The following is a 57,671-nucleotide window of genomic DNA, read 5'->3' as shown; positions in this document are numbered from 1 at the left end:
GGATTAACACCACTTCACCGTGACTTCACTTACGCCCTTTATGCTCCCCGCCAAATTGACCATATGAAGGGGATGCTTATGACCAAAACACGCCGTATTTTCCATCACGCCTGCTGGTTTGCTTTACTGGGACCGCATCTCGGCGTACCCGTTACTTTCGCTGGAGAACTGCTCACCAACCACCGCACGGCGGAAAACCTCTTGCTGCAAATCGTCCTGAATTTCCCGTATTTTATGGCGGTGACGTGGTTTTTGGGGGGCGTTTCTGCCCTGTTGACCGGGGTCGCCGCGGCCTGTCTTCCGCAGCATATTTATCAGCACGCCTGGCATAGAACACTCGCCTGCGGTGCGATGGGTGCGGCGATTGCTACGCTTTACGGGCTGCTTTATTCAGGCTCGCTCGATTCAGCGATCTTCTGGATGGCAACGGGACCCGGGCTGTTGGCCGGTCTGATCATGGGCTGGTGCGTGCCTTATCTTCCAGGGCGCGGGGATAAAAAATATGTACGTCCAGCCATTGTGAAAATCCCGTCAGAGAATGCCCAACCCGACGTCAAAGCATAAAGCCTGAGCATTCGCGGTCTGAGCATGGGGGCGACACGTCCGACGCCCTCATTACTGCCGCCGACTAACCATCGTAATTGTCTTCCAGCCGCCGTTCATCGTCTTCAAGCTGACGCCTGTCCTGATCCAGCTGGCGCTGTCTGTCATCTAACTGACGGCGGCGGTCTTCAAGCTGGCGACGTCGGTCGTCATACTGACGGCTGTCGTTACGACGACGGTCTTCGTAGCGATCGTCATCCTCATCCCGGCGGCTAGCGCTGCTGGGATTGTAGGCGTCGTTGATCGCCTGCTGAATGTTGCCGATTGCGTCATCAACAAGGTCGGCATGAGCCAGTTGGCTGGTTAAAGACAGCAGACCAAATAACAGGGCGGAAGCGTAATTTTTCATAATGCCAGTCTCGCAGGTGGGCTGGCTTTACGTTAATCAACGGTGAAAATCGGGAGTAGCGGAGGAATCTCAAATTTTCATCGCTTTGTGCAGCGCCTGCGCCAGCTGCGCGCGCGTGAAGGGTTTGCGCAATAGCTCAACGTCCGGCAACTGCGGATTATGCGTTGGACGCAAATCCTGGCCGCTCACCATAAGTACCGGAAGAAGCGGGAAATGCGTGCGCACGTGATGAATCACCTCAGCACCGCTCATGCCGCCCGGCAGCATTAAGTCGCTGATAAACATTTCGATATCGGGCGAAGATCCCAGCATTCTCAGCGCCTGTTCGCCGTTTTCAGCTTCCAGCGTTAAATAGCCAAGCTGATGCAGCTGCTCGCACAGCGTCTGGCGCACGTCTGCTTCATCCTCCAGTACCAGCACCAGCCGATCGCTTTGCGGTGCCTCGTTGGCCGCCAGCGTTTCGTCCTCAATCATCACCTGCTGTAAAGAGCGCGGAAGCTGGAGCCGCACGGTCGTGCCCTGCCCCGGCGCGCTTTCGATTTCCACGCGCCCGCCGGACTGGCGCACGAACCCGTAGACCATCGACAGGCCCAGTCCGCTGCCGCTGCCGGTCTGTTTGGTGGTGAAGAACGGTTCAAATACCCGCGATTTCACCTCCTGCGACATGCCGCTGCCGTGATCGATGACCTCCAGCGCCACCATATCCTGTCGGCGTCCATCGCTGCGGGTAACACGCTGATTCCATGTGCGGATCCGAATAATGCCGCCCTCGCCTTCCATCGCATCGCGGGCGTTCATCACCAGATTGATAATGGCGTTTTCCAGCTGGCTGACGTCAATCCACGCGGGCCATGCGGGGTGCTGCGCCTCAATATCCAGCGTGATGGTGGCAGGCAAAGAGTGGCACATCAATTCGCCGAGATTTTCCAGCAGCGGTTTCATCTCGACCGCATGCGGATGCAGGGACTGTTTGCGCGAAAACGCCAGCAGGCGCTGCGTGAGCAACGCCCCGCGCTCGGCGGCTTTGAGCGCACGGGTGATGCGCGGCGCGTCCGGAGACTCGGGATTTGCCAGCTCAAGGCTACCGATAATCACTGCCAGCAGATTGTTAAAATCATGCGCCAGCCCGCCCGTGAGCTGGCCGACGGCTTTCATTTTTTGGCTGTGCAGCAGCGCCTCTTCCAGCCCCTGACGCTCCAGCCTGTCGATTTCCATCTGCGTGGTTTTTTGTTTCAGCAGCCGTGTGGTGTGCTCAAGCGAGGCGGTGTTGCGGGCAAACACGTTGAACGCGCGCGCCAGTTCGCCCAGCTCATCACGCCGCTGTAGCGCAGGCACCGACACATCCGGCTCGCCGTGCGCCAGCCGTGACATCGCGCGTGAAATCGCCGTCAGGTTAGAGCCTAAATTGCGATAGATATACCAGCATGCAAAACCGGTGATGATCAGCGCCAGCAGCGCAAAAACGCTGATGAACACGCTGATCGAGCGCAGTTCTTTATGGCTCTGTGCGGTACGTAATTCCGACGCCTGCGCCACCTGCGCCACGTACTGATTGATATCGCTGTTTAAAATCGCCACCAGCGCTTTGATGTGAAACATGTACCAGCTGATCGCCAGATCGCTCTCTTCAAGCTGCTTTGATAGCGGTGCGAGCTTGCGCAGCTCGGCGTTAAAATCCGGCAGCACAAAATCAATAACCGGCAGCGTAGCCGACTGCGGCAGAGAGGCCATCACAGCATTCAGCTGCTGGATAGTGGCGCGCGGCGACGGGGTTTCAATGGCAGCCATCAGCAGCCGGTCCATCTCGCCAAGCAGCTGTGCATCGGGCACATCGCCGCCAAAGCGACGGTTAATGTCCTGCAAATGGCGCAAAAAGCTTTGGCTCTGATAAAGCGAACTCAGCAGCTCGTTGCGTTCCAGGTGACGGCGCTGTCCGCGCTCCAGCATCCCGGTCACGCTTTGCTGTAATTCATTGCTGCGGCGAATAATTCGTGCCACCAGCGCCGGTTCCTGCTGCGCCAGCGGCGCATCGGCGAGTTGTTCCAGCGAGCGGCGCAGCGCCATTTGCGTTTGCTTGAGCCGGTCGGCTTCACTTTTGTACTCCAGCGCCCCCACCACCTGAGACAAGCGCACCGCCGCCGTCGCCACATTCGCGGTGTCGCGTGCCAGATTCATGCTGCCGGTCATGTCGTTAAGCGTTTGCTGCTGGACCTGCTCCTGAATCTGGCTGGCATGACGAAAACCGAGCACCGCCACGCCGCTGACCATCAGCGTCACCGCGACCACCAGCAGATTAAAAATTAGCAGGCGGCCACGGGCGCTGGCAAAAAAAGGCGGGCGGCGAGATGGCATGTTTGTTGGCTCCAGTGTGGTTTGATGCCCTCACCCCGGCCCTCTCCCACAGGGAGAGGGGAAGAGCAAATCTTCCGCCCATGAGTCAGGGCGTAATGTGCGTCTTTTCCCCAGAATGCTCCCCAAAGGATCGAGGGCTTGTTTTTCTCCCTCTCCCTTAGGGAGAGGGGGAAGCGCAAATCTTCCGCCCATGAGGCAGGGCGTACTGTGCGTCTTTTCCCCAGAATGCTCCCCAAAGGATCGAGGGTATGGTTTTCTCTCTCTCCCTTAGGGAGAGGGCTGGGGTGAGGGTAAAAGGTCATCACAGCCCTAAACTGTGATCCACATTAACTATTCATAACTATGACAAATATGAACGGCTTCTGACATTTTGCATTTACCGGGATGTGATGGACTGCTGATATCGACCTTCACAGGAGATCCGCCATGAGCAGGACCCCGGTACTAGAGATGCGCAATATTGCCAAAACCTTTGGCAACTTCCACGCACTCAAGGGTGTGGATCTGACGGTCTGGCCCGGTGAGATCCACGCGTTAATGGGCGAAAACGGCGCGGGCAAAAGCACGCTGATGAAGATCCTCGCGGGGGCATATATCGCCACCAGCGGCGAAGTCCTGATCGACGGCCAGCCCTACACCATCAAAGGCCCCAAAGACGCGCTGGCAGCGGGCATCACGCTGATTTACCAGGAGATGCAGCTCGCGCCAAATCTCACCGTTGCGGAGAATATTTTCCTCGGCAGCGAGCTGTCACGCGGCGGACTGGTGCAGCGTAAAGAGATGGCCGCGCAGGCGCAGACGGTCATCGACCGGCTTGGCGCGCATTTTAAATCCACCGATTTAGTCATGAAGCTCACCATTGCCGAGCAGCAGCAGGTGGAAATCGCCCGCGCGCTGCACCGTAAAAGCCGCGTGCTGGTGATGGATGAACCGACCGCCGCCCTCTCATCGCGTGAAACCCATCGCCTGTTTGAACTGATTTTGCGCCTGCGCGATGAGGGGATGGCAATCATCTACATCAGCCATCGCATGGCGGAAGTGTATGAGCTTTCTGACCGCGTGAGCGTCCTGCGTGACGGGCAGTACGTCGGCAGCCTGACGCGCGACAAACTGAATGCCTCCGAGCTGGTGCGCATGATGGTGGGCCGTCCGCTGAGCGATCTGTTCAACAAAGAGCGCGATATCCCGCTGGGCGGTCCGCGTCTCAACGTGCATCACCTGACGGATGGCAAAAAAGTCCAGCCGTGCAGCCTGCAGGTACGTTCCGGCGAGATCGTCGGGCTGGCCGGGCTGGTCGGCGCCGGGCGTTCTGAGCTGGCCCATCTGATTTTTGGCGTACGTAAAGCCACGGGCGGCATGATTGAGGTTGACGGCGAACCGGTGGTGATTCACTCCCCCCGCGCCGCCATCGATCAGGGTATTGGTTATCTGACCGAGAACCGCAAAGAGCAAGGGCTGTTCCTGGAACTGGCGGCGCAGGAAAACATCACCATGGCGACGCTTGAGCGCGACGCCTCCTTCGGCATGCTGAACCGCAAAAAAGCGCAGTCCATTTCCGATGACGCCATCGCCCTGCTCAACATCCGCGTGCCGCATTCGCAGGTACGCGCGGGCGGATTATCGGGGGGCAATCAGCAAAAATTGCTGATCTCCCGCTGGGTAGCGATTGGCCCACGCATTCTGATTCTGGATGAGCCGACGCGCGGCGTGGACGTCGGCGCGAAAAGCGAGATTTATCGCATCATGAACCAGATGGCGCGCAAAGGGGTGGCGATTTTGATGATCTCCAGCGAGCTACCGGAAGTGGTCGGAATGAGCGACCGCGTATATGTGATGCGCGAAGGCAGCATTGCCGGCGAACTGCACGGCGACAGCATTACTCAGGAAAATATCATGACGCTGGCAACCGGCGTGAACGACTCTCATCATCAGGCGGTGCAACCATGACACAAACTCCTACTCCGCAACAGGTGGCGAAATCCGCCTCCGCCAAAAAAATGCTGATGAGCGATCTGATGCAAACGGTCGGGATTTTACCGATTTTGATTCTGATCGTGGCGGTATTTGGTTTTATCGCCCCTAACTTCTTCACCGAAAGCAACCTGCTGAATATCACCCGTCAGGCGTCGATCAACATCGTGCTGGCGGCGGGCATGACGTTCATCATTTTGACCGGCGGGATCGACCTGTCGGTGGGGTCCATTCTGGGCACTACGGCAGTGGCGGCGATGGTGGTGTCGCTAATCCCCGAGTTCGCGATGCTCTCGATTCCGGCAGCGTTAATGCTCGGCATGGTTCTGGGGCTGTTCAACGGCGCGCTGGTGGCGTTTGCCGGATTGCCGCCGTTTATCGTCACGCTCGGCACCTATACGGCGCTGCGCGGCGCGGCCTATCTGCTGGCCGATGGCACCACGGTGATTAACTCCAATATCAGCTTTGAATGGATCGGCAATAACTATCTTGGCCCGGTTCCGTGGCTCGTGGTGATCGCCCTGGCAGTGATCGCGGTGTGCTGGTTTATTCTGCGCCGCACCACGCTTGGCGTTCATATCTATGCGGTTGGCGGCAATATGCAGGCGGCGCGCCTGACCGGTATCAAAGTGTGGCTGGTGCTGCTGTTTGTGTACGGCATGAGCGGCCTGCTGTCCGGTCTGGGCGGCGTGATGAGCGCCTCGCGCCTCTACAGCGCTAACGGCAATTTAGGCATGGGATACGAGCTGGACGCCATCGCGGCGGTGATCCTCGGCGGCACCAGCTTTGTCGGCGGGATCGGCACGATCACCGGCACGCTGGTGGGCGCGCTGATTATCGCCACGCTGAACAACGGCATGACGCTGATGGGCGTTTCGTACTTCTGGCAACTGGTGATCAAAGGGGCGGTGATCATCATTGCGGTTCTGATCGACAAATACCGTACCCGACATCATCAAAGTGCATAACAACAACATCTTACCTTGAGGACTACCCTATGCGTTTGAAGCCATTAGTTACCGCGCTCTGTGCTGGCGCACTGCTGGCCTCCGCTCCGTTTGCGCAGGCAAAAGATCTGAAATCTATCGGCGTGACGGTGGGCGATTTGGCCAACCCGTTCTTTGTACAGATCACTAAAGGGGCTGAGCTGGAAGCGCGCAAACTGGCCGGTGATAACGTCAAAGTGACGCTGGTGTCCAGCGGTTACGATCTGGGCCAGCAGGTGGCGCAGATTGACAACTTTATCGCTGCAAAAGTGGACATGATCATCCTGAACGCCGCGGACTCCAAAGGGATCGGCCCGGCGGTGAAACGCGCGAAAGACGCCGGGATCGTGGTGGTGGCGGTTGACGTGGCGGCTGAAGGCGCCGACGCAACGATCACCTCCGATAACACCCAGGCGGGTGAAATGGCCTGTAAATACATCACCGATCGCCTGAAAGGCAAAGGCGATGTGGTGATCATCAACGGACCGCCGGTGTCTGCGGTGCAAAACCGTGTCGAAGGGTGCCAGACCGAGTTTAAGCGCCATCCGGGGATCAAAGTGCTGTCATATAACCAGAATGCCAAAGGCAGTCGTGAAGGCGGTCTGGAAGTGATGACCGCATTGCTGGCAGCGAATCCGAAGATCGACGGTGTGTTTGCGATTAACGATCCGACGGCGATCGGTGCCGATCTGGCGGCAAAACAGGCTCAGCGTAACGAATTCTTTATCGTCGGCGTGGATGGTTCACCGGATGGTGAAGAGGCGCTGAAGCGTGAGAATTCGCTGTTTGTTGCGACGCCAGCGCAGGATCCGCAGGTGATGGCGGCCAAAGCGGTGGAGATTGGCTACGACATTTTACAGGGCAAACCTGCGCCAAAAGAACCCGTGCTGATTCCGGTCACGATGATCGATAAGAAGAGCGTCGCTAACTATAAAGGCTGGACGGTTAAATAAGATTGGTGCGGTCTGATGCCCTCACCCTACCCCTCTCCCACAGGGAGAGGGAACTGATTGATGCGGTCTGATGCCTTCACCCTAACCCTTTCCCACAGGGAGAGAAGAACGGGTTGGAGCGGTCTGATGCCCTCACCCTACCCCTCTCCCACAGGGAGAGGGAACTGATTGATGCGGTCTGATGCCTTCACCCTAACCCTCTCTCATAGGGAGAGAAGAACGGGATGATGCGGTCTTTTCTTACTCACGGGGTGCGGGATTCTCTTTTCTCCCTCTCCCCTGGGGAGAGGGCCGGGGTGAGGGGCACAGCACGCACATTCACTCAAGGAGTTCCCATGAAACGCTCCGAGATTAATGAAATCCTCGGTCATACGCGGCAGTTTTTCTCGAAGCATGATGTGCATTTGCCGCCGTTTGCCAGCTTCCCGCCGACCCAATGGCAGCAGCTTGACCATCATGCCTGGCGCGAAGTGTTTGACCTAAAACTTGGCTGGGACGTGACGGCATTTGGCGAAAATCGGTTCGCAGAGCTTGGGCTAACGCTTTTTGCACTGCGAAACGGTTCACCCAACGGTACGCCCTATGAAAAATGCTACGCCGAAAAAATCATGCAAGTTCGCGATGGCCAGGTGACGCCGATGCATTTTCACTGGCGCAAGCGCGAGGACATCATTAATCGCGGTGGCGGGAACCTGATTATAGAACTTTGGAATGCCGGCACGCATGAAGAAACGGAAGAAACCGACGTCACGGTTAGCGTTGATGGGTGCTTTCAGACGCATGCAGCGGGCAGTCAGTTGCGCCTTCGACCCGGGGAAAGCATCTGTCTGACACCGGGGCTTTATCACAGTTTTTGGGGGGAGCGGGGTTTTGGCGATGTGCTGGTTGGCGAAGTTTCATCGGTCAATGACGATGATCACGACAACCACTTTTTGCAGCCTGTCTCGCGTTACAACACGATCGAAGAAGACGAACCGGCCGTGCTGGTGCTGTGTAACGAGTACAGCCTGTTTCGTCTATAAGGAGTGAAGATGCCACTGATTTCTCTCGCCGCGGGGCTGGAACACGCCCGTGAAAACCGTTATGCGCTGGGGGCGTTTAACGTACTCGACTCCCACTTTCTGCGCGCGCTGTTCGCCGCGGCAAAACAGGAGCGCTCGCCGTTTATCATCAACATCGCCGAAGTGCATTTTAAGTATTTATCCCTCGACTCGTTAGTCGAAGCGGTGAGATTTGAAGCCGCGCGCCATGATATTCCAGTGGTGTTGAATCTCGATCACGGCCTGCATTTTGAGGCAGTCGTACGGGCGCTGCGCCTGGGGTTCAGCTCCGTGATGTTTGATGGCTCGACGCTGAGCTATGAAGAAAATATCCGTCAGACCCGCGAAGTGGTGAAAATGTGCCATGCGGTCGGTGTGTCGGTGGAGGCCGAGCTGGGCGCTGTGGGCGGTGACGAAGGCGGCGCGCTGTATGGTCATGCCGACGAGGCCTTTTTCACCGATCCGCAGTTGGCGCGTGAGTTTGTCGATCAGACGGGTATCGACGCGCTGGCCGTGGCTATCGGCAATGCGCATGGCAAATACAAAGGCGAGCCGAAGCTCGACTTCCCGCGTCTGGACGCGATTCGTCAGCAAACCGGCCTGCCGCTGGTGCTGCACGGTGGCTCCGGGATTAGCGATGCCGATTTCCGTCGCGCCATTGAACTCGGCATTCACAAAATCAATTTCTACACCGGTATGTCGCAGGCTGCGCTGGCTGCGGTTGAGCATCGCATCACGCATCGCCAGCCGCTTTACGATGAGTTCGCCGAACTGCTGCTCGGCATTGAAGAGGCGATTACCGACACCGTTTCTGAACAAATGCGTATTTTCGGTAGCGCGGGGCACGCGTAATGGAACGCAAAGGGATTATCGCCGCGGGCAATATGCTGGTCGATCATGTGCATCAGATCGTCCAGTGGCCGGAGCGCGGCTGGCTGGCGGAGATTATTCACAGTGAACGGGCGACCGGCGGTGCGCCGCTTAACGTCCTGCTGACGCTGGCGAAAATGCACGTCGGCTTGCCGTTACAGGCGGTCGGTCTTATCGGCGAAGACAGCGATGGCGATTACATTATGGCGATGCTCGACCAGTACCACGTCAATCGCCAGCGGGTACAGCGCACCACGTTTGCCCCCACGTCAATGTCGCAGGTGATGACCGATCCCACTGGGCAGCGCACCTTTTTCCATTCGCCTGCCGCCAATCGCCTGCTCGATCTCCCCGCCTTTGACCGACTCGACGCGTCGATGAAGATTTTCCATCTGGGGTATCTGCTGCTGCTCGACAGCCTGGATTTACCGGACGACGAATTCGGCACCCGCAGCGCGCGCCTGCTGGCGCAAATGCGTGAGCAAGGGTATGAAACGTCGCTCGACCTGGTGTCGCGCAAAGGCGATCCACGCTATCAGCCGCTGGTGCTCCCTGCCCTGCGTTATGTGGATTATCTGGTGATTAACGAGCTGGAAGCCGGGGAATTTAGCGGGCTGGATATGCGTAACGGTGATGATGCCCCGGATATTGACCACATCGCGCTGGCGGCGTCGCAGCTGTTAGCCGCAGGCGTCAAACAGCGCGTGGTGATTCATTGTCCCGAAGGGGCCTGGGGCGAAGCGCCGGGTGAGCCGGGCCAGTGGATTGCGTCAAAACAGCTCGAACAGGAAGAGATTATCGGCAGCGTCGGCGCGGGTGACGCATTTTGCGCGGGATTTTTGTATGGCTGCCACGAAGCCTGGCCGTTGACGGACAGTATTCAGCTGGCGCATGCCTGCGCGCGAGCCAGCCTGTTGGCCGCGAATGCGATTGACGGGGCAAAAACGCTGGAAGAGCTTAAGACGCTAATTCACGACAACGCTTAGGCCGCTTTATCGTGGTGGGAAACGTCTGCGGCAAAGACATAGCCAAGCCCACGAATGGTTTTAATCAGCAGCGGCTGATGCGGATTGATCTCGATTTTCCGTCGCAGACGCATGATCAACACGTCGATGGTGCGGTCAAACACTTCGGCGCTTTCGCTGTGGGTCAGCTCCAGCAGCTGTTCGCGGCTTAACACCCGCCGGGCATTTTGCGCCAGCGCCAGCAACAGACCGTATTCACCCTGCGTTAAGGGCACCGTCATGCGCTGGGGATCGCTCAGCTCACAGCGCGTGGTGTCGAGCGTCCAGCCGTTAAAACCGATCCCTGAAACGCGCGGCGCAGTGGGTTCCGCCGCCAGCACGCCGGTGCGTCGCAGCACCGCTTTGACCCGCGCGACGACCACTCGCGGATTGAACGGTTTGCCGATGTAATCATCTGCGCCCATCTCCAACCCCACCACCACATCGGATTCGCCGCCCATGCCCGTAAGCATCACCACAGGCAGCTCGGGCCGCAATTTTTGCAGTTGCTGCAACACCATCAGGCCGTTGATATCCGGCAGCATCATATCCAGCAACACCAGCGCAATCGCGGGTTCACGCTGCGCCATCGCCAGCGCATCCAGCCCGTTATGACAGACATGCACGGCAAAAACGTGCTCGTTGAGCACATCCTGCAGCAGTTCACAGACCGCGGTATCGTCATCAACAACCAGAATCGCCGGTTTCATCGCATGCTTCCGTCAGGGGATTATGTTAAGTCTGACCTATTCTGCAAACGGCTCCAGCCAAATCCATGACGGCGTAACGGAATTTTAACCCATGTCACATCCATTGCCCTTCGACACGTCAATTTTGACGATTGCCTGCTCGTCGTCAGGGTTTTTGGTGCACATCGCCCGTAAAGTCAGGGCATACCCACACTAAAAATATGGCATAGAAGCTGCATAATGGGTGCGAAGAACTGATTAACTGGAGCGAGACCGATGAAAAAAGTCGTCACGGTTTGCCCCTATTGTGCCTCGGGTTGCAAGATAAACCTGGTGGTCGATAACGGCAAAATCGTTCGGGCGGAGGCTGCGCAGGGTAAGACCAATCAGGGCACGCTGTGCCTGAAAGGCTACTACGGCTGGGATTTTATTAACGATACCCAGATCCTGACCCCCCGTCTGAAAACCCCGATGATCCGCCGTACGCGCGGTGGCAAACTGGAGTCTGTCTCCTGGGATGAAGCGCTGGATTACGTCGCCAGCCGCCTGAGCGACATCAAAGCGAAGTATGGCCCGGATGCGATCCAAACCACCGGCTCATCACGCGGGACGGGTAACGAAACCAACTATGTAATGCAAAAATTCGCGCGCGCCGTTATTGGTACCAATAACGTCGATTGCTGCGCTCGCGTCTGACACGGCCCATCGGTTGCAGGTCTGCACCAGTCGGTCGGTAACGGCGCAATGAGTAATGCTATCAACGAAATAGATAACACCGATCTGGTGTTTATTTTCGGCTATAACCCGGCGGATTCACATCCGATCGTGGCGAATCACGTCATTAATGCGAAGCGCAACGGAGCGAAAATCATCGTCTGCGATCCGCGTAAAATCGAGACGGCGCGTATTGCGGATATGCACATCGCGTTAAGAAATGGCTCAAACATCGCCCTGCTCAACGCGATGGGGCACGTCATCATTGAAGAAAACCTGTACGACCAGGCGTTTGTGGCCAGCCGTACCGAAGGGTTTGAAGAGTATCGCAAGATTGTCGAAGGCTACACGCCGGAGTCGGTCGAAACGATCACGGGCGTGACCGCGCACGAGATTCGCCAGGCCGCGCGAATGTATGCCGCAGCAAAAACCGCGTCGATTCTGTGGGGCATGGGCGTCACACAGTTCTATCAGGGCGTGGAAACCGTGCGCTCGCTGACAAGCCTGGCGATGTTGACCGGGAATCTTGGCAAGCCGCACGTGGGCGTCAACCCGGTGCGCGGGCAAAACAACGTTCAGGGCGCCTGTGATATGGGCGCGCTGCCGGATACCTATCCGGGCTATCAGTACGTTAAATTCCCGGAAAACCGCGCGAAATTCGCCAAAGCCTGGGGCGTTGAAAGCCTGCCTGAGCATACCGGGTATCGCATCAGCGAGCTGCCGCATCGTGCGGCGCATGGCGAAGTGCGCGCGGCGTACATCATGGGCGAAGATCCGCTGCAAACCGATGCCGAGCTTTCTGCGGTGCGTAAAGGGTTTGAGGATCTCGAGCTGGTGATTGTGCAGGACATCTTTATGACCAAAACAGCAGCGGCGGCGGATGTGATTTTACCGTCAACGTCATGGGGCGAGCATGAAGGGGTTTACACGGCGGCGGATCGCGGCTTCCAGCGCTTCTTTAAAGCGGTGGAGCCGAAGTGGGATCTGAAAACCGACTGGCAGATTATCAGCGAAATCGCGACCCGTATGGGCTATCCGATGCACTACAACAACACCCAGGAAATTTGGGACGAGTTGCGCCATCTGTGTCCGGATTTCACCGGCGCCACCTACGATAAAATGGGTGAGCTGGGGTATATTCAGTGGCCGTGCCGCGACGAATCGGATGCCGATCAGGGAACGTCGTATCTCTTTAAAGAGAAATTCGATACCCCGAACGGACTGGCGCAGTTCTTCACCTGCGACTGGGTCGCGCCTGTCGATAAGCTCACCGACGAGTATCCGATGGTGCTCTCCACGGTGCGTGAAGTGGGCCACTATTCATGCCGCTCGATGACCGGTAACTGCGCGGCGCTGGCAGCGCTGGCTGACGAACCGGGCTACGCGCAGATCAACACCGCCGATGCCGCGCGACTGGGTATCGAAGATGAAGCGCTGGTGTGGGTAAGTTCACGTAAGGGCCGCATTATCACCCGTGCACAGGTCAGCGATCGCCCCAATAAAGGCGCGGTGTACATGACCTATCAGTGGTGGATTGGGGCCTGTAACGAGCTGGTGACGGAAAACTTAAGCCCGATAACCAAAACGCCGGAATATAAGTATTGCGCCGTGCGCGTCGAGCCTATCGCCGATCAGCATTCTGCCGAACAATATGTCATTGATGAATATGCGAAGCTGAAAGCCCGTTTGCGCGAAAGCGCCATGGGTTGATTCTCACGCGGCGTTCAATAATGAAATGGGATGATTTATTCATCCCATTTTTATTTCGGTTTTCTCCGTCAGAGTGAACATTCATATTCTGAAATTCATTACCCCTGTAAATATTACTCTCGCCGTAACGTTATATATTTTGCATAAAAGCTTAACGTGAGTTTTCGTTCCATTGGCCGTCTTACCCTTTATACTGCGCGATAGGTACCCCAACGATAAGAATCCATGAAACTCATTGTTATACTGTTGTCACTGTTTACCGCGTTTGCCAACGCTGACGAAATTGGCAGCCAATTTAAAGATAAAGCCGAAGCCGGTGATGCACGCGCGCAATACTACCTGGCAGACACCTGGTTCAGCTCGGGTGATGACAAGCAGGCCGGGCTGTGGGCCGAAAAGGCTGCCAGGGGCGGTGATATCGACGCCATGGCGCTGCTCGCGCAAATTCATTTTAAGCATGGCGAATATGCTCAGGCAAAATCGCTGGCGCAGCAGGCTACGCTTGCGGGCAGCAAACGTGGTGCCATCATGCTGGCGCGACTGCTGGTGAACACCCAGGCGGGACCCACTGACTATCCGCAGGCGATCACATTGCTGCAAACCGCGACGGACGATATCGATAACGATTCGGCGGTAGATGCGCAAATGCTGTTAGGCCTGATTTACGCCAACGGCGTAGAGATGGCGCAGGATGATGCCCAGGCCGAACTGTGGCTTAAACGCAGCTCAGCCCTTTCACGAACCGGATATGCGGAATACTGGGCCGGAATGGTGTTCCAGCAGGGTGAAAAGGGATTCATCACGCCAAACAAACAGAAAGCGCTGTACTGGTTCAATCTGAGCTGTAGCGAAGGATTTGATACGGGCTGCGAAGAGTTTGAGGCGTTGAGCGGAGAATAAAAGGGTTCCCTCTCTCTGCTGAGAGAGGGAGAGAAAGCATTACCGATCGGCTGTCTTATCGAAACAACCTAGCACTTCCCGCTCGTACGCCATCGCTTTTTTGCGGTCGAACTGATGTTCCCACTTGGCGATCACCAGCACCGCCAGCGCATTGCCCACCACGTTTAACGCGGTACGCGCCATGTCGAGGATACGGTCAACACCCGCGATAAAGGCCAGACCTTCCAGCGGAATACCGACGCTGCCCAGCGTTGCCAGCAGGACCACAAACGACACGCCCGGCACGCCTGCGATGCCTTTCGACGTCACCATCAGCGTCAGTACCAGCACGATTTCCTGCCACAGTGACAGATCGATTCCGTACAGCTGCGCGATAAAGATCGCCGCAATACTCTGATACAGCGTGGAGCCATCCAGGTTAAACGAGTACCCCGTCGGCACCACAAAACTGGTGATAGACGCCGGTGCACCGTAGGCTTCCATCTTCTCAATAATACGCGGCAGCACGCTCTCAGAGCTGGCCGTGGAGTACGCCAGAATCAGCTCCTCTTTCAGGATGCGAATCAGGATCCAGATGCGCAATCCGCAGATGCGCGCCACCAGACCCAGCACCACCAGCGCAAAGAACAGAATCGCGAAGTGTACCAAAATCACCAGCTTCGCCAGCGGCCACAGCGAGGCAAAACCGAAGTTCGCTACGGTGACAGCAATCAGCGCAAACACGCCCACCGGAGCATAACGCATCACCATATGCGTCACTTTAAACATGGTTTCGGAAATCGACCGGAACACCGTGACCAAAGGTTCCCGATGCGTGGCCGGCAAGGACGAAAGCCCCAGACCAAACAGCACCGAGAAGAAGATGATCGGCAGCATTTCGCCCTTCGCCATCGACGCCACGATATTAGTCGGCACCAGCGAAAGAATTGTTCCCATCAGGCCATGAGCATGGCTTTGCACTTCTGCCGTTGTGCTTTGGTATTTCGAAATATCCACCGTCGCCAGCTGCGACATATCAATCCCGGACCCAGGCTGGAACACATTCGCCAGCGTGATACCCAGAATGATGGCAACCGTAGTGATCACTTCGAAATAAAGGATGGTTTTTGCACCGATGCGGCCTAACTGCTTCGCATCGCCGACGCCTGCAATACCGACCACCAGCGTCGAAATCACAATCGGGACAACAATCATTTTGATCAGGTGAATAAAGATATCTCCGGCAGGAGACAGCATGTTCACCACCAGCCACTCGCGGCTGTCGCTATGATAATGCAGATAACTACCCAGCAAGATACCCAGCACAAGGGCGAGCAGAATTTGCCAGGCCAGGCTGATTTTCAAAATTTTCATAAAAACAGACTTCCTCAATGAAGCGTCCTGATCCAGTAATGAATAGGGACACATACTGAAAGGGTATGAATTGTGTTGCGTTGGTTTATAGGGTTTTTTAACGCGGCGTATCATTATCATCTGCATGGCCTGCTGTGCAAGCCTTATAGAACGAAGCTTTTCACTGACAAAAGGTCATATGACGCTAATTTGTAATAATTCCCATTAATAACCTTTTGTTATAAAAACGGTTTTTTTTCATTATTTGTGAATAATCATTCACCTGAATTATTTCCCTTCTAAGTGTCATTCGCTGCTTTTTCGAACTATTCAAACATTGCGTGATCTGTCGCCCAAATAACAAACAAAGCTGGCAAAGCCCCTACAATTAACGTTTTTGCGACATATTATTAACATCCTACAAGGAGAATAAAAGCCATGAGCCAAATCCATAAACACGACATTCCCGCAAATATTGCGGACCATTGCCTGATTAATCCGGAGCAGTATAAAGAGAAGTATCAGCACTCGATTTCTGATCCTGACGCCTTCTGGGGCGAGCAGGGCAAAATCCTTGACTGGATCAAGCCGTATCAGAAGGTGAAAAACACCTCTTTTGCGCCGGGTAATGTCTCCATTAAATGGTATGAAGACGGCACGCTGAATCTCGCGGCCAACTGCCTGGACAGACATCTCGCCGAGCGCGGCAACCAGACCGCCATTATCTGGGAAGGCGACGATGCCTCCCAAAGCAAGCACATCACCTATAAAGAGCTGCACCGCGACGTGTGCCGTTTCGCCAACGTCCTGCTGGCGCAAGGCATCAAAAAAGGCGATGTGGTCGCCATTTATATGCCGATGGTGCCCGAAGCGGCCGTCGCCATGCTCGCCTGCGCGCGCATCGGGGCGATCCATTCGGTGATTTTCGGTGGATTTTCGCCGGAAGCCGTTGCCGGACGCATTGTCGATTCCAATTCAAAACTGGTGATCACCGCCGATGAAGGCGTGCGCGCGGGACGCAGCATTCCGTTGAAGAAAAACGTTGATGAAGCGCTGAAAAACCCGAACGTGAAGAGCATCAGCAACGTCGTGGTCTTCAAGCGTACCGGCGGCAATGTCGAGTGGAAAGAGGGTCGCGACCTGTGGTGGAGCGACCTGATTGAACAAGCCAGCGACCAGCACCAGCCCGAAGAGATGAACGCCGAAGATCCGCTCTTTATCCTGTACACCTCCGGCTCTACCGGCAAGCCGAAAGGCGTGCTGCACACCACCGGCGGCTATCTGGTGTACGCGGCCTCCACCTTTAAATATGTCTTTGATTATCATCAGGGGGATATTTACTGGTGTACCGCTGACGTCGGCTGGGTCACCGGTCACAGCTATCTGCTGTACGGCCCGCTGGCCTGCGGTGCAACTACGCTGATGTTTGAAGGCGTACCCAACTGGCCGACGCCTGCGCGTATGTGTCAGGTGGTTGATAAACATAAAGTGAATATTCTGTATACCGCACCGACGGCGATCCGCGCCCTGATGGCGGAGGGCGACAAAGCTATCGACGGCACCGATCGCTCTTCCCTGCGCATTCTCGGCTCCGTGGGCGAGCCTATCAACCCGGAAGCGTGGGAATGGTACTGGAAGAAAATCGGTAACGAAAAATGCCCGGTGATCGACACCTGGTGGCAGACCGAAACGGGCGGCTTCATGATCACCCCAATGCCAGGCGCGACCCAGCTGAAAGCCGGTTCGGCAACCCATCCGTTCTTCGGCGTGCAGCCTGCGCTGGTGGATAACGAAGGGAATCCGCTGGAAGGGGCAACCGAGGGCAATCTGGTGATCACCGACTCCTGGCCGGGTCAGGCGCGTACGCTGTTTGGCGATCACGAGCGCTTTGAGCAGACCTATTTCTCGACCTTCAAAAACATGTATTTCAGCGGTGATGGCGCGCGTCGTGACGAAGACGGCTATTTCTGGATCACCGGGCGCGTGGATGACGTGCTGAACGTCTCCGGCCACCGTCTGGGGACAGCGGAAATTGAGTCGGCGCTGGTGTCGCATCCGAAGATTGCCGAAGCGGCAGTGGTGGGAATTCCGCACAACATCAAAGGCCAGGCGATTTATGCTTACGTCACGCTGAATCACGGCGAAGAGCCCACGCCTGAACTGTACACCGAAGTGCGCAACTGGGTGCGTAAAGAGATTGGTCCGCTTGCCACACCAGACGTGCTGCACTGGACCGACTCCCTGCCGAAAACCCGTTCCGGCAAAATCATGCGCCGAATTCTGCGCAAAATCGCGGCGGGTGACACCAGCAATCTGGGTGATACCTCAACGCTCGCCGATCCAGGCGTAGTGGAAAAACTGCTTGAAGAGAAGCAGGCCATCGCGATGCCATCGTAACCCCTCACCCTGCCCCTCTCCCTCACGGGAGAGGGAATAATAATAAACCCTCCCCAAAGGATTTCGCGTTGCAGGAAGGCGGCAAGCGAACACATCTCAGGAGCATAGCGAACTATGTGACTGGGGTGGGTGAGTGCGGCCAACGCACCTGCAGCGTGAAAGACGCAGGGGAACTCTGGAGAGTTCTGTGATGAATGACAACATTTATCAACGGATAGAAAACAGTGCGCATTTCAAGGAGCTCGTCGAAAAACGGCAACGGTTTGCCTTCACGCTTTCTATCATCATGCTGATTATCTATGTCGGTTTTATTCTGCTGATCGCCTTTGCACCGCACTGGCTCGGTACGCCTTTGCATGCCGGAACCAGCGTGACGCGCGGCATTCCCATCGGTATCGGCGTGATTGTGATTTCATTTGTGCTGACTGGCGTGTACGTCGTACGCGCGAACGGTGAATTTGATCGCCTTAACAAAGAAGTGTTGCGTGAGGTAAAAGCACCATGAAGCGAGTCCTGACGGCGCTAGCCGCCACACTGCCCTTCGCGGCCAACGCCGCTGATGCACTCACCGGCGCGGTGGAACGCCAGCCAACCAACTGGCAGGCGATTATCATGTTCCTGATTTTCGTGCTGCTGACGCTGTATATCACCTACTGGGCGTCGAAACGCGTGCGCTCACGTAATGATTATTACACGGCGGGCGGCAATATTACCGGCTTCCAGAACGGGCTGGCGATTGCGGGTGACTTTATGTCCGCCGCATCGTTCCTGGGGATTTCTGCGCTGGTGTACACCTCCGGCTACGACGGGCTGATTTACTCGCTCGGCTTCCTCGTGGGCTGGCCGATTATTCTGTTCCTGATCGCCGAACGTCTGCGTAATCTTGGGCGCTACACCTTCGCCGACGTGGCATCTTATCGCCTGAAACAGGGACCGATCCGCACCCTGTCCGCCTGCGGTTCGCTGGTGGTCGTCGCGCTGTACCTGATCGCGCAAATGGTCGGGGCAGGCAAACTGATTCAGCTGCTGTTCGGCCTGAACTATCACATCGCCGTGGTGCTGGTGGGTGTGCTGATGGTGATGTACGTTCTGTTCGGCGGCATGCTCGCCACCACGTGGGTGCAAATCATCAAAGCGGTATTGCTGCTGTTCGGCGCAAGCTTTATGGCCTTCATGGTCATGAAACACGTGGGCTTCAGCTTCAATAATCTGTTTACCCAGGCGATGGCGGTTCACCCGAAAGGGGAAGCGATTATGAGCCCGGGCGGGCTGGTCAAAGATCCGATATCCGCCCTGTCGCTTGGTCTCGGATTGATGTTTGGTACCGCAGGCTTGCCGCACATTCTGATGCGTTTCTTTACGGTGTCAGACGCCCGCGAAGCACGTAAAAGCGTGTTTTACGCCACCGGTTTTATGGGTTATTTCTACATCCTGACCTTTATTATCGGCTTTGGCGCGATCATGCTGGTGGGTGCGAATCCGGCGTTCAAAGATGCTGCTGGCGCGCTGATTGGCGGTAATAACATGGCGGCGGTGCATCTGGCCGATGCCGTGGGCGGTAACCTGTTCCTCGGCTTTATCTCCGCTGTCGCCTTCGCCACCATTCTGGCGGTTGTGGCGGGCCTGACGCTAGCGGGTGCATCCGCTGTTTCACACGATCTGTATGCCAACGTGTGGCGTAAAGGCGCGACGGAACGTCAGGAGCTAAAAGTCTCCAAAATCACGGTTCTGATTCTGGGCGTGGTGGCGATTCTGCTGGGTATTCTGTTCGAGAATCAGAACATCGCCTTTATGGTGGGACTGGCCTTCTCGATTGCGGCAAGCTGTAACTTCCCGATCATCCTGCTCTCGATGTACTGGTCAAAACTGACTACCCGTGGGGCGATGACTGGCGGCTGGCTGGGCCTGCTGACGGCGGTAATTCTGATGATCCTCGGCCCAACCATTTGGGTGCAGATCCTCGGTCACGAAAAAGCCATCTTCCCGTACGAATACCCGGCGCTGTTCTCGATTGCCGTGGCGTTTATTGGGATTTGGTTCTTCTCGGCCAACGATAATTCAGCCGAAGGTAAGCTGGAGCGTGAGAAATTCCGCGCCCAGTTTATCCGTTCTCAAACCGGCTTAGGCATCGATCAGGGCCGCGCGCACTGATCGACGTCTCTCCCCGGCCAGCGCGGCCGGGGAATTTTAGAACATCATCCACGCCACCAGCGGCGCTGCCAGCACCATCACCACGCCTGACAGCATCATCACCAGACTCGCGACCACGCCTTCTTGCTGACCTAGCTCATAGGATCGCGCCGTGCCTGCGCCGTGCGACGCCGCACCAAACCCGGCACCTTTCGCCATGCCTTCCCGAATCGACAAACGCAAAAACAGAATATCGCCGACTGCCATGCCAAACACGCCGGTGACAACGACAAACAGCGCCACCAGATCCGGCTGGCCGCCCAGCAGTTTTGCCGCCGCCAGCGCAAACGGCGTCGTCACCGATCGCACCGCCAGGCTGCGCTGAATTTCATCCGATAACGTAAACCAGCGCGCCAGCCAGACGGAGCTGGTGACGGCGACCACCGTCGCGGTCACCACGCCTGCGGTCAGCGACATCCAGTGACGTTTTATAATGGCGAGATTGTCGTACACGGGAACGGCAAACGCGATGGTCGCCGGGCCTAAAAGCCACAGCAGCCAGTGCGATTCGCCAATGTAATTCTGCCAGGAGATGTGGCCAAAAATGAGCATCAGCACCAGCAAAATGGGCGTGAACACCAGCGGCATCAGCGGCAATTTATGAAAGCGACGATACAGGCGCTTATTGGCAAAATAGATAACCAGCGTGGCGATAAGACACAGCAGGCTGACCTGAAAATTAGTCATGCTTCAGCCTGCTGATTTCAAAGCGATACACTTTATCCACTACCCACGCCGTCGCGCCCAGCACCATTAACGTACTCAGCGCAATGACGGCAAAAATGCGCCAGCCATCGACCATCAGCAGTTGGGCGTAATTGACCACCGCCACCACCGCTGGCACGAAAAACAGCAGCATTTCCGCCAGTAGCCAGCTTGCGCCTGCGCGCACCCAGTTCAGCGGGATAACGCGACACACAATCAGCGTCAGCATTAACATCATGCCCACCAGGTTGGCGGGCAGCGGCAAATGCAGCCAGTTGACGAGGTACTCTGCGAAAACAAACACGCCAGCATACAGCCCGACCTGCACCGGAATCTGGAGTCGTTGCACAACGGCAGGCGTAACACGACTTAACGCCACGGCCATGGGGATTTCCTTGAAATGAGATGAAGCGCCAGTATAGAGACCGCACGTAACGGACTGAAATGAATTAAAATCATCGAATGCATAGTCTCGGGGAATAATCATGGACATCAGAACGCTGCGCTATTTCGTCGAAGTGGTTCGCCAGCAGAGTTTTACTCGCGCAGCGGAAAAGCTGTTTGTCACCCAGCCCACCATCAGCAAAATGTTGAAAAACCTCGAAGACGAACTGAACTGTACCCTGCTGATTCGCGACGGGCGCAAGCTGTTGCTCACCGATACCGGGCGCGTGGTGTTTGAACGTGGACTGGCGATTCTGGCGGAGTTCCGCCAGCTGGAAGCGGAGCTTGGCGATATTAACCATCTGAACAAAGGGCTGCTGCGCCTCGGCATTCCGCCGATGGTGGGAATGATGATGGCCGGACCGATCAGCCTGTATCGCCAGCGCTATCCTGGCGTCGAGCTAAAAATCTCTGAATTTGGCGGGTTAACCGTGCAGCAGGCGGTGATGAACGGGGAGTTGGATCTGGCGATGACCGCCCTGCCCGTTGAAGAAGACAGCGGCCTGGCGACGCTGCCGCTGTTCAGCCATCCGCTGTGCGTTTTGGTTCCACGATCAGGTGATTGGCTCAGTGTTGAAACCGTTAAACCCGAGCTGCTGGCAGAACATCCCCTGCTGATTTACAACGAAGATTTCGCCCTCAGCCGCCAACTGATGCAGCTGTTTACTCAGCACGATGTAAAGCCGCGCATTGCCGTGCGCAGCGGCCAGTGGGATTTCCTCGCGGCAATGGTACAGGCGGGTGTGGGCATCGCGATTTTGCCGCAACCCATTTGCGAGCGGCTGGATAAAAACACGCTGCGCTGGATCCCACTCGAAAGCGATCTTCACTGGCAGTTGGGCATGATTTGGCGCGAAGGGGTTTATCTGTCGAACAGCGCGCAGGCGTGGCTGACGTGCTGCGAGGGGTTTTGGGTCCCTTCACCCTGACGGGATGCGGGGTTCTCACTTTATCATCAGCCAGAAATGAGATGAGGGGTAATTCAGAACTAAAAGCGATGCCCTGGTCCGGCGATAAATCGCTGAGTCGTTGACCAAAGGCCGGGGCGACGCGCATGGATGCGCGGAGAGGGCGTGACCCGCAGGGATGCAGGATCGCGCCCGACCCGAAGACGTAGGGAAGGAGACGAAGGCACCGCGAAGCGGCGATTTTCTTGCCGGGAGCCCGGGTCGCCAGGGCGGCGGCGATTGAGCCGCCATGGCTCGTTCACATGTTCCGTCATCATAGAGAAGCACGTTTCTGGAAGTGAACGGAATAACCTCTTGAGCACCATGTTCCCCCCCAACCCGCCCTCTCCCTGGATAGAGAGGGCGTGAATTGTGCCAATCATCAATTTGAAGCCTTCTCTCTGCCCTGGCGGGAGGAGAAATACCCTACTGACTCTCGATCAACAGCGCTTCCAGCAAATCGAGATCGTGCAGCAATTTTTGCAGCGTCTCATTGCTGATCTGGCGCGTCGCGCGCAGGTGGTACAGCTCGGCGCGCTCGGAGCGCAGCGCGGCCAGGCGGAAACGGCGCTCAAGTTTCTCGGCCAGCATGGAGCTTTCAACATCGTTGCTCCCATCGGCACGACGGCGCAGGTTACCGATCACGCGCGAACTGACCTCGGTCAGCAGCTGGTTATCAATGTTCTCTTCGATGTCTGCGGCAAGGCGCTCTTCCATTTTCTGGATCGCCACAATCGCCACTTCTGCCGTTGCGGCGCGCGCGATGCGCTCCTCTTTCTGCTGCTGGGCATGGTCGGCCACTTCCAGATGTTGCAGCAGAATCGGCAGCATTACCACGCCAATAAACAGTGAGAACAGAATCACGCCCGCCGCTAAAAATACCAGCTCGTAACGCGCCGGGAAGACGTTTCCGTCGGGCAGAAGCAGCGGAATAGAGAGCACACCGGCAAGAGTAATGGCCCCACGCACGCCCGCAAACGACGCAATCAGCAGTTCGCGCGTGGTCCACGAGCCAAACTCCATTGGCTTATTCTTCAGGAAGCGCATGCTGAAGTTTTTCATCGTCCACAGCCAGCCAAAGCGTACCAGCATCAGCGCAACGTAAATCAGCACGATATCGGTAAACAGCATCCAGGTTTCAACGTTCGGATCGGCTTCGGCCGCCACCAGCGAGGATTCCAGAATGCCCGGAAGCTGCAGGCCCAATAGCAGGAAAACCATGCCGTTAAACACAAACTCAAGCATCGCCCACGTACTGTTGGCGCGCAGACGCATCGCCAGCGGCGCACGGCGCATCACACCTGCACGGGTGATGGTCATCCCCGCCGCCACGGCCGCGAGGATGCCCGACACGCCGATATGTTCTGCAATCAGATAGGACGCGAACGGCAGCAGGAACAGCAGAACGATTTGCGTCGCAGGCTCATCGCCGCCCCAGCGACTGAGGAAGCCCAGCGAACGGCCATACAGCCAACTGACGACGAAACCGGCCAGGATGCCGCCAATTGCCACTTTGAAAAACTCAACGGTCGCACCGCCGATAGTGAAAATCATGGTGCCCATCGCCACGGCGACAGCAAACTTGAGCGCCACCAGGCCAGAGGCGTCATTCATTAGCGCCTCACCCTGCAAAATCCCCATGATTTTCTTCGGAATACGCCCTTCGCCGACAATACCGGACAGCGCCACGGCATCGGTAGGCGACAGCACGGCGGCCAGCGCAAAGGCTGGAATCAGCGGAATGCCCGGCACAATCCAGTAGATCAGGAAGCCTATCCCGACCACCGTGACGACCACCAGGGCCAGCGCGAGGCCGAATATCTCTCGCCCGTGCTCAAGGAACTCGCGCGTAGGCGTTTTCCAGCCGTCGGCAAACAGCAGCGGCGGGATAAACAGTACGAGGAACAGTTCGGGATCGAACTCCACATGCAAGCCAAACGTCGGCCATGCCAATAGTGCGCCAATGGCAATTTGCATCAGCGGGAGGGGTAACTGGAAGGGTAGTACGCGGGTGACTACCCCGGAAAGTGAGACCACGAGGGTCATGATGAGAATGGTGAAGAAAATTTCCATGCGTTCCCTGTTTGCGTGTTTCTTATTGTCTAAAACATGAAGCGTCGTGCTTCTATTTTACCCTCTTCAGAGTAACGCAAATGACAACGAGATGTGGTCTGAAAATGAAAACGGGCGGCCTAAGCCACCCGTTTTCGCAGGTTCTGCTAAATCAGATGGCCCAGCCGCCCGCATAGAACGCGACCAGCGCGATCGCGATCACCACGGTGCCAACGTTCAGCTTGCGCCATTCGCCCGACACCAGACGACCAATCACCAGTGAGGCAAAGCCGATCATGATGCCGGTGACGATATTGCAGGTCAGCACGATAAAGACGGCGGTAATCAGGCCGGACATCGCGTCAACGAAATCGGTAAAATCGATTTTCGCCACGTTGCTCAGCATCAGCAGGCCGACGTACATCAGCGCCGGTGCGGTCGCATAAACCGGCACCAGATAAGAGAGCGGCGAGAGGAACAGGATCAGCAAGAACAGCACGCCGACGGTGATAGCCGTCAGACCGGTTTTGCCGCCTGCCGCTGTACCCGCGGCTGACTCGATGTAGACCGCTGCCGGAGCCGCGCCCACCAGACCGGAGAACACGCTGCTCAGGGAGTCGGTGGTCAGCGCTTTGCCGCCATCGATAATCTGGCCGTCTTTATCCAGCAAATTAGCCTGACCCGCGACCGCACGAATAGTCCCCGTGGCGTCAAAGACCGCGGTCATGACCAGCGCCAACACGCTTGGCAGCACAATCGGGTTCAGCGCACCGACAATATCGAGGCTACCAATCAGCGAGTTGCCATGCTCATCACTCAGCGACGGCATGGCAAAGATACCGGAGAAGTGAACGGTCGGATCGAAAAGCAGCCCAACCACGGAAATCCCGATAATCGTCAGCAAGATACCGCCAGGCACTTTCAGTTTTTCCAGACCGATAATGAACGCCAGGCCAATAAGCGACATGATCACCGGGAAGCTGGCGAAATGGCCCATCGCAACCGGCAAACCATCCAGCGGGTTTTTAACGACCAGGCCCACGCCGTTGGCGGCAATCAGCAGCAGGAACAGACCGATACCGATGCCTGTACCGTGCGCGACGCCTTGCGGCAGGTTCCGCAAGATCCAGCTACGGATGCCGGTCGCAGAAATCACGGTAAACAGCACACCCATCAGGAACACCGCACCCAGCGCAACGGGCACGCTGATGTGCTGACCCAGCACCAGGCTGAATGCGGTAAATGCGGTCAGTGAAATTGCGCAACCAATCGCCAGCGGCAGGTTAGCCCACAGGCCCATCACGATAGAACCCAGACCCGCAACCAGACAGGTGGCAACGAACACCGCAGCAGGCGGGAAACCCGCTTTACCCAGCATGCCCGGCACAACGATCACGGAGTAAACCATCGCCAGGAAGGTCGTCAGACCGGCGACAACTTCCTGACGCACGGTGCTGCCGCGAGCAGAAATTTTAAACATGGCGTCGAGTGAACCGCCAGTACGCGCTGAAGGCGTAGACATAGAAAACATCCCCTGAGAATTTTTATCATTCGTTTATAAGCGTGGTGGACAACTCCACTGCCAGCGAAACGTCAAATCCTTGTGCTGCGTTTGTGACGAATAGGGGCCGTCACAAAAAAAGCAAACGTTTAGCTCCGCGCTTACAAAACGGGTGGTTAATTGAAGGCAAACGATTATCTAGCCTAATACAGGGCGTTTTCAACTTAACTTTGTCGTTTTTCGCTAAAATTAGCTTATGACGCTGAAGAAATAACCAGAGGATGCGCAAACGTTATCGTGAATGCGCAATTTAATAACAATTAATGTTTATCCGGGGATTTCAAAGGGTCCACCCTGTTGAATCGCACGTTGCCACGCCGGACGCATTTCAACCTTTTTCTTCCACGCGTGTAGATGCGGGAGGTTGTCGATTCCACCGCGCGCAAGCAACGCGAAGACCGGGAAGCTCATCTGAATATCCGCCATGCTGAGATGATCGCCTGCGAACCAGCTGTTCTCGGCCAGATGCGATTCGACAAAACGCGCATGCGTTTCAATCTGACGGTTGAGATAGCCTTTCTGCACGCCCTGCCCCAGCAGGTTACCCAACGTTCGCATGCCGAAAGGCACCGGCGGTTTACCCAGACTGTTAAAGACCAGTTTCATCATCAGCAAGGGCATCAGCGACCCTTCGGCGTAATGCAGCCAGAAGCGATACTGGGTTTTCTGCGCCGCATCCTGAGGCTTGAGATGCGACTGGGGATCATAGGTTTCTTGCAAGTATTCAAGAATTGCACCCGATTCTGCGAGGATCAGTCCGTTATCCTCTACCACGGGCGATTTACCCAGCGGGTGGATTTTCTTGAGTGACGGCGGCGCCAGCATGGTTTTTTCGCGCTGATAGCGGACAATTTGATACGGCACGTCAAGTTCTTCAAGCGCCCAGATCACGCGCTGTGAACGGGATTGATTCAAATGGTGGAGCGTGAGCATGGTTTTCTCCTCTGATTCATACAAACTAACTATAGAAAATTGCACAACTCCGCGAAAAAATTTTGGCTAAAATCTGAACGTTCGCGCTGGCGAAGATGACGATTTTGCATACAATTAAAGTGTCAGCACAAACCGGAACCTCCCCAACTGCTCGACATGAGGGGTGCTGATGTCGGGGGAAACCCTCCCGTGAACCAGCGGGATAGAGTGAAAGACAAAGACCGGGAATAAACTAAAGCGCCTTAGTCTGGCGCTTTAGTTTTTTATTCTTCGCCCAGCAACCGCGCACCCGTGCCCTGCTCACCCAGTTTGTCGCCAGGGTTACGCAACGGGCAATCGCTCCGGGAAAGACACCCACACCCGATGCATCCATCCAGCTCATCGCGCAGCGCAACCAGCGTATGGATACGCCGGTCCAGCTCCTCGCGCCACTGTGAGGAGAGATCTTTCCACTCTTTTGCACTCAGCGAATGGCCCTCCGGCAGCACGCCAAAGGCGTCGCTGATGGTCGCCAACGGGATCCCGATGCGTTGCGCAATTTTGATAATCGCCACGTAACGCAGCACATCACGGGTATAACGGCGCTGGTTGCCACCGTTGCGGATACTTTTAATCAGCCCTTTTGTTTCATAGAAATGCAGCGCCGAGACCGCCACCCCGCTGCGTTTTGCGACTTCACCCGGTGTGAGCAACGCTTTAATTCTCGGTAATCTCTTTTCCATAAAACCTCTTTACCTCAAGTTAACTTGAGGAATTATACTCCCCCGCAGAGAAAACGACCAATCAACTGAAAGTGTTGTATTTAAAGAGGGGCAACCTTATGTCACATCAGCAAATTATTCAGACATTGATTGAATGGATTGATGAACATATCGACCAACCATTAAGCATTGACGCCGTGGCGAAGAAGTCGGGCTATTCGAAATGGTATTTGCAGAGAATGTTCCGCACGGTCATGCATCAGACGCTGGGAGATTACATTCGTCAGCGCAGATTACTTTTGGCAGCGCAGGCGCTGCGCAGCACGCGCCGCCCGATTTTTGATATCGCGATGGATTTAGGATACGTGTCGCAACAGACATTTTCCCGGGTGTTTAGACGCGAATTTGATCGCACCCCGAGCGATTACCGCCACCAGCTCAACTAGCTGGTACGCGGGACCAGAACGTGAACAGGGTGCTGCTGCCAGTCCATAAATTCTTGCGGCGGCATCGCCTTCGCAAAATGCCAGCCCTGGCAATATTGCACACCGCGCTTCAGTAGCCATGTCACCTGCTCCGCCGTCTCCACCCCTTCAGCAATGGTTTTCAGCCGCAAGCTCTGGGCCATCTCAATGATGTGCTCTGCAATCAGATGGCTGGTACTGTTGGTGGTCAGGGTATCGATAAATGATTTATCGATTTTCAGAATGTCCACGTTCAGTGAGTACAGGTTATGCAGGTTGGAATAACCGGTACCAAAGTCGTCGATCGCGACTTCATAACCGGCCTGACGGAAAGCCTGAATTACAGGCGTGGTTTTCGGTACATCAATAAACCCACGCTCTGTCACTTCAATTTTAATTTGTTGAGCGCGCACAGAATAGTGCTGAGCTTTATCAGAGATCAGGGCGATCAGGCGAGAAGAGTGGAAATCGGATGCCGACAGGTTAATGGAGATATAAAGATGCGGGTTGTTACCCAGAAAATGCCCAAGATCGTTAAAGACCTCTTCAACAACATAATCGGTGATCCGCTCGATCATTCCCTCTTTTTCTGCCAGCGGAATAAATTCTGCGGGACTCATCACCTGACCGTTAAAGCCCGGCCAGCGAAGTAGTGCTTCTGCACCCACACATTGCTTATTTTTTATATCAATAATGGGCTGATAATGTACACACAGCTGGCGTTTATTTAATGCGCGGTGCAATAAACGTCCAGGTGAATTAAATTCTCGATGTGTACGTGACCACACCAGCAATATAATAATGCTGCAAATCATCCCTAGCGGCAGCGTCAATGTCGCCTGATGATAGAGAACTTCATAAAATCGAGTATTCGAGGTGGAAACAATCGCGGCGATAGGACGTTTCGTAGAATTCGCGGTGGTGTAAAAACGTCCATCACTTTGAAATGCTTGCTCAGAATTACCTAATAGCGAATGTAATAAAGAAATCTCGGCGTGTGGACTCACGGAAAAGAAATTGTTGGTTACCGTGTCATATACACCCCATGTCAATGCATGGTCGGCTGTCATGACTTCACCGTATGACAATGGGTTGACCACCACCACATAATTTCCGCGCTGCATATATGTCATTTTATAACCGGCGAAGAAAGGCGTATCGCGGAAATAATAGATTGAGACGTCGGGTTTACGTGTGTAATTTGCGCCAGGGATAATGTAGGGTTGATCTGGCGTGGAGACCGTGGAACATAAAAAACGCTGGCCATCTGCATATATTAAATCGGCAACGTAGAGCCGTCCACGAACGACATTTAACATATATTGCCGATGCGCAGGCGAACACACTTCACCCTGGTATTTTTTGGCGGCGTCGCGGGCTAAATCAACCTGTTCAATAACGAGTTCAGTTTTATCTAAAGCGAGTTGGGCAAAGGTTCGTAGCTGACTGCTTGTTTCGGTAACGGCTCTTAGCTGGGCAAACCATAGCGCAAGCATCACAGGTAGCAAAACTACCATGATGACCCCGACTACCCTCAGCACCTTGCGCCGTGCGCTACGATTCATTTCCGCCCTATATCCCTGCAATATGTGTGCCTGTAGTAATGAAGGCCGGATGCTTTGATAAACAGGTGATTACGTTGCATGAATCATGCGAAGTTAGCAACTGACTTTTAGTATTAAAATTCTCAAACTTAGTTATGACGATAATATGTGTCCGTAACTCAAACTAAAAGAATGCGTTTCGTTTTTATTAAGGAAAGTTATTATCCAGCATTACCGGTGAGTTTTAAGATAACACGACAGGGGATCATTGATTAAGCCAAACTCGCAACAGCATGAAAAAAATACAACTTGATCATGAAATTTCAGATTATTTGCAGATAACCATTCCGAATGATGATTTATAAATAATCAACGGAGATCACCGTTTTTCCTCTGCCGCTACGTTTTGCAGCATATAGCGCTTTATCGGCACGCGTAAGAAGTGAAGAGGTGTCGTGTTGACCATGACAGACCTCTACCACGCCAGCACTAAAGGAAAGAACCAACGCTTTGTCTTCGACCAGCAGGGGTCTGTCAAAGAGCGAGGAACGCAGCGTTGTCGAGAGCGCCATCGCGGCCTGGCTATCGGCTTGCGTGAGCAGGAGCAAAAACTCCTCGCCACCAACCCGACCCAGTGCAGACAGTCTCGGGCTCAATTCTCGCAGCCGATCGCAAAAATAGACAAGGGCCGCGTCCCCAACCTGATGACCCCACTCATCGTTGATCTGCTTGAAGTAGTCCAGATCGAACATCAACACGCAGAAAGGACCTTCCGTTTCTGACAGCTGATTGCACTCCGTCGCCGCCTGAAGCTTCTGCAAAATAGCGGAGCGATTAAAACATCCGGTGAGGTCGTCAGTGGTGGCCCTCACCGCAAGCTGGCGCTCCGCATTTTTGCGTTCGGTGATATCCAGGCCAATGTTCAAAATAGAGCTGTCGGGCAGGAGAATATTCGACCACAAAATCGTGAGCTGCGATCCGTCTTTTCGCAGCGGGTGCCACTCGTACATATCTTTCAGGGATGAAAGATGGATTGAATCGCGTACCCGTCGTCGTTCTGCGGGGTCGGGATAAAAAAGCGCCAATGGTTCGGGATAAGCATTGATTTCCTCCATGCTCCAGCCAAATACTTTTTCGCATTCACCGTTCCACAACACGCAGCGGTTATGTCGATCAAAAGAGGTCATTAGCACCGGGGCACGTTCAAACAGCGTTTTATATTGTGTCACCACACGCTGCATTTCTATTGCCATGCGCTCTCGTGAAATCATTTCGACAAAATAATCTTTGAGCTTTTCAGCGAGCACAACCACGATATTTTTCAGGATGGGTAATGTATCAATACGCTTGGAAAACGCGAGAAAGAAATACCCGCAGCAACCTCCATCACGGGAGGAGAATTTGTATAACACACCGCTTTGTAATTGCGCATGCCCTGGATGCTGAGGTGAAAACATCACCTTGCCAACGCTTTCTTTCCAGTAAATAGACCGCCATGAATGATGATGCTGTTGCAGCAACGTGCTGGCCAGAAAATTCGTCACTTCACCCGTGTGACAAACAACCTCTCCCGCGCAAACCACCCGCGGCTCAGCGCTTTCATCACCGATACTGACCCAGGCAAGCGTTGAGCCAAGCGTACGATTGATCGTTTCCAGCATTTCAGTCAGCGAACGCTGAGGCGTAAGCAGCGGCATCAGTTTTGCTAAAGCATGCAAAGCCAGCATGCTGTCGTTAATCATTTCACGACAGGTGTCTTTCATCGTTTTTATTCGCAGGTGATTGAATAATAAAAGTCGGGCATAACGAATATCTCAACATTCGCACAAAACATGACTTAATGATTATTAAAAGACAGCGCATACTTATGTAAATACAAAAATTGCATGTGTAAAAATTAAATGACAAAATAATAAATAATCTATTAATTCAAATGGTTGAGTTATTAGCTGTGCGTATAATTAATTGTCCGTTCAAGCATAAGTCATAGTATTAATACTGTAAATATTGTCTATTCTCACCTCAGTCGTACTTGTTTTCGCTATCCTAATGAATTCCTTATAAACACCCTGTAAAACTGTTTCTTAGCCTGCGAAGATATATTTTCACTACGACAAATCCTTATGCAGAAGCGACTGGTAACGCACAGTTTCCCGGCAACAGCACTGGCGAATAAAAGAACAAGTGTGATATAGTTCACACATATTTTGCAACGTGAAACACCGTTTCATTGTTACTTTTTTGTTATCTCGAGGATAGGTTTTATGGCAACCATTACTACCAGCATGGTTCTTTTACGCTGGCCGTTATTGAGTGCAGTGATGATGTTTTTAGCCAGCACGCTAAATATTCAATTCCGTAAATCAGATTACGCTGGGCTCGCCGTGATCAGCACCTTATTGGGGTTGGGCGCAGCATGTTGGTTTGCGACGGGCTTACTGGGCATTACGATGGCGGACGTAGCAACTATCTGGAGCAATGTGAAAGTCGTCATGATGGAAGCCATGAGCCATACCCCACCAGACTGGCCGGTGGTCATCACTTGATCAATCGCGAAATATTCGTATTGAACACCGACTTTCTCAAACAAAAAGCCCTGCAAATGCAGGGCTTCGGGCAGTACAAAGCATTTCGTCTATAACAATCAGAACGGGATGTCGTCGTCGAAATCCATTGGGGGTTCGTTAGACGGTGCTGGTGCAGACTGCTGCTGCGGGCGAGACTGCGCGCCGCCGCTGAACTGGTTGCCGCCGCCCTGTGGCTGTTGAGGTTGACCCCAACTGCCCTGCTGCTGCTGCTGACCACCGCCTGCCGGAGCACCACCACCCTGACGACCACCCAGCATTTGCATGGTGCCGCCAACGTTAACCACAACTTCCGTCGTGAACTTCTCTGCACCGGACTGATCGGTCCATTTACGGGTACGAAGCTGGCCTTCGATATACACCTGAGAACCTTTACGCAGATATTCACCAGCCACTTCGGCCAGTTTGCCAAACAGCACAACGCGGTGCCATTCAGTCTGCTCTTTCATCTCACCGGTCGCTTTATCACGCCAGGATTCGGAAGTAGCCAGCGTAATGTTGGCAACTGCACCACCACTCGGCATGTAGCGTACTTCCGGGTCCTGGCCCAGATTACCGACGAGAATCACCTTGTTTACGCCTCTGCTGGCCATGATCGTGTCTCCTGAATTCGTTTCTTAATAGTGTAACGCGCGAGTGTATCATTTCCATGTAGCATTTTGATAGTTGCAGCATGGATTCCAGATATCTGCGTGAACCATACATTGTTGCACAACGAATCAGAAAATGCATTCCAATACTGTATATTCAAACAGGTCGGATTGTGTCATAATTAGCCGTTTCTGCCGTTTGTCCTTCAAACAAACCAGGCATCCGAGTCTCTACCGGGAAAGGTGAATGGATAAGATCGAAGTACGGGGCGCCCGCACCCATAATCTCAAGAATATCAACCTGATAATCCCTCGCGACAAGCTTATTGTCGTGACCGGGCTTTCGGGGTCTGGCAAATCATCACTGGCTTTCGACACCTTATACGCCGAAGGACAGCGCCGTTACGTTGAATCGCTTTCTGCCTATGCGCGTCAGTTTTTGTCGCTGATGGAAAAGCCGGACGTTGACCACATTGAAGGGTTATCGCCTGCGATTTCGATTGAGCAAAAATCAACGTCGCACAACCCGCGCTCAACGGTCGGCACTATTACTGAAATTCACGACTACCTGCGCCTGCTGTTTGCCCGCGTAGGTGAACCGCGCTGCCCGGACCATGACGTGCCGCTGGCGGCGCAAACCGTCAGCCAAATGGTGGATAACGTGCTGGCACAGCCAGAGGGCAAACGCCTGATGCTGCTGGCTCCTATCATTAAAGACCGAAAAGGTGAGCACGCCAAAACGCTGGAGAACCTGGCAAGCCAGGGTTATATCCGCGCCCGTATCGACGGTGAAGTGTGCGATCTGTCGGATCCGCCAAAACTTGAGCTGCAAAAGAAACACACCATTGAAGTGGTCGTTGACCGCTTTAAGGTGCGCGAAGACCTCACGCAGCGCTTAGCCGAATCGTTTGAAACCGCGCTGGATCTCTCCGGCGGATCGGCAGTTGTGGCTGACATGGACGATCCAAAAGCAGAAGAGCTGCTCTTCTCGGCGAATTTTGCCTGTCCGATTTGCGGCTACAGCATGCGTGAACTCGAACCGCGTCTGTTTTCGTTCAACAACCCGGCGGGTGCGTGTCCAACCTGCGACGGTCTGGGCGTGCAGCAATATTTCGATCCGGATCGCGTGATCCAGAACCCAGAGCTTTCGCTGGCGGGTGGTGCAATTCGCGGCTGGGATCGCCGTAATTTCTACTATTTCCAGATGCTGAAATCACTGGCGGAACACTACAAATTCGACGTTGATGCGCCGTGGGGCAGCCTGGGTGCAACTGTTCATAAAGTGGTGCTGTACGGTTCTGGAAAAGAGAATATTGAATTCAAATACATGAACGATCGCGGCGATACGTCCGTGCGTCGTCATCCGTTTGAAGGCGTGCTGCACAACATGGAACGCCGTTATAAAGAGACAGAATCGAGCGCCGTGCGCGAAGAACTGTCGAAATTTATCAGCAACCGTTCCTGTACGTCCTGCGAGGGGACGCGTCTGAAGCGCGAGGCTCGCCACGTCTTTGTCGAGAATACCGCGCTGCCGACCATCTCGGATATGAGCATCGGCCATGCGATGGATTTCTTCACGAATCTCAAGCTTGCGGGCCAACGCGCGCAAATTGCAGAGAAAATCCTGAAAGAGATCGGCGATCGTCTGAAGTTCCTGGTTAACGTCGGCCTGAACTATCTGTCACTTTCTCGCTCGGCGGAAACCCTCTCCGGCGGTGAAGCGCAGCGTATTCGTCTGGCAAGCCAGATTGGCGCGGGCCTGGTCGGCGTGATGTACGTGCTGGATGAACCGTCTATCGGCCTGCATCAGCGCGATAACGAGCGCCTGCTCGGCACGCTGATTCATCTGCGTAACCTTGGCAATACGGTGATTGTGGTTGAGCACGATGAAGATGCGATCCGCGCCGCTGACCACGTGATCGACATCGGTCCTGGTGCAGGTGTGCACGGTGGTCAGGTCGTGGCCGAAGGCACGCTGAAAGACATTATGGCGGTGCCGGAATCGTTGACCGGCCAGTTCATGAGCGGCAAGCGTAAAATTGAAGTTCCGAAGCAGCGCGTCGCGGCCAATCCGGAAAAAGTGTTGAAGCTGACCGGCGCGCGCGGCAACAACCTGAAAGATGTGACCCTGACGCTGCCGGTGGGGCTGTTCACCTGCGTAACGGGCGTTTCGGGTTCCGGTAAATCCACGCTGATTAACGACACGCTGTTCCCGATTGCGCAGACCCAGTTAAACGGCGCAACGCTCGCGGAACCGGCGCCATATCGCGAGATCCATGGTCTGGAACATTTCGATAAAGTTATCGATATCGACCAAAGTCCGATTGGTCGTACTCCGCGTTCTAACCCGGCGACCTATACCGGCGTGTTTACGCCTGTGCGTGAACTGTTTGCGGGTGTTCCTGAATCACGTTCGCGCGGATATACGCCGGGACGTTTCAGCTTTAACGTGCGCGGCGGACGCTGTGAAGCCTGTCAGGGTGACGGCGTGATCAAAGTCGAAATGCACTTCCTGCCGGATATTTATGTGCCGTGCGATCAGTGCAGAGGCAAACGCTATAACCGTGAAACGCTGGAGATTAAGTACAAGGGCAAGACAATCCACGAAGTGCTGGATATGACCATCGAAGAAGCTCGTGAGTTCTTTGATGCAGTGCCTGCGCTGGCGCGTAAGCTGCAAACGCTGATGGACGTAGGGTTGACCTATATTCGTCTGGGGCAGTCGGCGACAACGCTGTCCGGCGGTGAGGCGCAGCGCGTGAAGCTGGCGCGTGAACTGTCCAAACGCGGGACGGGTCAGACGCTGTACATCCTGGATGAACCGACCACCGGTTTGCACTTTGCCGATATCCAGCAGTTGCTTGAAGTGCTGCATCAGTTACGCGATCAGGGCAACACGATTGTGGTGATTGAGCACAACCTGGACGTTATCAAAACCGCGGACTGGATTGTGGATCTCGGTCCGGAAGGCGGCAGCGGCGGCGGTGAAATCCTTGTCTCCGGTACGCCAGAGACAGTCGCAGAGTGCGAAGCCTCGCACACCGCGCGCTTCCTGAAACCTCTGCTGTAGTCTTAGACTGAAAGTTGCTGCCGGGTCGTATCCGGCAGCAACTCAATGGCCTGCTGATAAGACGCATCCACCAGATAGTAAATCTGCGAATCCGGAAGCGATCCGTCGAGATAAATCGTGCTCCAGTGCGCTTTATTCAGATGCTTGCTGGGACGCACATCGCTGTGCTGCTGACGCAGCAAATCCGCGAGCTCCGGACTGGTTTTTAACGAGGCTGCCGGGCGCCCTTCCACATCTTTTACCATCGCAAACAACACATCGGCCACTTTGATTTGCGTGGCTTTCCAGTCGCTGTGAACGCTTTGTTCAGCGCCGGTTTTGTTCATGCAATATTGCAATATCTCCGAAATTGTCATCTGTGTTCCCCTTTCAGTGGGTTGAATGCGACCTGAGAAACTGCCCCTTTAAGTGTGCAGCAAGACGGCGAAAGGTAAACCCAGGCAAGCCTGATTTGTTCAAAAAATAATCACAACTCAGTATTCGGAATTCACAATTACCTCTTCCCCGAACGCACCCGCCATCGGCAACGGCCGATAAGTCGAGTTTGAAGCCCGCAACACGCGAATGCCTCTGGCACCGACGTCGCGGGCAGCCGTGATGTCGTTATCCGAATCACCATAGAAAACTTTGATGTTTTTCTGTTCCAGCCACTGTGTTTTGGTGTTTTGCCCCGCTTTATCGCCCGCAAAAATCACCGGGTTCATGTTTGCGGCAGGAATCGCAAAATCGCCCTGCAACGTTTTAGAGACGGTTTCGGTTTTCGTCTGGCTGCGACCGGTCACGAAATAAATACTGTCGCCGCGTTTCACATGCATGGCGATCAGCGCGCGGCCGACTTCTTTCGGAATGCTGAATTCATCCCAGCCGTTATTCATTTTTTCCCAGAATTCAGGATTTTTGAGGTATTCCTCGTTGGCTGGCGAGAAGGTTTTTTTACCGCGCCAGAAGCCTGGGCTGGAGAAAAGGACGGTATCGTCGATGTCGAAACCGACAGCCATCGGCGCGCGGCCCATCAGACTGTTTTCAATTTGTGCCACAGAGACCCAGTGAATGGGGGCTTGTTCAGCCAAAATGGCAGCGGTAGTACCGGTATAAAGCGGTGTTGGTGCAGAAGCGCGGGCGACGACGGCACTATTGAGTGAGAACAATAAGCAGGCGGCGCTGAGCGCCAGTGTGATCTTGCGCATGTATTCCCCTGAATATTCTATTTTTTATGCTTTTAAATTGAGCGAATGGTCAAAAAACTATCAGACCATAACCCCTGAGGCGGATGATGGGAAGACAATTCTGACTATTAACCCTGGTAGAATGAGGGATATCACAGAAGAAGTTATCAGGCAGGAACCCTCTCTTCGCAAGAGAGGGTTTGTTGGTAAGTACTTACATTACAGCAGCAAACGCCTGGGCAACACGCTGGACGTTGTGTGCGTTCAGACCCGCGACACACATGCGGCCACTGGCAATCAGGTAGACGCCGAACTCTTCACGCAGGCGGTCGACCTGTACCGCGCTCAGACCGGTATAACTGAACATACCGCGTTGTTTGAGCAGATAATCAAAATTATGCCCCGGCACGGTCTCTTTCAATACGTTCACCAGTTCCTGACGCATCGCCAGGATTCGCTTGCGCATAGCTTCAACTTCCGCAAGCCACAGCGATTTCAGCTCGTCGTCACCGAGAACGGTCGCCACCACCTGTGCGCCAAAGGCCGGCGGGCTTGAATAGATACGGCGAACGGTGGCTTTAAGTTGTCCCAGCACACGCCCCGCGGCCTCTTCATCTTCACAGATAACGGACAATCCGCCGACACGCTCGCCATACAGTGAAAAGATTTTTGAGAAGGAGTTGCTGACCAGTGCAGGTAACCCGGCGCTGGCAATGGCGCGAATCGCGTAGGCATCCTCTTCCATGCCTGCGCCAAAGCCCTGATAGGCGATATCGAGGAAAGGGATCAGATTGCGTGTTTTCAGAACCTCAATCACCGCATCCCACTGATCGTTGGTCAGGTCAGCGCCGGTCGGGTTATGGCAGCACGGATGCAGCAGGACAATGCTGCGTTCCGGCAGCGTATTGAGCTTTTCCAGAAGCGCATTAACGCGCACGCCATTGGTTTCATTGTCGAACCACGGATAGGTGTTCACCACAAAACCCGCGCCTTCAAAGATGGCGACGTGGTTTTCCCACGTTGGGTCGCTCACCCATACACCCGAATCCGGGAAGTATTTTTTCAAAAAGTCTGCACCCACCTTCAGCGCACCAGAACCGCCCAGCGTTTGAATAGTCGCTACACGCTTTTTCTGCAACACGACATGATCGGCTCCAAAAAGCAGCGGCGCGATGGTATTGCGATAGGTGTTCAGCCCTTCCATCGGCAGGTAAAGCGACGCGCCGTGGGGCACTGAATTCATACGCGCTTCGGCTTCGGAGACGGCTTTCAACTGAGGAATAATGCCGTCTTCGTTGTAATACAGACCGATGCTCAGGTTTACTTTGTCGCTGCGCGGATCTTCTTTAAAACGCTCCATTAAGGAGAGGATGGGGTCGCCGGCGTAGGCGTCAACTTTCTGGAACACGCGATGGTTCTCCGGATATCTAAGAGGCAGGGATTTCAACAATAAACCGGAAGTGAAAGAAGGTCGAGAGGATGTTAATGAAGTTGGGGTGCGGCCTGTTTACCTGCACCCCAAATGCCTCATCAAAAGACAAAAAAGGCGTTAGTCGATGTATTTCATTGCCACGCGTGAGGTCAAACGCGTAATAAGTTCGTAAGCACTCACTTTCGTAATTTCAGCGATGCGCTCAACGGGGAGACCTTCACCCCATAACACGACTGCATCACCCGCTTTATCATCAGCGTCTGGCCCCAGATCGACGCAAATCATGTCCATCGCGACACGGCCGACAATCTTCACCTCACGGCCATTCACCAGCACGGGCGTTCCCGAAGGTGCCGCGCGCGGATAACCGTCGCCATAACCCATCGCCACAACGCCCAGGCGCGTATCATTCTCGCTCACCCACGTGCCACCGTAACCAACCGGTTCACCCGCTTTGTGCTCGCGTACGGCGATCAGGTTCGACACCAAAGACATCACCGGCTGCAGACCAAAATCGGGGCCCCAGGGTCTGTTTTCTAGCGGTGAAACGCCGTAAAGAATGATGCCTGGTCGTGCCCAGTCAAAGTGCGATTGCGGCCACAGCAAGATGCCGCCAGAGGCCGCGATGGAACGCATGCCCGGCTTGCCTTCGCAAAAGGTATTAAAAATATCGAGCTGCTGCTCCGTTGCACCACATTCCGGCTCGTCGGCGCGGGCAAAATGGCTGACGATATTCACCGGCTGGTGCACATTTTTGCACTGACTTAACCGCTGGTAAAACGCCTCGGCTTGTTCCGGACGCACGCCCAGGCGATGCATGCCTGTATCGAGCTTCATCCACACAGTAACCGGTTCGCTCAGTTCAGCCGTTTCTAACGCCAGCAGCTGTTCTTCATTATGAATCGCGGTGTGCAGATGCTGATCGGCAATCGTCGTCAGATCGGTGGCTTCAAAGAAACCCTCCAACAACAGAATGGGTTGCGTAATACCGCCTGCGCGTAAGCGTAAGGCTTCTTCGAGACGGGCGACGCCAAAGGCATCGGCATCAGGGAGCGTTCGCGCGGTCTCAAGAAGACCGTGTCCGTAAGCGTTCGCTTTCACGACTGCAACGAGTTTACTGGCGGGCGCCAGTTCACGCAGACGTTGCAGGTTGTGTCGCAGAGCGCGGCGGTTAATGACTACAGTTGCCGCTTGCATTTGAATTCCTTGCCGTAAAGAAAAAGTATTCCTCTAAATCATTTGCGTCACAGCAAGGCGGCAAGGCCGTAAATCCCGGGAGCTTAGATAATTAAGCGACCGGGGTGAAGCCAACGCCGCTGTGGCGCGAAGGATGACGAGGAATTATTCGTCGTCGTATTGTGGTCCCGCATAATTATCGAAGCGCGACCACTGTCCGTTAAAGGTCAGACGCACCGTACCGATCGGGCCGTTACGCTGCTTACCAATAATGATTTCTGCGATGCCCTTCATGTCGCTGTTTTCGTGATAAACCTCGTCACGATAGATGAACATGATCAAGTCGGCATCCTGCTCGATGGAACCCGATTCACGCAGGTCTGAGTTAACCGGGCGCTTATCAGCGCGTTGTTCCAGAGAGCGGTTAAGCTGAGAGAGTGCAACAACGGGTACCTGGAGTTCTTTCGCTAACGCTTTGAGCGAGCGCGATATTTCGGCAATTTCCAGCGTACGGTTATCCGACAGCGACGGAACGCGCATCAGCTGCAGGTAGTCGATCATGATTAGACCAATGCCGCCGTGCTCACGGGCAATACGACGCGCACGCGAACGCACTTCGGACGGGGTCAGGCCGGAAGAGTCATCGATATAGATATTCCGTTTTTCCAGCAGGATGCCCATGGTGCCAGAAATGCGCGCCCAGTCCTCATCATCAAGCTGGCCGGTACGAATACGGGTCTGATCGACGCGCGACAGCGACGCCAGGGTACGCATCATGATCTGATCTGAAGGCATCTCCAGACTGAAGATAAGCACTGGTTTATCCTGCAACATCGCCGCATTTTCGACGATGTTCATTGCAAATGTCGTTTTACCCATCGACGGACGCGCCGCGACGATAATCAGATCCGACGGCTGCAAACCGGCGGTTTTTTTATTCAGGTCGTCATAACCGGTATTCACGCCCGTAACGCCATCGTGCGGCTGCTGGAATAACGCTTCGATACGGGCAACCGTAGAATCAAGCACGTCGGCGATATTTCGCGGGCCTTCATCTTTATTCGCTCGGCTTTCGGCAATTTTGAAAACGCGAGATTCCGCGAGATCCAGCAGATCTTCACTGGTGCGGCCCTGCGGGTCAAAACCGGCTTCGGCGATTTCGTTTGCTACGGCGATCATTTCACGCACAACCGCACGTTCGCGCACAATGTCAGCATAAGCGCTGATATTCGCTGCGCTTGGCGTGTTTTTCGATAATTCTGCGAGGTAGGCAAATCCACCGACGCTATCCAGTTGTCCCTGACGCTCAAGCGATTCCGCGAGCGTGATCAGGTCAATCGGGCTGCCCGACTCCTGCAGACGCGCCATTTCGGTGAAAATATGGCGGTGCGGACGGGTATAGAAATCGTCAGACACGACGCGCTCGGCGACATCGTCCCAGCGTTCGTTGTCCAGCATTAAACCGCCCAACACCGACTGTTCCGCTTCAATCGAGTGCGGCGGGACCTTTAGCCCGGCAACCTGGAGGTCGCGGTCACGGGGTTCAGTCTGTTTGTTGAAGGGTTTATTTCCTGCCATAGTGAATGGAGTTACCGAGATAAAGAATGGGTCGAAAGATTACCACATTTTCTGGAGGAATCATGGCAACGCGCATTGAATTTCACAAGCATGGTGGCCCCGAAGTACTCAAAGCGGTGGAGTTCACTCCGGCCGCGCCGGGTGAGAACGAAGTCCAGGTAGAAAATAAAGCGATTGGTATCAACTACATCGACACCTATATTCGCGGCGGCCTGTATCCACCTCCGTCCATGCCGAGCGGTTTGGGAACCGAGGCGGCGGGCGTGGTGGTCAAAGTCGGAAGCGCCGTTAAGCATATTAAAGAAGGCGACCGCGTGGTGTATGCGCAGTCGGCGCTGGGTGCTTACAGCTCCATTCACAACGTCCTCGCGGATAAAGCCGCAGTGTTGCCCAATGCCATCTCATTTGAGCAAGCCGCGGCATCATTTCTGAAAGGGCTAACGGTCTTTTACCTGCTGCGTAAAACCTATGAAATTAAACCGGATGAACAGTTCCTGTTCCATGCTGCCGCAGGCGGCGTAGGGTTAATCGCCTGTCAGTGGGCGAAGGCGCTGGGCGCAAAACTGATCGGCACCGTCGGCAGTGCGCAAAAGGCGCAGCGTGCAAAACAGGCTGGCGCATGGCAGGTGATCAACTATCGCGAAGAGAGCATTGCAGAGCGAGTGAAAGAGATAACCGGCGGTAAAAAACTGCGCGTGGTGTATGACTCCGTGGGGAAAGACACCTGGGAAGCCTCGCTGGATTGCTTGCAACGCCGAGGACTGATGGTCAGTTTTGGTAACTCCTCCGGCGCGGTGACGGGCGTCAATCTGGGCATTTTGAACCAGAAAGGCTCGCTGTATGTGACTCGCCCTTCCCTCCAGGGATATATCACTACGCGTGATGAGTTGACCGAAGCCAGCAACGAATTGTTCTCGTTGATCGCCAGCGGCGTCATTAAAGTGGATGTGTCTGATGCGCAGAAATATCCGCTAAGCGAGGCGCAGCGCGCGCATGAGGTGTTGGAAAGTCGCGCGACAGAGGGTTCGAGTTTGCTGATCCCCTAATGTGCTCGTTTCCTCTAAATAATTCGTGTTGCATAAACGCGGCAAATGAATGAATCCCCGGGAGCTTACGCAAGTAAGTGACTTGGGTGAATGAAAGCAGCCAACGCATCTGCAGCTTGAATTATGACGGGGGAAAAAGAAATTGGGCTTCCCGTAGGAAGCCCTTTCTTTTTTTAGTTCGGCTGTATGTAGGGTACAGCTCGATGAATTCTTTAACGGCAACAATAGTGACAGATTTGATAAGTAAATCCTATTCTGTTCTAAGCCGTGCCGCCGGAAAAGTTACAGGTATGTGACGAACGCCTCAATACCTTAGTAACGAAAGCGGTTATTGCGCTGATAATTTGGGACTTTTGGCGTTTTCACTGCCCTTATGACCCACACAACCGCAATCGCCAGCAGTAACCACGGCAACAGTTTGATCATCAGCGCAAACAACCCGCCGACGAACATCAGCGCCGTTGCGACAACCAGCGCGGCAATAATCCCGAGCAATGAAATGCCCGTTACCATCAGCATGACAAAAAATCCGATCACAAAAAGTAGTTCCAGCATGACGCTCTCCCGAATATCCCACAACGATGCTAAAGTTATTACAAGAATCGTGCCAAAATTAACTTACTGATTTGGAAACAAAAACGCCCTGCAGCACTGTGCAGGGCGTGGTGAATTTGACGATCTTTTAGTGAAAATTATCGTTTGTCGGCGACCAGGCGCAGAGCGTGTTCCAGCACTTCAATATCTGCGCCCGCTTTATGCGCATTTTCGCTCAGGTAACGACGCCACTGGCGCGCCCCCGGAATACCCTGGAAAAGCCCAAGCATATGGCGGGTAACGTGTCCCAGATAGGTGCCATTGCTCAGCTCTCGTTCGATGTACGGATACATCGCGCGGACCACGGCAACCGGATCGCTATCCGCACCGTCAACGCCGAAGATTTCGCGGTCGACCGTCGCCAGAATGCCCGGATTTTGGTACGCCTCGCGCCCGACCATCACGCCATCCATATGCTGCAAATGCGTTTTGGCCTCTTCGAGAGATTTGATGCCGCCGTTGATCGACATCGTCAGATGCGGAAAATCACGCTTGAGTTGATACACGCGCGGATAATCCAGCGGTGGGATCTCGCGGTTCTCTTTCGGGCTAAGGCCCGACAGCCAGGCTTTGCGCGCGTGGATGATAAACGTCTCACACTCGCCTTTCCCGGCGACGGTATCAATGAAATCACACAGGAATTCGTAGCTGTCCTGATCGTCGATGCCGATACGCGTTTTGACGGTAACAGGAATCGACACCACGTCGCGCATCGCTTTAATGCCGTCAGCCACCAGCTGTGCGTTGCCCATCAGACATGCGCCAAACATGCCGTTCTGCACGCGATCGGACGGACACCCCACATTGAGGTTAATTTCGTCGTAGCCACGCGCTTCTGCAAGCTTTGCGCATTCTGCCAGTGCGGCCGGATCGCTGCCGCCAAGCTGCAGCGCCACCGGATGCTCTTCTTCGCTATAGGCCAGATAGTCGCCCTTACCGTGAATGATCGCTCCGGTGGTGACCATTTCGGTGTACAGCAGCGTGTGGCGAGACAGCTGACGCAGGAAGTAGCGACAATGTCTGTCCGTCCAGTCGAGCATCGGCGCGATGGAGAAACGGTGTGCAGGGAAAGTGGACTTTAATTCTGACGACATGGCGAAGTTTTAGGCATCTGCTGGAAAAGGGGCGCTACTATAGCACAAAGAAAACCGGAGGCGCATGGCCTCCGGATCGCCTTAGAACGTCACGCTTAACTGCGCGCCCGCGCCCCAGGTTTCGTCTTCGCCATACAGGCCCATCAGATCCACATGGACGGTGTTGAACGGTGCAAAGCCGACACCGCCGGTGAACACGTTGCTATCGTTCCCCTTCACATCCGCACGATAACCGGCACGGACTGCCAGCCAGCTCAGCGGGGTGACTTCCGCACCTACGCCGACATACTGTGAGTTTTCTTCACTTTTGAAGCCTTTGGTTTCGGTGAGGTCGCCGTCAGCCGTTAAGGTCAGCAGATCGGTGTGCCACGCCACGCCTGCGGTCACCAACGGACGAATCTGGTAAGTATCTTTATAGTTCACCACTTCGCCCGTACGACCATTACGGATACGGATGTCTTTGGTATCAATATCACGAGACATTAGGTTCTGCCCGCTCAAGCCTACCGTCCAGTTTTCACCAAAATCAGCGGTCACACCGGCGTCCACGTTAAAGCCGGTATCATCCGTACGGTAACGGCTGCTGTTCCAGTCGTTACTGTCGTAGTCGTAAATGGAGGTGGTGTAGTTGTAGAGCCAGGTTTTCTGCAGTTTTGGTGTGATACCCACGGACACCGGGATATCCGCAATATCAAACTGGCGGGCAACCGCAACACCGTAGTCAGAGACAATGGCTGCTCGGCCAGATGCCGTGGAGTTGAGGTTTTTGGTAATTTGATCGGTGCCGTTTAATGCGGCGTCCAGCGCAACGCCACCCGCGACAATTTTGCTGTTCTGGATGCTGCGCAGATAATCAATATCTTGCTGATCGATAGAAGAGCTTACGCGAGCGTGCGCGTTGCCTTTCGCCACGAAGGCCACCGAGAGCACGTTATTAGGAATACTGACCGCAATACCCGCGCCCGCATTTGCACGCGCCGTTTTGCCTTTCAGACTACTGAGTTCATCAGCGAGATCTTTAGCCGCACCCTGGAACTGATTAACAGACCCTAATGGGTTAGCGATGATCTCTGCTGCCGTCAGGCTGTCCACGACATCACTGTAGCGGTCGACTTTGTCACTGATGTCGTCGATTTGATCCTGAAGATTATCTTTATCCGTAATTCTGGCGCCAACGGACGGTAAAATGACGGTAATGTCATCATCCGGTTTGGCTTTGGCCAACAGCGCTGGGTTGATTAATACCCCGCTGCCATAATTGCCCGCCGCCACGCCCGTACCACCCATTGCGTCGCTACGCGCTTCCGTCCAGGTATTGGCTGCTCCCGCCTGATTTGCCATCAGCAGAGAAACAGCGATGCTAACCACTGAAAATTTAAAAGTTTTTTTCACAGTATGCCCGTCTTATAGTGTTATTAAACAACCCCCGCTATTTACGCCCATACGGGAGCGAACTATTGCTGTGAATAAGAACCAAAAGACCTGCCATTTCCTTAAGTTAAATCACCCAACTGGCCTATTGTATTTGTGACGGCCCTCAATATTTATAGAAGAGGATATTATTTTCGCCCAGGTTTTCCGTCGTGGGGCCCAAAAAACTGCGGGGGATGGTCGACCCAGCGGTCTTCGCGTGTGGCGGCATACATCGGATTTAACGGGTAATAGATACGATTGTGTTTTTTGTTCGCTTCCCCTACCACCAGCAGCCGTACATCCTCGTCGGTGTTGTTGATAAAGGTGTGACACACGCCCGTCCCGGCAGGGAAACCGACGCTATCCCCTGGCTCCAGCTTCCACAAATAACCGTTGATCCACGCCTCCGGATGCCCCTCAATAACATGGATAAACTCTTCCTCGTCACTTTCTGCATGCGGATAGGACGTGCGACGCCCCGGCGGTAAACGCTCATGATGGATCCCAAGACGCCCCAGCCCCAGTTTGCGCGCCAACGGCGCACCAATCGCAAAGCGTTCGTCACTGTCCGGGTACGTTGAATCGTCAGCCCCCTCGACGTCACGCCAGTGTTGAATGCAGTCAGGTCTTTTCATTGTTTATCTCCCCATGTTGCGTTGCGTCAGGTATAGCACACCGCGTGGGATCTCGGCGTTTTTGACAGAACATGATAAAGTGAGGGTTTTCCGGCCGACTACTATTCGAGGTGCAAATGGATAAGACCACAACGCAGGAGCTGCTCGTGCAAGCTGAAAAGCTCTGTGCGCAACGCAATGTGCGCCTGACCCCGCAGCGCCTTGAAGTTTTGCGTTTGATGAGCCTGCAACAAAACGCGATCAGCGCCTACGATTTGCTTGATCTGCTGCGTGTTAACGAGCCGCAGGCTAAACCGCCTACGGTTTACCGGGCGCTTGATTTCCTGTTGGAACAAGGCTTTGTGCATAAAGTGGAATCAACAAATAGCTATGTGCTTTGCCATTTGTTCGATCAACCGACGCACACCTCTGCGATGTTCATCTGCGATCGATGTGGTGCAGTGAAGGAAAAAGCGGCGGAAGGGGTTGAAGACATTATGCATACGCTGGCAGCAAAAATGGGCTTCGCGCTACGTCATAATGTGATTGAAGCACATGGCCTGTGTTCAGCCTGTGTGGAAGTAGAAGCGTGTAGCCATCAGGATGCGTGTCAGCACGATCACTCCATTCATGTGAAAAAGAAGCCGCGCTAAAACGCAAAGCGGGCGGCCATTAAGCCGCCCTCAGGGATAGTACGTCCTTGTACTTTCGGGTAGAACTTTTCGCTACGGAATTGCCTACCAGCGATAATCGTGACGTTTTTCCCAGTCACCGACCTCTTTCTCGGCCTGATCTTTCTGGTAACCGTAACGTTCCTGAATTTTACCGACCAGCTGGTCACGCTTACCTTCAATGATGGTCATATCATCGTCAGTCAGCTTACCCCACTGCTCTTTCGCTTTACCTTTAAACTGTTTCCAGTTACCGCCGATTTCGTCTTTATTCATAATCATGTCCTCATCGTTCGGTTATCACGTAAATTTGTATCGTCCGTTACGTTCATTTCCTGCTGGACGTGATAATAATTGTAGACAAGGATTCGGCAGTCGTTTCGATATTCAGAATCTTTAACCATCTGGACAAAAGAAGCCGCTACGAGAACCAGCTGTTTTCGCGCCAGTGACGTCGCCAGATAACCCACAGCGAGAGGCCTCGCAGAGCAAGAAAGACAGCGAGTGCCAGCCACAAACCCTGGTTTCCCAGGTAGGGAACGGTAAGCAAGGTCAAACCGAAACCCGCCGCGGCTACCGCCATGCTATTGCGCATTTCTGCACCCCGTGTTGCGCCAATAAACATGCCATCCAGCAAATAGCACCAGACACCCACCACCGGTAACACCACTTGCCAGAAAATGTAGTGCCGTGCCAGCTCACGTAGTTCAGGTAATGACGTCAGTAGTGCGACGATATGCCCGCCAAAAAGAGCATAAATCAGCGCAAACATCAGCGCGACCAGCCCGGACTGGCGGCAGGCGGCTCGCCAGACCTCCTGTAATTTCCCGGCCTGTCGCGCACCGTAAGCCTGACCGGAGTGCGCTTCAACGGCATAGGCAAAACCATCCAGCGCGTAGGCGGTAAATGTCAGCAGCGTCATTAGCACCGCGTTGACCGCAACGATCTCAGGCCCAAGACGCGCGCCTAATACCGTCATCGCACCGAAGCATAGCTGGAGCAATAAAGAGCGCAACATGATGTCGCGGTTCAGCGCCAGCAGCTTGCGCATATTGCCCCGCCAGGCATTTTTCAGCATCGCGAGCGTGACGCCACGCATCACCAGCACGCGTTTCACCATCCATAAGCCGATAAAGAAGGTGGCATATTCCGCGATGACGGTTGCCAGTGCGGCGCCCTGCACATTCATATGCAAACCCATCACCAGCCACAGATCGAGAACGATATTCAGGATATTCCCCACCACCAGCAAAATGACCGGGGCACGAACATATTGCACGCCGAGCAACCAGCCAAGCAGCACGAGGTTAGCGAGCGATGCAGGGGCGCTGAGCCAGCGAATTTCCAGAAAACGGCGCGCCTGTTCCAGCACAGCCTCGCTGCCGCCGGCGATATGCAGCGCCAGATCGATGAGAGGCGCACGCACTACGACAATCAGCAGCCCGGCACCTAATGCCAGGATCAGCGGCTGAACCAGCGCCCGCCCAAGGCGAACGGGATCTTTCGCGCCAAAGGCCTGGGCTGTCAGTCCGGTTGTGCTCATGCGCAAAAACAGGAGCAGCATAAAGAGGAAGCTGGTCGCCATCGCGCCAATCGCGATGCCACCTAAATAAACAGGAGAATCCAGATGTCCAATAACGGCCGTATCCACCAGTCCAAGCAAAGGAACGGTGATATTGGAAAAAATCATTGGCAGCGCAAGACGCCATAATGCCTTGTCTGAAGTTGTCAGCAGCGACATAGGAAATTACCGGAAGCGAGATAGGACAGTCAGGCTGCGCGGATGGCGCAGCCTGTCAGAGAGAAATTACAGCCATTCACCGTTGCGGATAACGCCAACCGCCAGTCCTTCAATAGAGAAGGTTTGCTCGCGCAGATCCACCACAATTGGAGAAAACTCGCTGTTTTCAGGCAGAAGTTGCACAGTGTTGCCCTGTTTTTTCAGGCGCTTAACCGTCACTTCGTCGTCAATACGCGCAACCACAACCTGTCCGTTGCGCACATCCTGAGTTTTATGAACAGCCAACAGATCACCGTCAAGAATACCGATATCTTTCATTGACATACCGCTAACACGCAGTAAGAAATCTGCGCTCGGCTTGAACATACCCGGATCGACCTGATAGTGGCCTTCAATGTGCTGCTGTGCCAGCAACGGCTCACCCGCCGCAACGCGACCGATAAGAGGGATGCCCGTTTCTTCTTCCACCAGTAAGCGGATACCGCGTGACGCGCCCGAAACAATCTCAAGAACACCTTTACGTGCCAGCGCTTTAAGATGCTCTTCAGCGGCGTTTGGTGAACGGAAGCCCAGGCGCTGAGCGATTTCCGCACGCGTGGGTGGCATTCCCGTCTGGCTGATGTGATCCCTGATGAGATCAAACACCTCTTGCTGTCTGGCCGTTAACGCTTTCATTCCGCCCCCTGGGTGTATATACAGTTATGCTGTGAGTATATACAGTCAAAGGCGAATTTGGAATCAAAAACTGCACAAAAAACCAGAGACTTATTCGATTCCTGAAAGCTTATCGAAAATGTGACCAAAGGAGAGTGACCCAGGTAATGACAGCGATGATAATCGCCAGCAGTACAGCGGCAGAGCCCATGTCTTTCGCACGACCAGAAAGCTCGTGGAAATCAGAACCAATACGGTCAACAACGGCTTCGATAGCACTGTTGAGAATTTCCACTATCATCACCAAAAGCACGGAGCTGATGAGAAGTACACGGGTGATAGCATCGACATCAAGGAAGCACGCAATAATCACGGCAATAATGGCGGCAACGCCTTCTTGCCGGAAGGCGGCTTCATTTATCCATGCTGCGCGGAAACCTTTCCATGAATATCCGGCTGCTTTGATGATTCGGGTAAACCCAGTGGTATTATTGGCCATTAAAAGAACCTTTTATTAGATTTGACGTCAGTAACAAGGGCTGCAGCGGGTTTCGCAGCAGCCTGAAGTATGACGGGTAACAACAGAAATCTTGCGCGCTTTCTGTTATCCTTGCGCCGCAATTGCATTATTAACCAGAGGCTTTACATCGTTTATGTCCGGCTGGCCACGAATTTACTACAAATTACTTAATTTACCATTAAGCGTACTGGTAAAAAGTAAGTCTATCCCGGCGGAACCTGCGCTGGAATTAGGGCTCGATACCTCGCGTCCTATTATGTACGTTTTGCCTTATAACTCGAAGGCAGACTTACTGACGCTGCGCGCCCAATGTCTGGCGCACGATTTACCGGATCCTTTGGAACCCCTGGAAATCGACGGCACTCTCCTTCCTCGCTATGTGTTTATCCACGGCGGGCCGCGCGTGTTTACCTATTACACGCCGAAAGAAGAGTCGATCAAACTGTTCCACGACTATCTTGATCTGCACCGCAGTAACCCCGATCTGGATGTCCAGATGGTGCCAGTGTCGATCATGTTTGGTCGTCGTCCAGGGCGTCAAAAAGGCGACGAGAATCCACCATTGCGCATGCTTAACGGCGTGCAAAAATTCTTTGCCGTGTCATGGTTGGGCCGCGATAGTTTTGTTCGTTTCTCGCCGTCTGTGTCGTTACGACGCATGGCGGATGAGCATGGCACCGATAAAATCATTGCCCAAAAACTGGCACGCGTTGCACGTATGCACTTCGCCCGTCAGCGTTTAGCGGCTGTGGGGCCACGATTGCCTGCGCGTCAGGATCTGTTCAACAAACTGCTGGCGTCCAAAGCGATTGCCCGCGCAGTTGAAGACGAAGCGCGAAGCAAGAAAATCTCTCATGAGAAAGCGCAGCAAAACGCTATCGCACTGATGGAAGAGATTGCGGCGAACTTCTCTTACGAGATGATCCGACTGTCTGACCGTATTCTGAGCTTCACCTGGAACCGTCTGTACCAAGGGATTAACGTTCATAACGCCGAGCGTGTGCGCCAGTTGGCCCACGACGGTCATGAGATTGTCTACGTGCCCTGCCACCGCAGCCACATGGATTATCTGCTGCTCTCCTACGTGCTCTATCATCAGGGGCTGGTTCCGCCGCATATTGCTGCGGGGATCAACCTGAATTTCTGGCCAGCAGGTCCGATTTTCCGCCGTTTGGGCGCATTCTTTATTCGTCGTACCTTTAAGGGCAACAAGCTCTATTCAACGGTGTTCCGCGAATATCTGGGCGAACTGTTCAGCCGTGGCTATTCCGTCGAATACTTTGTTGAAGGGGGTCGCTCCCGCACCGGTCGTCTGCTCGACCCGAAAACCGGGACGCTCTCGATGACCATTCAGGCCATGCTGCGCGGCGGCACACGTCCAATTACGCTGGTACCGATTTATATTGGTTACGAACACGTAATGGAAGTGGGCACGTACGCTAAAGAGCTACGCGGCGCGACAAAAGAAAAAGAGAGCTTACCGCAGATGCTGCGTGGTCTGAGCAAGCTGCGTAATCTCGGTCAGGGCTACGTAAACTTTGGCGAACCGATGCCGCTGATGACGTATCTGAACCAGCATGTGCCGGAATGGCGAGAATCTATCGATCCGATCGAAGCCATTCGCCCGGCGTGGTTGACGCCTACGGTAAACAATATCGCTGCCGATTTGATGGTGCGTATTAACAACGCGGGCGCGGCTAACGCCATGAACCTGTGCTGTACCGCGCTGCTGGCCTCTCGTCAGCGCTCACTGACACGCGAACAGCTGACCGAACAGCTCGATTGTTATCTCGACATGATGCGTCATGTTCCGTACTCAACGGACTCAACCGTGCCGTCTGTGACGGCGGGTCAATTGATCGACCATGCGCTGCAAATGAACAAGTTCGAGGTCGAGAAGGACACGATTGGTGACATCATCATTCTGCCGCGCGAGCAGGCGGTGTTGATGACGTACTATCGCAACAATATCGCGCATATGCTGATGCTACCGTCGTTGATGGCTGCCATCATCACTCAGCACCGTCGTATTTCCCGTCAGGAGATACTGCGTCATGTTGAAGTGCTTTACCCGATGTTGAAAGCGGAGTTGTTCCTGCGCTGGAGCAAAGACGAGCTGGCAGCAGAGCTGGATAAACTGACCGAAGAGATGCTCCGTCAGGGGCTGATCGCGGTGAAAGGCGATGAGCTTCATATCAATCCGTCACGTTCTCGCACGCTTCAACTGCTGGCCGCAGGCGCGCGTGAGACGCTGCAACGCTACGCCATCACCTTCTGGCTGCTGAGCGCCAACCCGTCCATTAACCGTGGAACGCTGGAAAAAGAGAGCCGCACCCTAGCTCAGCGTTTGTCTGTGCTGCACGGCATCAACGCACCTGAATTCTTCGATAAAGCGGTGTTTAGCTCACTGGTGCTGACGCTGCGTGACGAAGGCTATATCAGCGATACCGGAGATGCCGAGCCTGGCGAAACCATGAAGGTTTACCAGATGCTGGCGGAACTGATTACGTCTGATGTGCGTTTGACGATTGAGAGCGCAACGCAGGACGAGTAAAACGGCTTGTGCGAGCCGCATTAGTGCGGAGACTAAAACGGCAACCTGATGGTTGCCGTTTTGCTTTTGAACTCATGTGGTCTGGTGCCCTTATCCCAGCCCTCTCCCACGGGGAGAGGCGGCAAACATTAAAAACGGTAACCAACGGTGTTGCCGTTTTACGTTTACCTTGTGTGGTCTGGGGCCCTTATCCCGGTCCTCTCCCATGGGGAGAGGCGGCGAGCATCAAAAACGGCAACCAACGGTGTTGCCGTTTTGCTTCTAAGACCAGTAACTCATCACCAGACCTAAAAACAGCACCAGGCCAACGTAGTTATTATTCAGGAAGGCTTTAAAGCAGGCTTCACGATCGCGCTTTGCGATCAGCTTTTGCTGATACGCAAACAACAATCCCGCCACCAGTACCGACCAGTAAAACTCCCAGTTCAGCCCGTTCAGACGACCAATGACGACCATTAGCGCCAGCACGGCGACCTGCAATATTCCAATAATCAGCTTGTCGTGACGGCCGAATAAAATCGCCGTCGATTTGATGCCGATTTTCAGGTCATCATCACGGTCAACCATCGCGTACTGAGTGTCGTAGGCCACCGCCCACAGGATATTGGCGAGAAACATCAGCCAGCAGCTCAGCGGCACGGACTCACTGACGGCAGCAAACGCCATTGGAATCGACCAGCCAAACGCTGCCCCAAGCACCACCTGTGGCAAATGGGTATAGCGTTTCATGAACGGATACACCCATGCCAACGCCAGCGCTGCCACCGAGAGCAAAATCGTCATGGTATTAAGCGTGAGCACCAGCAGGAAAGAGAGTGCAACCAGCACCACAAACAGCGTCCGTGCCTCTTTTTCAGAAACCTGACCGCTGGGCAGTGGGCGATTGGCCGTGCGTTTAACGTGTCCGTCAAACTTGCGATCGGCATAATCATTCACCACGCAGCCCGCAGCCCGCATCAACCACACGCCCGCCACAAATACCGCCAGGATCCATAGCGGTGGCAAACCGGGAGCCGCGACCCACAGTGCCCAAAGCGTTGGCCATAGCAGCAGCAAGGCTCCGATCGGTTTATCCGTTCGCATCAGACGGTGAAAAGCCAGCAGCTTGTCCTGCGTCAGACTCCACTCCATTTTAATATCCTCTTAGTACAACGGCGATGCGGGCAAAAACAGCTCCGTCAGCATTAACGGTTTGCCGCTTAAGCGAAGGCGGGAACGGCGTCCCCACAGATCGGCATCGCGCCCTATTTCAATAAAATCACGGGTGAGCTCGGACGACGTAAAAAGGTAGCGTCCCAGCGGGGTTTTACCCAATTGTTGCAGCGCCAGTTCCGGGCCAGAAAGCGTAGATTCCGGAACGACAGTGCGCCCGGCAAGCCAGGGTTCGCCGTCCGCGCACAGCAGAATTTCACGCAGCCAGTAGCGTTCTTCTTTTGGCAACAACGGGAGCTCACTGGAGACCTTATCAGCGGACACAAATCCTTCCTGAATCAGCGTCACGGTGACGTTTTTCCCGTGTTGCTCAAAACGTTTCGTCATGGAATCTTCCAGCAGCAACCAGTCGAGTTGCTCAGAGCTCAGCGCGGGTATTTGGTCAAAATAGCGCAGCGCACGCAGTTGCGTTAGCGCAGGGTGTGACATGCCAGACTCTCCGATACATAACGTATGGCTATTGTATCGCAGAAATGCAGGTTGGGGGCGTTCAAACGTGGATTAGCGATCATTATCGCAACAGTGATGCAACAGCATAAACAGCGCCAAAAAAAGTGCGCCCACTCAGGCGCACTAAACTACTGACAAAATCAGCACTGTGGGGAGACGGTCACCCCTTGCCTTTTACACTGCTGATAAAGGTGGAACGGGCAGTGGTTGAACCTAAACGCTCAGCTTCATCAAGCAGCTTCAGCGCTTTGTCGACATCGCCGCTGTCAACGGCCTGTTTGATGGCTTTGTTGAAGTACGTTTCGGTATCGTTCAGTACCGGTGCGGATTTTTTCACCGGCGCGGGTGCCGGAGCAGCGACGGCTGGAGCAGGAGCCGCATAAGCTGGTGCAGGCGCTGCGGTATTGCCAACAGTAACAGGCCCGGTAGATGAAGAACCAAAGAGCGGGCCGACCAGAACGCTTGAGGCACTGTTGGTAGACACTTTCAATTTCACGACGCCGTCAGTGGTATGACGAGCAATAGGATCTGGGATATCCGGTACAGCGTTACCGATACCTTTGGCATAGGCTTTGGCTGGATCCAGCAGCGTTGTTGTCTGCTGGAGATCTTTGTCAGTCGTGAAGACCAGCACATAGATCTTCTGCTGGCCCAACGCTGGCGTAAGGCGCATCACACCGCCAAGACGGTCGGCGCTCATCACACCGGGTTCTTGATAGGTAAAGTATTCGCTTGGGAAGAAGGCAGATGGCGTCAGATTCTGATCGAGAATCAACACATTCGGTGCGAAGACGCTGGTTTGTTTGTTCACTTCACTGGAGAGTGTCAGGGTCAGCTCACCAATATTTGCAGGCACGCTGTAGGCCGCTACAGGGCCGCTGATACCTGGGACATTCAGAGTTTGACCGCCGGTCGAAAGCTGAGTCGTTTGCGTTTTAGATTGATCGACTGGCGTCCAGACAAGTTGCTGCAATGCTGCCGCAGGAATAGCCGGAGCCGTCGTCGTATTCTGTGGAACGAAATTCACATTTGCGAGTGTGATGGCCGGCGCACTGGCCAATAACCCCGCTGACAAGCAAAGGGCTACAAGATTTTTCTTCATTTTCATTGTTATCACCTCATAAAGCGCAGGTTCAGCGGTAGCCAGGCAATAGCGCGCCGTCCCTAAGGGATAGAGGGGCTTTCGCCCCTCTGTTTGATCAGTCCGTCAAATTACGACGTTATTACCACCAGATTTCCATCTGAGCACCGAAGGACCACTCATCGTTGTCGCCACGGCTAAAGCTGTTCAGAGAAGTGTCGCTGTAAGCAACGCCTGGGGTATAACCCGCTTTGCTGTTATTACCGGTTGGCGCATAGCCCCATTTTTCATCCCACTTGGCATAGGTCGCGAATACACGAATTGCCGGGCGAGACCAGATGCTGTCGCCAGCCTGCCATTGTTGCGCCAGGGTAATTTTGTATTGGTTGTTGGTATCGCCAGTCTCCTGAGACTTAACGTTGTCATAGCCAACTTCCAGCAAGGTACTCATGATTGGCGTCCATTTGAACATTGGACGCACGCCCACTGTCCACCACTTAGTACCGTTATTGCTGTCCAGATTGATGTCTTGATACATACCGACATACATCAGATCCCAGCTGTCGCCTAAGGAGATCGCACCGTGGTCCAGAACACGCCACAGGTGGCCATTATTGTTCATCGCATAGTTGATATCATCGGAGGTCCCGATGCTTGAACCTTGCGACAGGCCTTTACCTTGTGAGGTCATAGAATCAGTCGCATATTGCAGGACAAACTTGTTGAAGCCTTTTAACATGCTTTGAGTGTGCTCTGCGGTGAACATCCAGCCATCTTTTGATGCACCGTCAACCAGATAATAGCCATCACGTTCATTTGCACGGCCATAATCGGCACCCAGTTCCAGCGTGCCACCTGGGTTAATTTCCATCTGTGCTAAACGAACGTCGAAAACGTCATTCGCTGTGCGCGTGGTGTAGTCATAAATGCTGTTGCTGGAGAAAGAAGAAGAACCGCCCGCTTCTGAAGAACGCGTCGCAGCCAGAGACAGTTTACCGAAACCGACGTCGATGTTTTCCAGACCTGCACCAGGACCAGAGATATCCCAGTAGTAGAAGTCGATCATGTGAACGTCATGACGTTGATAGAAACGCTTACCGGCCCAAATGGTTGAACCTGGCAGCCAATCAATCAGGTTTTTACCCTGCACGTTCGCTTCACGGAATGCCGGGTCAGTCGCTTCCCAGTCATTCTGTTGTGCAACGGAATACGCTACGTTGGTATCGAAATAGAAGCTTTTATCACCTTCTTTCCAGACTTCCTGGCCCAATTTAATCTCGGCATAAGTTTCACATTCGTTACCGAGACGATATTTACTTTGGGCACCCGTTGCCTGGAAACATTGCTGCTCACCACCACTCCCGGTCCAGCCAATGCCAGAACGAGCATAACCTTTAAAGTCGACAGCACCGGCCTGGGCAGACAAGATGCCTGCCGCAATGGCGAGAGCCAGAGGAACTTTGCGCAGAGTAATCATTATTCTATCTCCTGAGATCATTGCTTTTCTTTGAACACTTCACCTGACGGTTTCGTGCCTTTTATTGGGATTGCTTAAACGCCAGGCTCTTTGTGCAACCGACGACATGCGGTGCCATCCTCACGGAACAGATGGCAACGCTCTGGCGGCAAGCCGATAGCGAATGTGGCACCCTCTTCTACCAACACCACGTCATTCTGGCGGTACACCAGGTTCTGACGGATGGCGGGGATCTGGATATGAATCTGTGTTTCATGACCAAGCTGTTCGACGACCTGAACTTCACCTTCCAGCGTCACATCGGCTATCTGACTCGGCAGTAAATGTTCAGGACGGATACCCAGGGACATATTCGCCCCGACCTGTACGTTGGCGCTGTCCACTGGCAGCCAAATCTGCTGGCGGTTAGGCAGTTCCACCTGTACCTGTTCAATAGCTGTCGCGGTCACTTTTACCGGCAGGAAATTCATCTTTGGCGAGCCAATAAAGCCCGCAACAAAACGGTCGGCCGGGTAGTGATACAGCTCTAAAGGTTTGCCCACCTGTGCGACGCGGCCTGCGTCCAGCACCACAATTTTGTCGGCGAGCGTCATCGCTTCAACCTGATCGTGGGTGACGTAAATCATCGTGCGGCCAAGACGTTTGTGCAGACGGGAGATTTCAATACGCATCTGAACGCGCAGGGCGGCGTCCAGGTTAGAAAGCGGTTCATCAAGCAAAAACACGCGCGGTTCTGCCACCAGCGTACGACCAATCGCCACGCGCTGACGCTGCCCACCGGACAGGGCTTTCGGTTTGCGCTCCAGCAAATGCGCCAGCTGCAGCACTTCGGCCACCTGATTCACACGCTGATTGATAACGTCTTTTTTAGCTCCGGCCAGCTTCAGACCAAAGGACATGTTCTCGGCAACGGAGAGATGGGGATAAAGCGCATAGGACTGGAACACCATGCCCACGCCGCGTTCTGCGGGCGGAATGTCATTCATGCGAGTCTCACCAATAAACAGATCGCCACTGGTGATAGTTTCAAGTCCGGCAATCATACGCAGCAGAGTTGATTTACCGCAGCCCGATGGACCGACAAACACCACGAACTCACCTTCGTGGATGTCCAGATCGATGTCTTTCGACACCACTACGTCGCCCCAGGCTTTCGTTACATTCCGCAGCTGTACGCTCGCCATGCCCTTCTCCCTTCGTTACAACCTGTCACCGACAGAAACATTCAAGATGGGCTGAATATGGGGCATCCATTACTGTTGTGAATCCTCCACCCCCTCGTTTTTTTGTGGGGGAGGAGGCGGGAGGATGAGACGGACGGTTCTGCCCCCGCATCAGGCGGGCTAAGGCTAATTTCGTGATGCACGCGACAAAAATCAGCGGGTTTTTATGTGCGCCATGACTCATAACTTAAATCTATGCAACACAGATCACACAAAGAGGGGGTGGGGCGTAGGGCTAAGGAGGATGGAAAGAGGATGTCAAATAAGGAGACTGAGTCACGTTGAACGACCTCAGTGTATCCACGAGCACATCACCCAA

General features: G+C 54.3%; 51 protein-coding genes (1 of these 51 cut by a window edge). 20 read left to right on the top strand and 31 right to left on the bottom strand.

The features are described 5' to 3' along the window. Together phnP and cbrB are read left to right on the top strand one after the other, a co-directional pair. Nucleotides 1-7, top strand: partial view of a phosphonate metabolism protein PhnP gene (gene phnP, locus I6L74_RS10210; RefSeq protein ID WP_059179879.1) — the end only. It extends 752 nt beyond the left edge of the window; only the last 7 of its 759 coding nucleotides appear in the window; the start codon falls outside the window, past its left edge; the stop codon is at nt 5-7. Between the two features lie 71 nt (nt 8-78). Then, nucleotides 79-564: an inner membrane protein CbrB gene (cbrB, locus tag I6L74_RS10205; protein WP_059179878.1), complete on the top strand. Its 486-nt coding sequence runs from the start codon at nt 79-81 to the stop codon at nt 562-564. 64 nt (nt 565-628) lie between these two features. On the opposite strand, the gene yjdP is transcribed toward cbrB, so the two are convergent. Both yjdP and I6L74_RS10195 read right to left on the bottom strand, forming a co-directional pair. Further along, nucleotides 629-952, bottom strand: coding sequence for a DDRRRQL repeat protein YjdP (gene yjdP, locus I6L74_RS10200; RefSeq protein WP_059179877.1), 324 nt, complete (start codon nt 950-952; stop codon nt 629-631). Between the two features lie 69 nt (nt 953-1,021). After that, nucleotides 1,022-3,304 (bottom strand): ATP-binding protein, encoded by a 2,283-nt coding sequence (locus I6L74_RS10195; protein WP_059179876.1) that lies wholly within the window; start codon nt 3,302-3,304, stop codon nt 1,022-1,024. A gap of 426 nt (nt 3,305-3,730) precedes the next feature. Between I6L74_RS10195 and I6L74_RS10190 the strand changes: the two genes are divergently transcribed. From I6L74_RS10190 to I6L74_RS10165, 6 genes are all read left to right on the top strand, one after another. Beyond that, nucleotides 3,731-5,251 carry a sugar ABC transporter ATP-binding protein gene (locus tag I6L74_RS10190; protein ID WP_059179875.1) on the top strand — a complete coding sequence of 507 codons (1,521 nt, stop codon included), beginning with the start codon at nt 3,731-3,733 and terminating at the stop codon, nt 5,249-5,251. Then, a complete protein-coding gene (locus I6L74_RS10185; protein WP_059179874.1) occupies nt 5,248-6,243 on the top strand; it encodes an ABC transporter permease subunit in 996 nt (331 codons plus the stop codon). Before I6L74_RS10190 ends, I6L74_RS10185 begins: the two co-directional genes overlap by 4 nt. Nucleotides 6,244-6,272: 29 nt before the next feature. Continuing rightward, nucleotides 6,273-7,214 carry an ABC transporter substrate-binding protein gene (locus I6L74_RS10180; protein ID WP_059179873.1) on the top strand — a complete coding sequence of 314 codons (942 nt, stop codon included), beginning with the start codon at nt 6,273-6,275 and terminating at the stop codon, nt 7,212-7,214. A 335-nt stretch (nt 7,215-7,549) separates the two neighbouring features. After that, nucleotides 7,550-8,236, top strand: a complete 687-nt coding sequence (locus I6L74_RS10175; protein WP_059179872.1) for a D-lyxose/D-mannose isomerase — start codon at nt 7,550-7,552, stop codon at nt 8,234-8,236. A gap of 9 nt (nt 8,237-8,245) precedes the next feature. Next, nucleotides 8,246-9,106 carry a ketose 1,6-bisphosphate aldolase gene (locus I6L74_RS10170; RefSeq protein ID WP_059179871.1) on the top strand — a complete coding sequence of 287 codons (861 nt, stop codon included), beginning with the start codon at nt 8,246-8,248 and terminating at the stop codon, nt 9,104-9,106. After that, nucleotides 9,106-10,110, top strand: coding sequence for a carbohydrate kinase family protein (locus I6L74_RS10165; RefSeq protein WP_059179870.1), 1,005 nt, complete (start codon nt 9,106-9,108; stop codon nt 10,108-10,110). The genes I6L74_RS10170 and I6L74_RS10165 overlap by 1 nt, the downstream gene beginning before the upstream one ends. Here I6L74_RS10165 and I6L74_RS10160 read toward each other — a convergent pair. Next, a complete protein-coding gene (locus tag I6L74_RS10160; protein WP_059179869.1) occupies nt 10,107-10,838 on the bottom strand; it encodes a response regulator in 732 nt (243 codons plus the stop codon). The genes I6L74_RS10165 and I6L74_RS10160 overlap by 4 nt on opposite strands. A 255-nt stretch (nt 10,839-11,093) precedes the next feature. Here I6L74_RS10160 and fdhF point away from each other — a divergent pair, with 255 nt between their 5' ends. Further along, the gene (fdhF, locus tag I6L74_RS10155; RefSeq protein ID WP_082691943.1) at nt 11,094-13,241 is read left to right on the top strand and encodes a formate dehydrogenase subunit alpha; all 2,148 of its coding nucleotides are present in this window, start codon (nt 11,094-11,096) and stop codon (nt 13,239-13,241) included. 225 nt (nt 13,242-13,466) lie between these two features. Then, the gene (locus I6L74_RS10150) at nt 13,467-14,141 is read left to right on the top strand and encodes a tetratricopeptide repeat protein (RefSeq protein WP_059179867.1); all 675 of its coding nucleotides are present in this window, start codon (nt 13,467-13,469) and stop codon (nt 14,139-14,141) included. Between the two features lie 39 nt (nt 14,142-14,180). Here I6L74_RS10150 and gltP read toward each other — a convergent pair whose 3' ends face one another. After that, complete coding sequence (gene gltP / locus I6L74_RS10145) at nt 14,181-15,494, bottom strand: glutamate/aspartate:proton symporter GltP (RefSeq protein ID WP_059179866.1); 1,314 nt, start codon at nt 15,492-15,494, stop codon at nt 14,181-14,183. A gap of 417 nt (nt 15,495-15,911) precedes the next feature. Between gltP and acs the strand changes: the two genes are divergently transcribed. The 3 genes from acs to actP all read left to right on the top strand — a co-directional run bounded on the left by acs (nt 15,912) and on the right by actP (nt 20,021). Further along, nucleotides 15,912-17,870, top strand: coding sequence for an acetate--CoA ligase (gene acs / locus I6L74_RS10140; protein ID WP_059179865.1), 1,959 nt, complete (start codon nt 15,912-15,914; stop codon nt 17,868-17,870). A gap of 190 nt (nt 17,871-18,060) precedes the next feature. Continuing rightward, the gene (locus I6L74_RS10135; RefSeq protein ID WP_059179864.1) at nt 18,061-18,375 is read left to right on the top strand and encodes a DUF485 domain-containing protein; all 315 of its coding nucleotides are present in this window, start codon (nt 18,061-18,063) and stop codon (nt 18,373-18,375) included. Next, entirely contained in the window at nt 18,372-20,021 is a 1,650-nt protein-coding gene (gene actP / locus I6L74_RS10130) for a cation/acetate symporter ActP (protein ID WP_059179863.1), read from the top strand. Before I6L74_RS10135 ends, actP begins: the two co-directional genes overlap by 4 nt. Nucleotides 20,022-20,057: 36 nt before the next feature. Here actP and I6L74_RS10125 read toward each other — a convergent pair whose 3' ends face one another. Further along, complete coding sequence (locus I6L74_RS10125) at nt 20,058-20,747, bottom strand: LrgB family protein (protein ID WP_059179862.1); 690 nt, start codon at nt 20,745-20,747, stop codon at nt 20,058-20,060. After that, nucleotides 20,740-21,150 carry a CidA/LrgA family protein gene (locus I6L74_RS10120; RefSeq protein ID WP_059179861.1) on the bottom strand — a complete coding sequence of 137 codons (411 nt, stop codon included), beginning with the start codon at nt 21,148-21,150 and terminating at the stop codon, nt 20,740-20,742. The genes I6L74_RS10125 and I6L74_RS10120 overlap by 8 nt, the downstream gene beginning before the upstream one ends. Before the next feature lie 100 nt (nt 21,151-21,250). Here I6L74_RS10120 and I6L74_RS10115 point away from each other — a divergent pair, with 100 nt between their 5' ends. Then, nucleotides 21,251-22,138 carry a LysR family transcriptional regulator gene (locus I6L74_RS10115; protein ID WP_059179860.1) on the top strand — a complete coding sequence of 296 codons (888 nt, stop codon included), beginning with the start codon at nt 21,251-21,253 and terminating at the stop codon, nt 22,136-22,138. Between the two features lie 444 nt (nt 22,139-22,582). On the opposite strand, the gene I6L74_RS10110 is transcribed toward I6L74_RS10115, so the two are convergent. The 4 genes from I6L74_RS10110 to soxR all read right to left on the bottom strand — a co-directional run bounded on the left by I6L74_RS10110 (nt 22,583) and on the right by soxR (nt 27,424). Then, nucleotides 22,583-24,229 carry a Na+/H+ antiporter gene (locus tag I6L74_RS10110; RefSeq protein ID WP_059179859.1) on the bottom strand — a complete coding sequence of 549 codons (1,647 nt, stop codon included), beginning with the start codon at nt 24,227-24,229 and terminating at the stop codon, nt 22,583-22,585. A 151-nt stretch (nt 24,230-24,380) separates the two neighbouring features. Next, complete coding sequence (ghxP, locus tag I6L74_RS10105; protein ID WP_059179858.1) at nt 24,381-25,730, bottom strand: guanine/hypoxanthine transporter GhxP; 1,350 nt, start codon at nt 25,728-25,730, stop codon at nt 24,381-24,383. Nucleotides 25,731-26,036: 306 nt separating this feature from the next. Further along, a complete protein-coding gene (locus I6L74_RS10100) occupies nt 26,037-26,702 on the bottom strand; it encodes a glutathione S-transferase family protein (protein ID WP_059179857.1) in 666 nt (221 codons plus the stop codon). Nucleotides 26,703-26,965: 263 nt separating this feature from the next. Continuing rightward, complete coding sequence (gene soxR / locus I6L74_RS10095; protein WP_011915529.1) at nt 26,966-27,424, bottom strand: redox-sensitive transcriptional activator SoxR; 459 nt, start codon at nt 27,422-27,424, stop codon at nt 26,966-26,968. A gap of 98 nt (nt 27,425-27,522) precedes the next feature. Between soxR and soxS the strand changes: the two genes are divergently transcribed. After that, nucleotides 27,523-27,849 carry a superoxide response transcriptional regulator SoxS gene (gene soxS, locus I6L74_RS10090; protein WP_059179856.1) on the top strand — a complete coding sequence of 109 codons (327 nt, stop codon included), beginning with the start codon at nt 27,523-27,525 and terminating at the stop codon, nt 27,847-27,849. On the opposite strand, the gene pdeC is transcribed toward soxS, so the two are convergent. Next, on the bottom strand, nt 27,846-29,432 hold the full coding sequence (gene pdeC, locus I6L74_RS10085; RefSeq protein WP_059179855.1) for a cyclic di-3',5'-guanosine monophosphate phosphodiesterase PdeC: 1,587 nt from the start codon (nt 29,430-29,432) through the stop codon (nt 27,846-27,848). The two genes, soxS and pdeC, sit on opposite strands and share 4 nt — an antisense overlap. Before the next feature lie 338 nt (nt 29,433-29,770). Beyond that, a complete protein-coding gene (locus I6L74_RS10080; RefSeq protein ID WP_059179854.1) occupies nt 29,771-31,174 on the bottom strand; it encodes a sensor domain-containing diguanylate cyclase in 1,404 nt (467 codons plus the stop codon). Between the two features lie 501 nt (nt 31,175-31,675). Here I6L74_RS10080 and I6L74_RS10075 point away from each other — a divergent pair. Beyond that, complete coding sequence (locus I6L74_RS10075) at nt 31,676-31,957, top strand: YjcB family protein (RefSeq protein WP_059179853.1); 282 nt, start codon at nt 31,676-31,678, stop codon at nt 31,955-31,957. 98 nt (nt 31,958-32,055) lie between these two features. Here the strand turns inward: I6L74_RS10075 and ssb1 are convergent, their stop codons facing one another. Continuing rightward, nucleotides 32,056-32,589 carry a single-stranded DNA-binding protein SSB1 gene (gene ssb1 / locus I6L74_RS10070; protein ID WP_059179852.1) on the bottom strand — a complete coding sequence of 178 codons (534 nt, stop codon included), beginning with the start codon at nt 32,587-32,589 and terminating at the stop codon, nt 32,056-32,058. Nucleotides 32,590-32,833: 244 nt separating this feature from the next. Between ssb1 and uvrA the strand changes: the two genes are divergently transcribed. After that, the gene (gene uvrA / locus I6L74_RS10065; RefSeq protein ID WP_059179851.1) at nt 32,834-35,656 is read left to right on the top strand and encodes an excinuclease ABC subunit UvrA; all 2,823 of its coding nucleotides are present in this window, start codon (nt 32,834-32,836) and stop codon (nt 35,654-35,656) included. Between the two features lie 2 nt (nt 35,657-35,658). On the opposite strand, the gene I6L74_RS10060 is transcribed toward uvrA, so the two are convergent. The 5 genes from I6L74_RS10060 to dnaB form a co-directional block, all read right to left on the bottom strand. Next, the gene (locus I6L74_RS10060; protein ID WP_059179850.1) at nt 35,659-36,012 is read right to left on the bottom strand and encodes an MmcQ/YjbR family DNA-binding protein; all 354 of its coding nucleotides are present in this window, start codon (nt 36,010-36,012) and stop codon (nt 35,659-35,661) included. A gap of 117 nt (nt 36,013-36,129) precedes the next feature. Continuing rightward, nucleotides 36,130-36,843 (bottom strand): acid phosphatase AphA, encoded by a 714-nt coding sequence (gene aphA / locus I6L74_RS10055; protein ID WP_059179849.1) that lies wholly within the window; start codon nt 36,841-36,843, stop codon nt 36,130-36,132. 193 nt (nt 36,844-37,036) lie between these two features. Continuing rightward, a complete protein-coding gene (gene tyrB, locus I6L74_RS10050) occupies nt 37,037-38,230 on the bottom strand; it encodes an aromatic amino acid transaminase (protein WP_059179848.1) in 1,194 nt (397 codons plus the stop codon). A gap of 141 nt (nt 38,231-38,371) precedes the next feature. After that, nucleotides 38,372-39,451, bottom strand: coding sequence for an alanine racemase (alr, locus tag I6L74_RS10045; protein ID WP_059179847.1), 1,080 nt, complete (start codon nt 39,449-39,451; stop codon nt 38,372-38,374). A gap of 144 nt (nt 39,452-39,595) precedes the next feature. Next, a complete protein-coding gene (dnaB, locus tag I6L74_RS10040; protein ID WP_011915518.1) occupies nt 39,596-41,008 on the bottom strand; it encodes a replicative DNA helicase in 1,413 nt (470 codons plus the stop codon). Nucleotides 41,009-41,070: 62 nt separating this feature from the next. Here dnaB and I6L74_RS10035 point away from each other — a divergent pair, with 62 nt between their 5' ends. After that, nucleotides 41,071-42,054, top strand: coding sequence for a quinone oxidoreductase (locus I6L74_RS10035; protein WP_059179846.1), 984 nt, complete (start codon nt 41,071-41,073; stop codon nt 42,052-42,054). 312 nt (nt 42,055-42,366) lie between these two features. Here the strand turns inward: I6L74_RS10035 and pspG are convergent, their stop codons facing one another. The 4 genes from pspG to I6L74_RS10015 all read right to left on the bottom strand — a co-directional run bounded on the left by pspG (nt 42,367) and on the right by I6L74_RS10015 (nt 45,790). After that, nucleotides 42,367-42,609, bottom strand: a complete 243-nt coding sequence (gene pspG, locus I6L74_RS10030) for an envelope stress response protein PspG (protein ID WP_059179845.1) — start codon at nt 42,607-42,609, stop codon at nt 42,367-42,369. A gap of 137 nt (nt 42,610-42,746) precedes the next feature. Next, entirely contained in the window at nt 42,747-43,742 is a 996-nt protein-coding gene (gene dusA, locus I6L74_RS10025) for a tRNA dihydrouridine(20/20a) synthase DusA (RefSeq protein ID WP_059179844.1), read from the bottom strand. Nucleotides 43,743-43,823: 81 nt separating this feature from the next. Further along, a complete protein-coding gene (locus I6L74_RS10020; RefSeq protein ID WP_096759601.1) occupies nt 43,824-45,083 on the bottom strand; it encodes a conjugal transfer protein TraF in 1,260 nt (419 codons plus the stop codon). A 218-nt stretch (nt 45,084-45,301) separates the two neighbouring features. Continuing rightward, complete coding sequence (locus I6L74_RS10015) at nt 45,302-45,790, bottom strand: cupin domain-containing protein (RefSeq protein WP_059179842.1); 489 nt, start codon at nt 45,788-45,790, stop codon at nt 45,302-45,304. A gap of 116 nt (nt 45,791-45,906) precedes the next feature. Between I6L74_RS10015 and zur the strand changes: the two genes are divergently transcribed. Next, a complete protein-coding gene (zur, locus tag I6L74_RS10010) occupies nt 45,907-46,422 on the top strand; it encodes a zinc uptake transcriptional repressor Zur (RefSeq protein WP_059179841.1) in 516 nt (171 codons plus the stop codon). 84 nt (nt 46,423-46,506) lie between these two features. Here the strand turns inward: zur and I6L74_RS10005 are convergent, their stop codons facing one another. The 4 genes from I6L74_RS10005 to I6L74_RS09990 all read right to left on the bottom strand — a co-directional run bounded on the left by I6L74_RS10005 (nt 46,507) and on the right by I6L74_RS09990 (nt 49,334). Next, nucleotides 46,507-46,716 carry a CsbD family protein gene (locus I6L74_RS10005; protein ID WP_059179840.1) on the bottom strand — a complete coding sequence of 70 codons (210 nt, stop codon included), beginning with the start codon at nt 46,714-46,716 and terminating at the stop codon, nt 46,507-46,509. Nucleotides 46,717-46,861: 145 nt separating this feature from the next. Next, nucleotides 46,862-48,181: an MATE family efflux transporter DinF gene (dinF, locus tag I6L74_RS10000; protein WP_059179839.1), complete on the bottom strand. Its 1,320-nt coding sequence runs from the start codon at nt 48,179-48,181 to the stop codon at nt 46,862-46,864. A gap of 66 nt (nt 48,182-48,247) precedes the next feature. Next, nucleotides 48,248-48,856, bottom strand: coding sequence for a transcriptional repressor LexA (gene lexA / locus I6L74_RS09995; RefSeq protein WP_011915509.1), 609 nt, complete (start codon nt 48,854-48,856; stop codon nt 48,248-48,250). Nucleotides 48,857-48,965: 109 nt separating this feature from the next. Continuing rightward, nucleotides 48,966-49,334, bottom strand: coding sequence for a diacylglycerol kinase (locus I6L74_RS09990; RefSeq protein ID WP_059179838.1), 369 nt, complete (start codon nt 49,332-49,334; stop codon nt 48,966-48,968). 154 nt (nt 49,335-49,488) lie between these two features. Between I6L74_RS09990 and plsB the strand changes: the two genes are divergently transcribed. Next, on the top strand, nt 49,489-51,909 hold the full coding sequence (gene plsB, locus I6L74_RS09985) for a glycerol-3-phosphate 1-O-acyltransferase PlsB (protein WP_059179837.1): 2,421 nt from the start codon (nt 49,489-49,491) through the stop codon (nt 51,907-51,909). 261 nt (nt 51,910-52,170) lie between these two features. Here plsB and ubiA read toward each other — a convergent pair whose 3' ends face one another. From ubiA to malK, 5 genes are all read right to left on the bottom strand, one after another. Next, a complete protein-coding gene (ubiA, locus tag I6L74_RS09980; protein WP_059179836.1) occupies nt 52,171-53,040 on the bottom strand; it encodes a 4-hydroxybenzoate octaprenyltransferase in 870 nt (289 codons plus the stop codon). Nucleotides 53,041-53,052: 12 nt separating this feature from the next. Further along, nucleotides 53,053-53,550, bottom strand: a complete 498-nt coding sequence (gene ubiC, locus I6L74_RS09975) for a chorismate lyase (RefSeq protein ID WP_059179835.1) — start codon at nt 53,548-53,550, stop codon at nt 53,053-53,055. A gap of 181 nt (nt 53,551-53,731) precedes the next feature. After that, nucleotides 53,732-54,679 (bottom strand): maltose operon protein MalM, encoded by a 948-nt coding sequence (gene malM, locus I6L74_RS09970; protein ID WP_059179834.1) that lies wholly within the window; start codon nt 54,677-54,679, stop codon nt 53,732-53,734. A 115-nt stretch (nt 54,680-54,794) separates the two neighbouring features. Next, nucleotides 54,795-56,132 (bottom strand): maltoporin, encoded by a 1,338-nt coding sequence (locus I6L74_RS09965; RefSeq protein WP_072241927.1) that lies wholly within the window; start codon nt 56,130-56,132, stop codon nt 54,795-54,797. A 71-nt stretch (nt 56,133-56,203) separates the two neighbouring features. Then, complete coding sequence (gene malK / locus I6L74_RS09960) at nt 56,204-57,313, bottom strand: maltose/maltodextrin ABC transporter ATP-binding protein MalK (RefSeq protein WP_011915502.1); 1,110 nt, start codon at nt 57,311-57,313, stop codon at nt 56,204-56,206. Nucleotides 57,314-57,671: the final 358 nt, after the last annotated feature.

Source organism: Lelliottia amnigena (genome assembly GCF_019047465.1).
In the GTDB taxonomy this organism is placed as follows: Bacteria; Pseudomonadota; Gammaproteobacteria; order Enterobacterales; family Enterobacteriaceae; genus Enterobacter; species Enterobacter amnigenus.
Note: the sequence above shows the minus strand (reverse complement) of the source record. Positions and strands in the feature narration are given on the sequence as shown.

Bases quoted from the DNA above. Each gene is read 5' to 3' on its own strand.
- cbrB (WP_059179878.1), top strand. From the start codon at position 79: ATGACCAAAACACGCCGTATTTTCCATCACGCCTGCTGGTTTGCTTTA.
- yjdP (WP_059179877.1), bottom strand. From the start codon at position 952: ATGAAAAATTACGCTTCCGCCCTGTTATTTGGTCTGCTGTCTTTAACC.
- I6L74_RS10195 (WP_059179876.1), bottom strand. From the start codon at position 3,304: ATGCCATCTCGCCGCCCGCCTTTTTTTGCCAGCGCCCGTGGCCGCCTG.
- I6L74_RS10190 (WP_059179875.1), top strand. From the start codon at position 3,731: ATGAGCAGGACCCCGGTACTAGAGATGCGCAATATTGCCAAAACCTTT.
- I6L74_RS10185 (WP_059179874.1), top strand. From the start codon at position 5,248: ATGACACAAACTCCTACTCCGCAACAGGTGGCGAAATCCGCCTCCGCC.
- I6L74_RS10180 (WP_059179873.1), top strand. From the start codon at position 6,273: ATGCGTTTGAAGCCATTAGTTACCGCGCTCTGTGCTGGCGCACTGCTG.
- I6L74_RS10175 (WP_059179872.1), top strand. From the start codon at position 7,550: ATGAAACGCTCCGAGATTAATGAAATCCTCGGTCATACGCGGCAGTTT.
- I6L74_RS10170 (WP_059179871.1), top strand. From the start codon at position 8,246: ATGCCACTGATTTCTCTCGCCGCGGGGCTGGAACACGCCCGTGAAAAC.
- I6L74_RS10165 (WP_059179870.1), top strand. From the start codon at position 9,106: ATGGAACGCAAAGGGATTATCGCCGCGGGCAATATGCTGGTCGATCAT.
- I6L74_RS10160 (WP_059179869.1), bottom strand. From the start codon at position 10,838: ATGAAACCGGCGATTCTGGTTGTTGATGACGATACCGCGGTCTGTGAA.
- I6L74_RS10150 (WP_059179867.1), top strand. From the start codon at position 13,467: ATGAAACTCATTGTTATACTGTTGTCACTGTTTACCGCGTTTGCCAAC.
- gltP (WP_059179866.1), bottom strand. From the start codon at position 15,494: ATGAAAATTTTGAAAATCAGCCTGGCCTGGCAAATTCTGCTCGCCCTT.
- acs (WP_059179865.1), top strand. From the start codon at position 15,912: ATGAGCCAAATCCATAAACACGACATTCCCGCAAATATTGCGGACCAT.
- I6L74_RS10135 (WP_059179864.1), top strand. From the start codon at position 18,061: ATGAATGACAACATTTATCAACGGATAGAAAACAGTGCGCATTTCAAG.
- actP (WP_059179863.1), top strand. From the start codon at position 18,372: ATGAAGCGAGTCCTGACGGCGCTAGCCGCCACACTGCCCTTCGCGGCC.
- I6L74_RS10125 (WP_059179862.1), bottom strand. From the start codon at position 20,747: ATGACTAATTTTCAGGTCAGCCTGCTGTGTCTTATCGCCACGCTGGTT.
- I6L74_RS10120 (WP_059179861.1), bottom strand. From the start codon at position 21,150: ATGGCCGTGGCGTTAAGTCGTGTTACGCCTGCCGTTGTGCAACGACTC.
- I6L74_RS10115 (WP_059179860.1), top strand. From the start codon at position 21,251: ATGGACATCAGAACGCTGCGCTATTTCGTCGAAGTGGTTCGCCAGCAG.
- I6L74_RS10110 (WP_059179859.1), bottom strand. From the start codon at position 24,229: ATGGAAATTTTCTTCACCATTCTCATCATGACCCTCGTGGTCTCACTT.
- ghxP (WP_059179858.1), bottom strand. From the start codon at position 25,730: ATGTCTACGCCTTCAGCGCGTACTGGCGGTTCACTCGACGCCATGTTT.
- I6L74_RS10100 (WP_059179857.1), bottom strand. From the start codon at position 26,702: ATGCTCACGCTCCACCATTTGAATCAATCCCGTTCACAGCGCGTGATC.
- soxR (WP_011915529.1), bottom strand. From the start codon at position 27,424: ATGGAAAAGAGATTACCGAGAATTAAAGCGTTGCTCACACCGGGTGAA.
- soxS (WP_059179856.1), top strand. From the start codon at position 27,523: ATGTCACATCAGCAAATTATTCAGACATTGATTGAATGGATTGATGAA.
- pdeC (WP_059179855.1), bottom strand. From the start codon at position 29,432: ATGAATCGTAGCGCACGGCGCAAGGTGCTGAGGGTAGTCGGGGTCATC.
- I6L74_RS10080 (WP_059179854.1), bottom strand. From the start codon at position 31,174: ATGAAAGACACCTGTCGTGAAATGATTAACGACAGCATGCTGGCTTTG.
- I6L74_RS10075 (WP_059179853.1), top strand. From the start codon at position 31,676: ATGGCAACCATTACTACCAGCATGGTTCTTTTACGCTGGCCGTTATTG.
- ssb1 (WP_059179852.1), bottom strand. From the start codon at position 32,589: ATGGCCAGCAGAGGCGTAAACAAGGTGATTCTCGTCGGTAATCTGGGC.
- uvrA (WP_059179851.1), top strand. From the start codon at position 32,834: ATGGATAAGATCGAAGTACGGGGCGCCCGCACCCATAATCTCAAGAAT.
- I6L74_RS10060 (WP_059179850.1), bottom strand. From the start codon at position 36,012: ATGACAATTTCGGAGATATTGCAATATTGCATGAACAAAACCGGCGCT.
- aphA (WP_059179849.1), bottom strand. From the start codon at position 36,843: ATGCGCAAGATCACACTGGCGCTCAGCGCCGCCTGCTTATTGTTCTCA.
- alr (WP_059179847.1), bottom strand. From the start codon at position 39,451: ATGCAAGCGGCAACTGTAGTCATTAACCGCCGCGCTCTGCGACACAAC.
- dnaB (WP_011915518.1), bottom strand. From the start codon at position 41,008: ATGGCAGGAAATAAACCCTTCAACAAACAGACTGAACCCCGTGACCGC.
- I6L74_RS10035 (WP_059179846.1), top strand. From the start codon at position 41,071: ATGGCAACGCGCATTGAATTTCACAAGCATGGTGGCCCCGAAGTACTC.
- pspG (WP_059179845.1), bottom strand. From the start codon at position 42,609: ATGCTGGAACTACTTTTTGTGATCGGATTTTTTGTCATGCTGATGGTA.
- dusA (WP_059179844.1), bottom strand. From the start codon at position 43,742: ATGTCGTCAGAATTAAAGTCCACTTTCCCTGCACACCGTTTCTCCATC.
- I6L74_RS10020 (WP_096759601.1), bottom strand. From the start codon at position 45,083: ATGGCAAATCAGGCGGGAGCAGCCAATACCTGGACGGAAGCGCGTAGC.
- I6L74_RS10015 (WP_059179842.1), bottom strand. From the start codon at position 45,790: ATGAAAAGACCTGACTGCATTCAACACTGGCGTGACGTCGAGGGGGCT.
- zur (WP_059179841.1), top strand. From the start codon at position 45,907: ATGGATAAGACCACAACGCAGGAGCTGCTCGTGCAAGCTGAAAAGCTC.
- I6L74_RS10005 (WP_059179840.1), bottom strand. From the start codon at position 46,716: ATGAATAAAGACGAAATCGGCGGTAACTGGAAACAGTTTAAAGGTAAA.
- dinF (WP_059179839.1), bottom strand. From the start codon at position 48,181: ATGTCGCTGCTGACAACTTCAGACAAGGCATTATGGCGTCTTGCGCTG.
- lexA (WP_011915509.1), bottom strand. From the start codon at position 48,856: ATGAAAGCGTTAACGGCCAGACAGCAAGAGGTGTTTGATCTCATCAGG.
- I6L74_RS09990 (WP_059179838.1), bottom strand. From the start codon at position 49,334: ATGGCCAATAATACCACTGGGTTTACCCGAATCATCAAAGCAGCCGGA.
- plsB (WP_059179837.1), top strand. From the start codon at position 49,489: ATGTCCGGCTGGCCACGAATTTACTACAAATTACTTAATTTACCATTA.
- ubiA (WP_059179836.1), bottom strand. From the start codon at position 53,040: ATGGAGTGGAGTCTGACGCAGGACAAGCTGCTGGCTTTTCACCGTCTG.
- ubiC (WP_059179835.1), bottom strand. From the start codon at position 53,550: ATGTCACACCCTGCGCTAACGCAACTGCGTGCGCTGCGCTATTTTGAC.
- malM (WP_059179834.1), bottom strand. From the start codon at position 54,679: ATGAAAATGAAGAAAAATCTTGTAGCCCTTTGCTTGTCAGCGGGGTTA.
- malK (WP_011915502.1), bottom strand. From the start codon at position 57,313: ATGGCGAGCGTACAGCTGCGGAATGTAACGAAAGCCTGGGGCGACGTA.